The organism is endosymbiont of Galathealinum brachiosum, assembly GCA_003349885.1.
In the GTDB taxonomy this organism is placed as follows: domain Bacteria; phylum Pseudomonadota; class Gammaproteobacteria; order SZUA-229; family SZUA-229; genus SZUA-229.
The window spans coordinates 173,015-230,685 of the sequence record QFXC01000013.1; the positions used below are offsets into that span (position 1 = coordinate 173,015).

The 57,671-nt window shown below is 40.1% G+C and carries 37 protein-coding genes and 1 tRNA gene (2 of these 38 running past the window's edge); 4 read left to right on the forward strand and 34 right to left on the reverse strand.

From position 1 onward, the window contains the following. From flhB to DIZ80_13675, 5 genes are all read right to left on the reverse strand, one after another. Positions 1–273, reverse strand: partial view of a flagellar biosynthesis protein FlhB gene (flhB, locus tag DIZ80_13655; GenBank protein RDH81157.1) — the beginning only. The gene continues 891 nt to the left of window position 1, outside the view; only the first 273 of its 1,164 coding nucleotides appear in the window; its start codon is at positions 271–273; its stop codon lies off the left edge, out of view. Further along, positions 273–1,052, reverse strand: coding sequence for a flagellar biosynthetic protein FliR (gene fliR, locus DIZ80_13660; protein RDH81158.1), 780 nt, complete (start codon positions 1,050–1,052; stop codon positions 273–275). The genes flhB and fliR overlap by 1 nt, the downstream gene beginning before the upstream one ends. 3 nt (positions 1,053–1,055) lie before the next feature. Beyond that, a complete protein-coding gene (gene fliQ / locus DIZ80_13665; protein RDH81159.1) occupies positions 1,056–1,325 on the reverse strand; it encodes a flagellar biosynthetic protein FliQ in 270 nt (89 codons plus the stop codon). A gap of 415 nt (positions 1,326–1,740) precedes the next feature. After that, the gene (locus DIZ80_13670; GenBank protein RDH81160.1) at positions 1,741–2,607 is read right to left on the reverse strand and encodes a hypothetical protein; all 867 of its coding nucleotides are present in this window, start codon (positions 2,605–2,607) and stop codon (positions 1,741–1,743) included. Positions 2,608–2,660: 53 nt separating this feature from the next. Beyond that, positions 2,661–2,903 carry a hypothetical protein gene (locus DIZ80_13675; GenBank protein RDH81161.1) on the reverse strand — a complete coding sequence of 81 codons (243 nt, stop codon included), beginning with the start codon at positions 2,901–2,903 and terminating at the stop codon, positions 2,661–2,663. 210 nt (positions 2,904–3,113) lie between these two features. Between DIZ80_13675 and DIZ80_13680 the strand changes: the two genes are divergently transcribed. From DIZ80_13680 to DIZ80_13690, 3 genes are all read left to right on the forward strand, one after another. Next, positions 3,114–3,902, forward strand: a complete 789-nt coding sequence (locus DIZ80_13680; protein ID RDH81162.1) for a tRNA cyclic N6-threonylcarbamoyladenosine(37) synthase TcdA — start codon at positions 3,114–3,116, stop codon at positions 3,900–3,902. Between the two features lie 252 nt (positions 3,903–4,154). Further along, a complete protein-coding gene (locus tag DIZ80_13685; GenBank protein ID RDH81163.1) occupies positions 4,155–4,847 on the forward strand; it encodes a hypothetical protein in 693 nt (230 codons plus the stop codon). A 119-nt stretch (positions 4,848–4,966) separates the two neighbouring features. Beyond that, positions 4,967–5,161, forward strand: coding sequence for a hypothetical protein (locus DIZ80_13690; GenBank protein RDH81164.1), 195 nt, complete (start codon positions 4,967–4,969; stop codon positions 5,159–5,161). A gap of 85 nt (positions 5,162–5,246) precedes the next feature. Here DIZ80_13690 and DIZ80_13695 read toward each other — a convergent pair whose 3' ends face one another. The 20 genes from DIZ80_13695 to DIZ80_13790 all read right to left on the reverse strand — a co-directional run bounded on the left by DIZ80_13695 (position 5,247) and on the right by DIZ80_13790 (position 46,223). Then, complete coding sequence (locus DIZ80_13695; protein RDH81165.1) at positions 5,247–5,801, reverse strand: hypothetical protein; 555 nt, start codon at positions 5,799–5,801, stop codon at positions 5,247–5,249. 170 nt (positions 5,802–5,971) lie between these two features. After that, positions 5,972–11,113, reverse strand: a complete 5,142-nt coding sequence (locus DIZ80_13700; protein ID RDH81166.1) for a flagellar motor protein MotB — start codon at positions 11,111–11,113, stop codon at positions 5,972–5,974. After that, the gene (locus tag DIZ80_13705) at positions 11,106–26,174 is read right to left on the reverse strand and encodes a hypothetical protein (protein ID RDH81167.1); all 15,069 of its coding nucleotides are present in this window, start codon (positions 26,172–26,174) and stop codon (positions 11,106–11,108) included. The genes DIZ80_13700 and DIZ80_13705 overlap by 8 nt, the downstream gene beginning before the upstream one ends. A gap of 597 nt (positions 26,175–26,771) precedes the next feature. Beyond that, a complete protein-coding gene (locus DIZ80_13710; protein ID RDH81168.1) occupies positions 26,772–28,133 on the reverse strand; it encodes an energy transducer TonB in 1,362 nt (453 codons plus the stop codon). 12 nt (positions 28,134–28,145) lie between these two features. Beyond that, on the reverse strand, positions 28,146–28,640 hold the full coding sequence (locus DIZ80_13715; protein ID RDH81684.1) for a biopolymer transporter ExbD: 495 nt from the start codon (positions 28,638–28,640) through the stop codon (positions 28,146–28,148). A 17-nt stretch (positions 28,641–28,657) separates the two neighbouring features. Beyond that, entirely contained in the window at positions 28,658–29,149 is a 492-nt protein-coding gene (locus tag DIZ80_13720; GenBank protein RDH81169.1) for a biopolymer transporter ExbD, read from the reverse strand. Next, positions 29,149–29,799: a flagellar motor protein MotA gene (locus DIZ80_13725; protein RDH81685.1), complete on the reverse strand. Its 651-nt coding sequence runs from the start codon at positions 29,797–29,799 to the stop codon at positions 29,149–29,151. The genes DIZ80_13720 and DIZ80_13725 overlap by 1 nt, the downstream gene beginning before the upstream one ends. Before the next feature lie 124 nt (positions 29,800–29,923). Further along, a complete protein-coding gene (locus DIZ80_13730; protein ID RDH81686.1) occupies positions 29,924–30,244 on the reverse strand; it encodes a hypothetical protein in 321 nt (106 codons plus the stop codon). A 6-nt stretch (positions 30,245–30,250) separates the two neighbouring features. Then, a complete protein-coding gene (locus tag DIZ80_13735; protein RDH81170.1) occupies positions 30,251–30,838 on the reverse strand; it encodes a hypothetical protein in 588 nt (195 codons plus the stop codon). After that, positions 30,839–34,111 carry a hypothetical protein gene (locus tag DIZ80_13740; GenBank protein RDH81171.1) on the reverse strand — a complete coding sequence of 1,091 codons (3,273 nt, stop codon included), beginning with the start codon at positions 34,109–34,111 and terminating at the stop codon, positions 30,839–30,841. Continuing rightward, on the reverse strand, positions 34,111–36,129 hold the full coding sequence (locus tag DIZ80_13745; GenBank protein RDH81172.1) for a hypothetical protein: 2,019 nt from the start codon (positions 36,127–36,129) through the stop codon (positions 34,111–34,113). The genes DIZ80_13740 and DIZ80_13745 overlap by 1 nt, the downstream gene beginning before the upstream one ends. Before the next feature lie 17 nt (positions 36,130–36,146). Next, positions 36,147–36,671 carry a hypothetical protein gene (locus tag DIZ80_13750; GenBank protein ID RDH81173.1) on the reverse strand — a complete coding sequence of 175 codons (525 nt, stop codon included), beginning with the start codon at positions 36,669–36,671 and terminating at the stop codon, positions 36,147–36,149. Between the two features lie 480 nt (positions 36,672–37,151). Then, positions 37,152–39,239, reverse strand: a complete 2,088-nt coding sequence (gene pnp / locus DIZ80_13755; GenBank protein RDH81174.1) for a polyribonucleotide nucleotidyltransferase — start codon at positions 39,237–39,239, stop codon at positions 37,152–37,154. Positions 39,240–39,294: 55 nt separating this feature from the next. Beyond that, positions 39,295–39,564 carry a 30S ribosomal protein S15 gene (locus DIZ80_13760; protein RDH81175.1) on the reverse strand — a complete coding sequence of 90 codons (270 nt, stop codon included), beginning with the start codon at positions 39,562–39,564 and terminating at the stop codon, positions 39,295–39,297. Positions 39,565–39,923: 359 nt separating this feature from the next. Continuing rightward, positions 39,924–40,829, reverse strand: a complete 906-nt coding sequence (locus tag DIZ80_13765; GenBank protein RDH81176.1) for a tRNA pseudouridine(55) synthase TruB — start codon at positions 40,827–40,829, stop codon at positions 39,924–39,926. 121 nt (positions 40,830–40,950) lie between these two features. Beyond that, entirely contained in the window at positions 40,951–41,322 is a 372-nt protein-coding gene (locus DIZ80_13770) for a 30S ribosome-binding factor RbfA (GenBank protein ID RDH81177.1), read from the reverse strand. A gap of 108 nt (positions 41,323–41,430) precedes the next feature. Continuing rightward, complete coding sequence (locus DIZ80_13775) at positions 41,431–43,965, reverse strand: translation initiation factor IF-2 (GenBank protein ID RDH81178.1); 2,535 nt, start codon at positions 43,963–43,965, stop codon at positions 41,431–41,433. A 20-nt stretch (positions 43,966–43,985) separates the two neighbouring features. Beyond that, positions 43,986–45,491, reverse strand: coding sequence for a transcription termination/antitermination protein NusA (gene nusA, locus DIZ80_13780; GenBank protein RDH81179.1), 1,506 nt, complete (start codon positions 45,489–45,491; stop codon positions 43,986–43,988). Between the two features lie 56 nt (positions 45,492–45,547). Further along, on the reverse strand, positions 45,548–45,952 hold the full coding sequence (locus tag DIZ80_13785; protein ID RDH81687.1) for a ribosome maturation factor RimP: 405 nt from the start codon (positions 45,950–45,952) through the stop codon (positions 45,548–45,550). Between the two features lie 194 nt (positions 45,953–46,146). Next, positions 46,147–46,223: transfer RNA gene (locus tag DIZ80_13790), tRNA-Met, on the reverse strand. A 183-nt stretch (positions 46,224–46,406) separates the two neighbouring features. Between DIZ80_13790 and DIZ80_13795 the strand changes: the two genes are divergently transcribed. Then, a complete protein-coding gene (locus tag DIZ80_13795) occupies positions 46,407–47,111 on the forward strand; it encodes a hypothetical protein (protein RDH81180.1) in 705 nt (234 codons plus the stop codon). Positions 47,112–47,222: 111 nt separating this feature from the next. Here the strand turns inward: DIZ80_13795 and DIZ80_13800 are convergent, their stop codons facing one another. The 9 genes from DIZ80_13800 to DIZ80_13840 form a co-directional block, all read right to left on the reverse strand. Further along, positions 47,223–48,659 (reverse strand): NADH-quinone oxidoreductase subunit NuoN, encoded by a 1,437-nt coding sequence (locus DIZ80_13800; protein RDH81181.1) that lies wholly within the window; start codon positions 48,657–48,659, stop codon positions 47,223–47,225. Between the two features lie 30 nt (positions 48,660–48,689). Next, the gene (locus DIZ80_13805; protein ID RDH81182.1) at positions 48,690–50,216 is read right to left on the reverse strand and encodes an NADH-quinone oxidoreductase subunit M; all 1,527 of its coding nucleotides are present in this window, start codon (positions 50,214–50,216) and stop codon (positions 48,690–48,692) included. Positions 50,217–50,288: 72 nt separating this feature from the next. Further along, positions 50,289–52,247: an NADH-quinone oxidoreductase subunit L gene (locus DIZ80_13810; protein ID RDH81688.1), complete on the reverse strand. Its 1,959-nt coding sequence runs from the start codon at positions 52,245–52,247 to the stop codon at positions 50,289–50,291. Between the two features lie 11 nt (positions 52,248–52,258). Then, entirely contained in the window at positions 52,259–52,564 is a 306-nt protein-coding gene (locus tag DIZ80_13815; GenBank protein ID RDH81183.1) for an NADH-quinone oxidoreductase subunit NuoK, read from the reverse strand. Further along, complete coding sequence (locus tag DIZ80_13820; GenBank protein ID RDH81184.1) at positions 52,561–53,181, reverse strand: NADH-quinone oxidoreductase subunit J; 621 nt, start codon at positions 53,179–53,181, stop codon at positions 52,561–52,563. The genes DIZ80_13815 and DIZ80_13820 overlap by 4 nt, the downstream gene beginning before the upstream one ends. 28 nt (positions 53,182–53,209) lie before the next feature. Continuing rightward, complete coding sequence (locus DIZ80_13825) at positions 53,210–53,698, reverse strand: NADH-quinone oxidoreductase subunit NuoI (protein RDH81689.1); 489 nt, start codon at positions 53,696–53,698, stop codon at positions 53,210–53,212. Between the two features lie 10 nt (positions 53,699–53,708). Then, a complete protein-coding gene (locus DIZ80_13830) occupies positions 53,709–54,773 on the reverse strand; it encodes an NADH-quinone oxidoreductase subunit NuoH (GenBank protein RDH81690.1) in 1,065 nt (354 codons plus the stop codon). Between the two features lie 35 nt (positions 54,774–54,808). Continuing rightward, on the reverse strand, positions 54,809–57,181 hold the full coding sequence (locus DIZ80_13835) for an NADH-quinone oxidoreductase subunit G (GenBank protein ID RDH81185.1): 2,373 nt from the start codon (positions 57,179–57,181) through the stop codon (positions 54,809–54,811). Next, a protein-coding gene (locus DIZ80_13840; protein RDH81186.1) for an NADH-quinone oxidoreductase subunit F crosses the window boundary here: on the reverse strand, positions 57,181–57,671 show its 3' portion. Its footprint extends 799 nt past the window's final position; the window shows 491 of its 1,290 coding nt (coding positions 800–1,290); its start codon lies off the right edge, out of view — the gene reads right to left on this strand; its stop codon occupies positions 57,181–57,183. The genes DIZ80_13835 and DIZ80_13840 overlap by 1 nt, the downstream gene beginning before the upstream one ends.

Sequence of the window (57,671 nt, forward strand, 5' to 3'; positions counted from 1 at the left end):
GACACCATCAAGAATGGCAGCATAAAACCAGCGCACCACACCACGCGGGTCAAAAATATCTTCCCGGGCTGGCTGTAAATTACGGCTCATTATTTCACTCAGATCAGACACCATTACATGCCCTATCATGATTAGAGCTGTTGCTGCCAGAGCAATAATAACCATGGTATTAAAGTCACGGGAACGGGCTATCTGGCCTTTCTTTTTGGCATCTTCTATTTTTTTCTGGGTGGGTTCTTCGGAGCGTTCCTGCCCTGACTCTGACTCAGCCATTAACGCATCTCCATAATTTCAGTAATAGACTCAAAACTATCCATTAACATTTGTGTAAATAGAGAAAAGACACTTGGCAAAGTTGCAGCCAGGAATATAAAGCCCAGTAATATCATTAAAGGAAAACCTACGGCAAAAATATTAAGCTGAGGTGCTGCACGGGTGATAACCCCCATTGAAATATTAACAACCAATAATGCAGTTACCGCAGGCAATGCAACCATCAAACCACCAACAAACATCTGACTGGCCCAGTTTGCTACCGCTTTCATAGCCGGCAATGACAAGCCTGTTTCAGCAATGGGTAATATTTCAAAACTACGCACCATTAGTTGAATAAGTAAAAGATGACCATTTAAAATAACAAAAAGTAAGGTAGCCATAACGACAAAAAACTGGGATATAACAGGAACCTGCACACCATTTGCAGGGTCTACCATTCGTGCAAAACCTAAACCCATTCCATTTGCAATAGCCTCACCCGCTATAACTAACGACTGAAATACCATTTGAATAATAAGGCCGGTGGCGACACCAATTAGAATCTGGTGAAATAAAATACCTGCAGCTGAAAATGAAATCGGGTCTACTGCAGGAACCTGAGGAATTAAAGGAACCGTTAAAAAACTAACAGCCACTGCCATCGTAATACGAATACGCACAGGCATCATACGAGCACCGAACACAGGAGCTGCCATCATCATTGCGCCTATACGCACAAAAGGCCAGAAAAAACTTCCTAGCCAGATTGCAATTTGTTCCGTGGTGAGCACTAACATAAGCTAACCCAGTTTTGAGGGGATTTCACTTATAAGAGTATGGGTAAAATCTACAATGGTACTGAGCATATAAGGGCCAAATATTAGTAAAGCCACAACCAGAATGCCCAGTTTAGGAATAAAACTCAACGTCATTTCATTGATCTGAGTTGCAGCCTGAAACATACCTACAAGCAAACCCACCGTTAATGCTGACAGCAACAAAGGCGCTGCAAGACTTATTGCAACCCATAAAGTCTGACTTGCTAGCTGCATTACCATATCTTGAGTCATATTTACTCCCGACGTTTTTTTGACTAAAACCTACTATTAGGAGATAGGTTGCAGGATAGGTGCCAAGCTTGATGGATGAGTTAGGATCAATGCTAATAAAGCAATTTATAATTACGGCTATTAGCAATAAGTAGATATAAATCGGACTAAATTACTGATGAATGTAAACGCTGCTGTGAAACATTCCCCTCGGGGACAGAGCATCTTTCCAGCTCTGTCCCCTTAAGCCATACCACCAGGAGCTGACAGTATAGAGAGCCAACGCGATAATACTCTTGATGGCATCAGCAAGGGGACGGAGCACAAAAAGCGCGGTCCATCCCCAGTGAATATGAGTATTAACTGAGCAAAAAAACAATCTGTAAATCAAACTGAATGTATGTCTGTTTCAGGGCAATTGCAAGCATTCCATTTATCACACAGACAATATATCAATCATTTTAGATCTATATTTTTTCGCCTCAACAGAATCGCTTCCGAGTGATTTGAGCAACAACACCATGGTTTTGGCAGGAAGATTATCCTGATACGTTGCATCCATTTTTAACATTTCTAATAACTGATCCAGTGCATCTGTCAGATGATTATTTAATGCGTCCATGGCAACTAACTGGTATATCAAATCAAGGTTATTATTATCCGATTTGATATCAGCATTTAACTGATCAATATCTTTAACCTTAGCAGCGGCCACCTGAAGTTTGGAATGCGTTAAAAGGCTAATCATCTCTTCATTATTTTTCACAACCGAGGACTGGGTTTTAATATATTGTTCCATCTCTTCAAAACGCGACTCGCGGTACATTAGTTTAATAATAGAAGTGGCTATTCGTGGATTTTCAGGATCAGATAACTGCAATTTTTTTAACTCTTCAATTGCCTCATCCGGTTTATTGTCATTATACATTCTGACAGATTCAACCAGTAAGGTATCAGATGATCTGGGCAAATGACGGGACAATAAGTTACGGATACTGCGTTCTGATTCAGCACCATGCATTACATCAACTACTTGCTGATTATGAAATATTTGCAATGTGGGCACACTTACAATACCCAGCTCCTGTTGTGCAAATGATTTATATTTATCTGTATTTACATTTACGAGTAAAAAGCGCCCTTCGTACTCTTTAACCAGAAATTCAAGCGTTGGCCAGAGTTTCATACATGGGCCTGCATTTTGACTCCAGTAATTTACCATTACAGGACCTCGAACAGAATTTCCTAACACCAGTTCATTAAAATTTTCAGGAGTTGCATCAAAGATGAAGTTATTTGTCATTAGTCATTAGTCATTAGTCGTTAGTCGTTAGTCGTTAGTCGTTAGTCAAAAGATTATTTTTCTATTATTGCTGCTTGTTGAATTTTATCCAGCCTTATTTTATCTGTTATTTTAGAATCAACAATTAAATATTCCGCTTTATTTATTATCTGTAATTTCTGAGGAATTAAACTCTCAGATTGAATCATCCCCTGCTCTGTCATCCACTTTACCCTCAGCCTTTTATTATGCATTATGGCAATTTCATAAATATCATAATCTGCACATGCTATTGGTATATATGGCTTATCAGGCATTTTCTATCTCAGTTAGAAGCACAATATGAGTTTAACCTAAGAATAACATTAATATTCCACACCAATCACGAGCTCAAGCTAACGTCAATACTGATATTTAAGGTTATTTGATTATAATCAAATAGATAGAGAGCACGACACAATACCTGCAAAAGCCTTATACTTACGACTTACGACTTACGACTTACGACTTACGACTTACGATTAAAAATGAGCGACTACGAAAACCGATTCGGCGGCATATCCCGCCTCTATGGCCAGCAGGCTTTTAATATTCTCCAACATTCACACTTCTGCGTAATCGGAATAGGGGGTGTCGGGTCCTGGGCAGCTGAATCTCTTGCACGTACAGGTATAGGGCAAATCACGTTAATTGACCATGATGATATTGCAGCCAGCAATATTAACCGCCAAATACATTCATTAAGTAATACGATTAATGAGTCAAAAGTTGAAACAATGGCATCAAGAATCAAACAAATCAATCCTGAATGTAAGGTCAATATTATTGATGATTTTATTACAAAGACAAACTGTCAAAAATACCTACAACAAAATTATGATTATGTAATTGACGCTATCGATAGCATTATATTTAAGTGCGCTATTATTTATTATTGTAAACGCAACAAAATCCCCATTATCACAACAGGTGGTGCAGGTGGCTTAACCGACCCCACCATGATCACGATTTCTGATTTATCTAAAACATGGAATGATCCGCTGGCCGCAAAAGTCCGCTCCGAATTACGATATCATTACAATTACACCAGAAACCCAAAACGTCTATTTGGTATCAAATGTGTTTATTCGACTCAACAACAACAATATCCTAAAGATGACGGGGGGGTTGATTACGCAAAACCGGGGGTTAAAGGGGTACATCTGGATTGTGAACTTGGTTTTGGTTCTTCTACACACGTTACAGCAACATTTGGTTTTATTGCTGCCGCAAAAGCTATCGAGGATCACCTAAAAAAGAAAACTGCAAAATCATAAAAATTATGGAATGTATTAAATTTAAGCAAATGACCTTAAAGCACTACCCGTTCGAAGTATTAATTAGCCATATATAATCAAATCACTGTGATTAACTTCACACACTTCAAATATCACAATTATCACAAGAACTATAGTCTATATTACATATCATACAGTTATCTTATCGCTTGTAGTTATGATTTCTCAATCAATAGAGATGCATAAAATTAAGAAAAACCACTAATAAATAATATTTTAAAGGGTATATTTATGTGCAGTAATAATGGTTGCAACAGTCAACGTCGTCATTTTCTAATTAAATCTTTAACTGGAGGGGCTTTAGCAGCAACTTCTACAATGTTGCCACTATCTGCATGGTCATTAAGCAACATACCTAAAGACCTATTACCGGGAAAGTCTGTTTTTGATTTTCGCGGCGATGTCAAAGTAGATGGCCACAAAGTAAACCCGTTTACATTTGTTACCAGCAAATCCACTATTGAAACGGGAAGAAACAGCCATATTATTTTTGCTGTTGGCGAAGATGCATTTGTATTACGAAGTGACAGCAAAATGGAATTAACAGGTGATATTGATTTTTTATCCGGAATTCGCATTATTAGTGGCAAATTGCTTTCCGTATTTGGAAAAAGACCCGAAAAAAAACAACTTACGCTTAATACACAAACAGCAACAATAGGCATTCGGGGTACAGGGGTATACATAGAAGCCGAAGAAGAAAAAACATATGCCTGTTGCTGTTATGGTTCTATTGAAACAAGTGCTACAAGTACAGATGAAACTGAAACCGTAGTATCAACTCATCATGCGCCCAAATATATTTACAAAGAACCTCAGAATGGTAAATGCATCATCGAAACTGGGATGTTAAATCATACCGATGTTGAGCTGGCATTATTAGAGGCTCTGGTAAAACGCAAAGTACCTGAGAGCTTTTTTTAAATTACTACAACTTTCCATTCATCATTTAGTTAAAACACAGTATAAGGAAATACATGAAGTCTATTCTTACAATATTTTTATTTTCCTGCGTTATATTATCATGCTCATCAGGTAAGAACATGACATCAGGGGAAAGAAGTGATTATAATTACAGACAAATTCAATTCCACGAAAGACACTCTAAAGAGTTAGAAGAAATGGGAATGGATACCTCTTCTGAAATTCATTATGAGCGGGCTCAAGCTATAAGAAAAGAAGAAAACAAAAATACTGACTCATTTTTTATTAATCTATTCGAAGCGTTATTTTTCTAACCACGAATAACCTCAAGTAACACCTTCACCCCCATAAAGATAAGCCGAGATTTCCTCTTCGTTTCGGGCACTTAATTAAATCCTGTTAAAACATCAACAAAAGACTTATATAGGTTTCACTTAAATCATCTATTGTGACAATATCTGTAGAACCTGTTATTTCTGTTTCTATACTAGTTGGGCGCAAACGATAACCGGCCTCCAGCATTAAATTATTATTAATAAAAACAATACCACCAAGCTGAACACCATAAACAGCACCAAGCGCACCATCACTTGCACTTGAATCACTAAATGTTTGTAACGCACCACCTAATGCAGCTCCGCCAAAAAAACTTATTTGTGGGCTTACCGGAACGAGATAATCAGCAGAAAAAATCAGCTCTGTTATATCAAATGTATCGTAAGTAACATAACTCAATGTACTATTAAATCGATATTTCTTTTTATAATACTTATCAAGATACAAACCTAAACCACTACCACTGTCTGAGAAAGACCCCGCATTGGTTCCAGTCACTTCGATATCAACATTTTGATTGATAAAAGCGATACCAAAGATAGTATTATCAAAAAAGCCTTCTGCATTGGCTTTTGTAGATAACAACAAGATAAAGAATATGGCACATATATTTTTCATTTTTATTCCAGCTATATTAATTATTATTATTTGCTGTCAACTATACACTTTGTTTTTCAGAGTATAGACCAAGGATTAAATATAATACTTTTCTTAACAGCTTTAATCCTGTTTATATACCACAAAAAGACTAAGTCTCTTTTATCAGAATATTAGCATACAAATCTATATTAAATTTTTGCTATCAGGTTGATAAAGAAGCCTTTACTATCATAATCCAGATCCGTTAAGTCATCAGAAAAATCAGTAAAATTATATCCTACGCCAAACTTAATGTTTTTACCAATATGACGATAAACACCAAATAAAGAACCCGATTTTCTATCTTCTGCATCTGGCAAATCCAATAGACGTGCCTCCATCAATACATCCCAACGATGCACAAAATGCCAGTCCGCTCTTACAACATATAAACTGGCTGTACTATCAAAAAATTCCGGATTATCTCGACCCTGAGCAACCTGACCTAAACGATATGCGTATTTACCACCAAGACTCCAGCGGCGATTTAAGTCATATATAGTATCTACAGCAAAAATATTTGTTTTCTGTAAAAAGTCAGTGGCACCAACACCGACCAGTTCCTGACTGGAAGACGGTACATTGAAGAAATAGGTATATTTAAATAATGTATTCCAGCGATCATTACGTATTGGTCTATAACCATAACCGATAATGTATTCTTTAAACTCTCCATCATAAAAATCACCTTCAGAGCTTTCGCTATCAGAATAATTCAGCTTTCCAATAAAGCGCCAGTCCGGATTAATCTGATAACGGAAGGTATTTTTAAACAGCCATGTTTTCTGTTCAGTTTCGGTTAAATCTGCATTTTCTAACGCATCATCACGATACTCAACTGCACCTGTGTACTTTATTGCATTATGCTCATAACCCAACACAAAACCTAGAGCCAGTCGATCAGTCTCAGCTGCTGTTTGTTGATCTTTTAAGGTACCCGCTTCTGCACTTACACCGTATGTCCATCGGTCATTAGGAGCAATATCGACACCCATCGCATGGGTTAGACCGGTTGGCACATCACCATGAGAGTAACGCTCTTCACCATAAACACTCGTCGTATCACTATATCGACTACGGAAACCTGTTGCCATATTACCCTTACGCGCACGTACACCGGTATCAGATCGTTCATTATCCAGTGCATAACTCATATATACATTTGTTCGATCACTAACAAGGTAATCTGTGCCTACACGTGCACCGGTACCCGTATCACCTGCAGATAATTCACCTTCAACATTAAATCGATCTGTCACTCGTACAGTGGCGCCAGTCCCAACACGGCTATTTTCATCTCGATTACCCGTGGCATTTGCAGTCCCCTGAACGAAACCATAAGCTGTCCAGTTTTCTAATGAGTTATAAGTTGCATCAACCGCAATATCCGTACGATTACCCTGCTTTTGAGTGGCTGCAATATTAGTTGAATTATCTTCACGAGTATCAATGCGAACGCCACTGCTTATTTCCCAGTTTGGATTCAACCTGTAACTAACATTCACATCTGCATTTTCTGTTTTAAGGGATAAATCCTGATCTTTAACATCCGCTTTTACATTCAAATTAATACTCTCAGTTAATGGCATATTTAAAGTACCACCAAACTGCTGAATATCGTTGGCCGTTAACTGACCAGGTGCAGAGTACCCAGCTTCTCTTTCCTGCACATAAAAATTAGCATTACCTCGCAAACCTTCAATCGCATCTGTTAAGCGTAAATTAGAGTCAATTCTGTATGCACTAGCTTTACTACCAACGGTTAGGCCTGTATCGAGTTCATTAAAATTAAAACCACCATCACTAGAACCAAGCGACTCACTACCAGCACCTTCTGTTTCAGCTGCTTCGAATTTCAACCAGGTACCCGCATTTTTACGGATGGTAATATCAATTGCATTTAAAGTACTTTCTTCAACCTCTTCTTCCTGTGAGCTAATGGTTGCACCAATTTTAACGCTATCATTAATCCAGTAATGAGCTCGACCACCTATAGCAACATCATCTAGCTCCTGAAATCCGGGAGAATATTCATAACGAACAACCAGAAATACCGGGTTACCACTTAAAGAACCATTATCAACGATAAGACTATCAGTGGCTGTTGATGACAGTGGCTGACTTAATAACACTCGACCCTGAATATAATCAATATCATAATCAAGTGCGGGTATCAGTTGTTTTACACCCAGTACAATTCCGGAGTCTTTATCACGCACTTCAACTCGAATTCGATCAGACCCACCCATGATATCGAGATGACGCAAGAAATATAATGAACCACCGGTTCCCCTGAACTCATCACGCCCACCAATCGTACCGGGCTCTGCTGCAAAACCATCAACAATAAACTTTTTCTCTCCAAATGCCGTTACGTCCTTACTCTCATAATGTCCATTTACACCATATAAACCACGATCAATGTGCGCAAGATCCGTATCAACATACTCGGTCAGGAAGTTACCCCATAAGGCATAATCTGACTGACGTTGTACTTTTACAAAAAACTTACCCGAGGTTGGTGCATTCTCAACAACCGTACTATCATCACCAAAAGTAGGATAAAAATAATCCGGGTCTATTCTGCGGAACAGAGCATCAGGTGTTTTTTCCATAAAGTTACTGAATATTTCATCAATCGGACCTTCACCAGTATCTGCACTCGCAGTTAACTGCCAGCCTTCTCCAAACTTACCATCCACATAAAAAGCCAGATAACCATCCGTATTTAATTCATTCTCATAATGCGTTGTATCTTGTGTAACTATATTTGCTGGCCCGGTTGTATTATCTTTTGCCAGTGTCACATCAGCGATACCAACATAAAACCAGTCACTTTTCTTTAGTTCAAGTTCTCGTAAAAATAATTCACCATTACCTTCTTTATCAAGCACCGCGACTTCGACAGTATGTAAACCAGGACGGAAAATTTCATCATTTACAAAATCGCCATCCTCATTAACAGGTAATTTTCTTCCTGCTAACCAGACCGTGTGATCCTTTGGAATATTATCTCCATTAACCGTAACGGTACCACCCTGCAATGGAATGGTCTGTCTATGCAAATGAGTTTCGCCATAACCAACCAGTAATTCATTATCGACATCTACGGGTTCAGCATTATCTAATGCCTGTAAATTTTCAAGCAACCATAAAGGTAACGCTTTTGTTTCATCGTAATTATTTTTACCGTCATACACGCGTAATAAATATTTTAATTTTTTAGTAGGACCTTCAAATTCATCAAATGTTGCTAGCCATTCTGCATTGCCATGTTCATCAACAGGAATAACAATCAATGCCGCATCTCGTGTAGATTGTTCTTCTTCAAAAATTCTTATTTCAGATTTAACTATATAATCCTGATAGTTACTGTAAGACTTAAAGTAAACTTTATTTTCCTGCTCTTCTGTTTCTTCAATATCTTGATATCGAACACTATTAGGCCAGGCCGTTATATTTAATCTGGGCTGTAATTTTAAATTATCAAATTTAAACTGAATTTCTGCATCTTCTAACGCAACATCAGTACAACGTTGTAAATCAGCAATATTTTTATATGGATCATGAATCGGTTCACCATCAACTGAAATACGCATTAAATTTAATGCATACGGCGTTTGCGCAACGGCTTCCCGATTAATACGCGTTATATCCAGACCTTCATCTTCTTCCAGAATAGCCAGTTCGTCATAAACAATTTGTACTTCAACACGTGAACTATCAAACTGAACAAAACCTGTGCTGACTACATCTTTAGAATGTACAAAACCACGCCCTTCAAACTCAACCTGCTCATCAGATAAATCAAGTTGTGTTTTAATTGTATCCATTACTTTACGAGCACGTGCTGTTGATAAACCGATATCATCACCATACACCATGGCTGTACGTCTAGATAAACGTTGATTATCTGTGTAACCAATAAAACTCAACCTTACATTTGAGCGATCGGTTATCTCCCCCATTAACTGTTTCAGACGATTTGTATACGCTGGTGAAATAATCGGTTCACCCTGTTGCAGACGAATAGACTTAATCGGACCGGTTGGTGGATCATAGTTCAGGGTAATTGTTTCAGATGCGGCTTTTTCAGGACAGGCCTGTGCCTCAGCCGTAAAATTCTGGAACGGATCATCATGCCAGAATTCAACTTCAACTCTACGATTTAAAGAACGACCTTTTTCAGTATCATTAGATGCAACCGGTCGTGTTTCACCTTTTCCATCACTGCCCACTGCTGTATTGGGTAGACCGAGCACATCGGCAATACCCAATGCAACACGTCTTGCACGTGCTTTTGATAAAGCAACATGTTTCCCATAAATACGTAACTGACGATCAGTTAACGGCAGGTTATCTGTATGGCCAACAAAACGAACCAGCACATTCTCTTTATCACGCAGATTTTGTAATACTTCTTTAATCTCACGTATAAAGTCTTCAGGTATTTCAGACTGCCCTTCTCCCAGACGTAAAGGGGAAACCAGATTTCGCAAACGTGCACGTTTTGCGTTACCTTCTTTATAACGCAATTTACATACTGTTTCTTTTCGGCAAACTTTAATACGATTGAGCTTTGGTGCTTCTACCACCACTTCTTTTTCTATCACGTATTCTTTAATTTCGTCATACCAGATCTGTACTTCTACGCGTCTATTTTTTGCTTTTCCCGCTGCCGTGTTATTACTTGCAATAGGCTGTGAAGAACCCACACCATCATATGAAACAGATTCAGGTGGTAAATCTAATACTCTTTGGAAAAATTCAGCAGTTGTTTCAGCACGTGCCCGTGAAAGACCAATATTATCGCCATACTTTGCTTTTGACGTAATACCTAATGCATCATTGTCACTATGACCAACAAAATGTACCCGTACGTTGGCACGGCTTTTCATTGTATCCAGAAGCTGTTTTAATTTATTAACAAACTGATCAGGTATAACTTCCTGACCTGAGCTAAAAGAAATAGGCTCTATCGCATTCTCAAGTTTAAATGTTTTCGCATCTTTCTCTAAAACTTTCTGAATTTCAATTCGATCTTCTTCTTTCGGGCGGAAGAAGGTTTCATCCTGTATCCATAAGTTAAATACAGCTGCAGGCGGCAAATGCTGTTCGGTATTTTCTCCAACATCATGTGACTCCAGTGTTAATGGCTGTTCTTCTACCTGACCTTCCGGACTTTGATTAAATTCCAGCAAATCCTGCCAGCTGGTTTCTGCATTAACTGATGAACACATCATCAACATAACCACAGATAGACCTGTTAGTTTGAGAGACAGATTATTCATCAAATGCCCCCCTGTTTACCGGTCCACCTTTACGCCAGAAAACTTCTGTTTCGATCATTAACTGATAACAGCAATTTAGATCTTCCCAACGTTTTTCAATTTCTTCTTTAACTGCATTTAATCGATCATTTACTTCTGACTCTGTTTCATTTTCAGCTAGATATGACAAGCGTAATAATGATGGATCTTTGGCAAGCTCGGTAATTAATATATCTAACCTTGGCAGCCACTGTGGTCGCATTTCAGTGCTATTTTCTTCAAATACAGCGTCTGCCATATCAAGACGAACAACGCGATGTATTGCCGCACCAAAATTGATTTTCACCATCTTACCGCGAGTAGCGCGAACCACACGTGGGTTTTCAGTCGTTAACCTGTAGCCGCTTGGTAAGCTACGCTCATCAAGTTTCATTATAAAATTAGAACCACGATCAGGGTTTGGTATAACCGCACAGGTTAAATGGAAGCGACCATGCGCATCCGCTGTAATCTCCAGACCTTTCGCGGTAACAACACGCGCACCCGGAACACCTTCCTCACCTTCATCCTGATAAGCATTCAGGTTCTTATCATCAAACACTTTACCAATGACATCCGAGCAGTCAAATGTCGGATCTGGAACTACTCGAACCGTTGCCGACGCAACACCAGAGGCAGCACCTGTGGTTTGAGTATTGGTTACTACCGCACGATTAACATACTCACCTTCACCGACACCTGAGCCGACTACCAGTAACAACTTAACGCTAATGCTTGAGTTTGCATCAATCGTTCCAATATCATTCCAGGTTAACAGTCGTGCTATATCATTAAATTCAGCCTGATTATCTACACCTGTAATTTCATTTAAATCTATATCATTCTGTAATGTCGTTGCAGGTAATCCTGTTACACCCTGACTATATATTGGCTCTGATTTAATCCATGCACCATTACCCTGTTGAATACGTCCTGAACCGGCAATATATTTAAATCCGGGCGGGAACAGATCAACAACATTTAAATCATAAATCGGCGCAGGTAATGTATTACTCAATGTAATGGTATAAGGCACTAACTGACTGCGCGTTACATTAACCATTGATGACACTTTAGAAATTGAAACTGCATCAACCAGTATCGGATCAACTGCTATATGATTATTAAATATCTGATCATCACCAACACCATTATTAAATGTGAATTTCTGATAATAATTTGTTTCTGTCGCACGTGGTGCAATTGAAACAGGTGGAGCAAACTCAGATTGTTGCACTTCACACTCAAGTGTTGGTAGCGGATCATTCGGGCAACTAACCGCATCAAATGCAGGATCAGTTAACGCAAATAACGGCGGTATAATTGCTGAAACATTTGGCGTATTCGGATCGTTATCGTCATCAAAATAACCCGCAGGTGCAAATACATTAACTGTGTAATCAGCACCAATCGGACACTCTGGCTGGCTGAAATTTAATTCAAACTTATAATAACCATTAAGAACTGTTCGTTGATTCTGTTGGGCTGGATCATCAAAGCAGCTAACTGGAAGTTCAACACCACTATCATCCACCATCTGTATAACTGCAGCTGGTACAGGTGACCTTAATACCGCATCATAAATCACACCATTTGGCTGGATTGGTAAATTAATACCTGGTATATGCGAACTTTGTGATACTTCAAATGCACTTAAGGTCTGCAAACCATTACCGGTAAAGAATGGAGAAAGTACCGTGCCTAAAGATGCAGTATCCGTAGAGGCTCCGGGCGGACGAAAACGTAAAGCATAATTCAGCACGTCACCATCATTTGGTACCAGACCAAGAATACTGTAATTACCATTTACATCTGTAAATACAGAATCCAGATAATCACCTGGATTAATCGTACCGGCACCAAAATAAATTTCTACTTCCCAGCCATCAAGCGCACGTTCAACTGTATCCCGACTTTCATCTAAATTTGCATCGTGCCATAAACTACCAGATAAGGTTGCAACACCCGGTGCGCCACCCACTGCCAAACCAACTGAGGCACAGGCATCTACATTCTGTGTGAAATCAGAACAGCTAATTAATGTACTGTTATCTACAGGTAACAGGCTAGGCGCGCCCCAGTCAACCGCAACCGTATTAATAATATTGGTTCCCTGTTGAGCCGCTGTATTTATTTGCGCAAGATACCTGACGGTAAACTGATCTCCCGGTTCAAACATATACGTTGTACTGGTTGCACGTTTACTATCATCATAATTAACCACCAGACGTGGTGAGCTGAATACAAGATTCGGATCAACTACACCGTTTAATCTTGCAGAGCCAGGCACATACGTTAAATCTGCCTGATCAATATTATCAAATAGTTTTAATACCTGAGGACTGCCGCTAGATAAATCTATCGAACTGTTACCAATATTTTCAACCCGTACGAAGTATTCAAGCATGGCGCCCGGTTGAGCTGTACCACCACCCACAACAAAAACATCTTTACTAATACTTAATAACTGTGAATTACCAACAATGGTTTCTGTTGGTTGGTCACCATTTAAGTCATTACCATCTGCATCAGTAAACTCATCCGGGAACTCGGCACTAACAACCTGCAACTGATTTATAATCACATCGCCAGAAACGGATGCTGCATCAACAATTACATCATAAATTAATATCGCTGACTGACCTGCTGACAGTATGCCATCGGCATTAACATCACCCTGCACCGGTGGAGTCTGGTCTGCAGAACTTATATCTATACCGGTGTTAAATATAAGTGGCGAGTTTCCACTTATATCAGCCAATAAAACTCCGTTCAGGAATGTACTATCCTGCACATAATCCGTATCAACTGGAACACCATTAACTAATAAAGGAACTGAACTGGATACAGTATCAAATAACTGAACGCTGGTTGCTGGTATGGTACCCGAGTTACTAATAGTGACGGTGTAACGTAATGTATCACCCGGATCAACCTGCTCAATAACAGTACCATCTACAATTAATTCGACAGTTGCCTGTGCATCAATAATGGCTACATTACCCACAACATCACGCGTAGGATCACCAAATATTTCTGTATCCGGGTCATCAGAATGCTGTTCCGAGAATGGGCCACTACCAAAACCATCACCACCGACAAATGCCTGATTCGATACAACCGTACCGTTCACTACATTTACATCAACTAGTACATCAAATGTAATGGTTGCAATATTTGTAGTAGCAAGACCATCCGCACGCATATTACCCGGCGTTAAATCTTCTAATGCATTAATTAAAATTCCGTCCTGTAATGGCGTAACACCTGCAACGATATCTACAACCGGCGAACCATTTAACGTAGTCGTGTTTGCAACATAAGCTGTATTAGCTGGTATCTGATCACGCAATAATGTATTGATCGAATTTTCAGCACCAATATTTTGCGCCGTTATGGTGTAACGTAAAATATCTCCCGCATCCAGGACATTCGCATCACCGGTAATATCCTGTGATGTTTTTAACAGACGGAACGTCGGTGTAGAACCAATAATTGTTCGAGTTGGATTATCCACACCTGTAATATCCGGATCATCCGACAGCAAAGTATTAAAACCAACCAGTTCCACTTCTGCCTGATTTTCAACAATCAAACCACCATCAATGACAGCCTGTAATGTCATTTCAAAATCAATAACTAAACTATCATTACCACCGGCAAGTTCTGATAAATTAAGATTACGAACATCCAGAATACCCGCGGCGTTATTACCCGCATTAATATCTGTATTACTTATATCTGCTGTTGGTTGTGAAACATTAATCTGTGCCATCGTTCCGGGAACAAAGAAACCCAGACCATTAAGGCGATCAGCCTCATCGGTTAATGAGAAGTTAGCCGCTGCAATCGGCCCCACATTACTAATGGTAATTTCATAACGAATATCATCGCCGGGTTCTGCAGTAAAAGCCTGAGCATTCGTTACTGTATCAAACACTCTTTTCTCAATAACCAGTTCAGGTGCCTGAACAAGAATTTGCGCCACATCTTCAAAATCAACTACATTAATTGTGCCCGGTGAAACAGTACTACTAACACGGTCATAACTTCTGATTTCACCTGTTACGACACCCGTTGGTGTATCCGCACTAAACCACTGAGAAGCAGCAGCAACATTATTGAGTAATGATCCATTTAAATTACCCACATCAAGATGCATTTCATAATTTATGATTAAACGATTTAACGGTAACAGCTCTGCATCCGCAGATGTCATGCTAATTACAAACGTACAAACGGGTGCCGGATTATAAACCGTTACAAAATCAGTGCCTTCAAGTAATAAATTACTCACAGGCGTTATCCCGTCAGCCGCAAAGACCTGAGCATTTAAAACAACCGGTGACGTGTCACACATACCTCCACCGGTAGCTGGTTTGGATAATAAATCAGTAACCGTTATATCATACGCAGGACCCGCTCCAATATTCTGCACATCAAGAACAAAAGGTTCCGGCACGCCAAACTGCATAATTACCGGATTACCAACCGCACCTGTTCCACCTAAACCTGTTTTTTGTAACGTCAACTCTGTTGGTTCAACAACTGTCATGGCTACATCAGAATCCGATCCGCCATCTGCTTGCGAACCAACATTGTTATCACCTGAGTTAAAGGTATAACTCGCAACGTTACTAAAGGTATCACCGTTCTGGTTGTTAGTATGATTTCGTAATACAACAGTTAACTCAATGACTGCCTGCTCATTGGCGGAAATATCAATACCATTGGTTATATCTTCAATTACGATATTTGTTGGTGTACCTGTATTAACCGGCACCCAGGTTCCCGCTGGAGAAACTTTCTGTACATCAACAAATATTAATTCCACATTAGGAGATAATGGTTGCAGATCGTCCAGTATTCTCACATCAAACAGGGCACTACCAACGGGTGTGCCTGGTACTGTGATGGTGTAACTAAATGGCACACCAATGGATGCAGTTAATACTGTATTGGCTTTTTCCAGTGCAGTTGGCGCAGGAGTTATTAAAGTAGTTAGCGACAATGCGGTATCACTTGGACCATACACTTCACGTACACCGGTAACTACGCCATTGACAGGTGTTGAGTTATTATCAAATGAGTAATAACGTGTTGCCGTTGCGTTATTAACAATACTCGTTAAACCTGCACCTATGTCATCATCAGCAGCAACCTGGAATACCAGACGTAACGTTTCGCCAACTGGAATAGAATAAGGCCCACCATTATCAAAGTTCCATTTCACCAGACCGGTTGCCGGGCCAGTAGTTGGATCGATAAGCGGATCATAAACAGGATTTAAATCAGGTACATCCGTACCAATTGGAACTTGCGTATCAAGAACAGTAATAACACCTTTGCGTAAACCGACAGGCAAGGTGTCTTCAAGAAGTACGTCATATGCGGGTGATTGACCATTATTGGTAATATCAACGGTATACGTTATCAGTTCCTGCGCGACAATATTAACATCACCAAATTCCTGAGTAGAGTCTTTAACAACACTCAGATTAGGTTGTTGCAGTGTAATGGTTTCACTATCATTCTGCGATTGAGTAACACCACCATTAATACCGTAATCAAAAACAATTGCGTTTAGTAATGGAATATTACTTAGCGGATTAGAAATCGGCTGTAGCGTTGGATGATCAAGCACACGTGTACGATAGACAATAACAAAATCATTATTGCCGTCATCTGGTGCTGCTGCAAAACCGGTATTAGTTAAATCACCTAATGTCCAGGTTACAACACTGGAACCAGTATTTGGATCACCACTTACACTGGCTGTAGCCTGAGTGTAAACCGGGTGTATAAAATTAAATGCAGGATTCGGATCGAAATCATTATCACCACTATCATCTAAACCATTGATAGTAACAATACCTTCAAACTGTAAACCCTGTGGCAGAGTGTCTCTTAACTCAACCGCAGCACTTGTGCCTTCCTGTAAATTAAGTGTGATCTGATAATCAACCACATCACCAATTCGCACATCACTCGGTATATTTAAAACATTTAATTGCGGTGAGGTATCACTCAGATAAGCCTTATTAAATACATTGGTATCGGTTGTTATAACTGAAGTAACAAGGGTTGGACTAAAGTAATCGTTTAATCCACCGTTACCGTTACGTTCACCACCTTCATCTGTAATATCATCATCAAGACTGGTCCAGCGAATAACTGTACTGTTAGTTAAAGTCTGGTTCGCTAATGCACTGTCACTTACTTGTAGCTGGTAAACGATGGTCGCTGTAACACCTTCTGGAACATCAATATCAGTTCCATTCGCAACATTCCAGGTCAGAACATTTCCCGTTCTATTCGGTGCCGAAATTGTGCCATGACTTGTACTTACATTATTTAAGAATTCTAACCCCGAACCCACATCACTCGTGAAACTTACATCATATGCATCCGAGAACAGATCATTCGCTGCACCACCCAGGAATGTGTAAGTAACTGTGTATTCTAAAATGTCACCCGCATCTGGTGGATCAGTTGCAGAAGGTTTAGTTAAATTATTTACTTCAATTCTTGGTCCATTGTTAGGAGGCGAAGGAAGCGTGATATCCATTTGCGGTTCAACAATAGAAACATCATTAATAACACTGGTTAAACCACTTCCACCCAGTATCTTTGTACCGCCATCACTATTAGCAAATTCAAACCGCGCACCATTACCAAAAGCGGGTGTTGCCTGATTGGCATTAACATTATTATCCACTCTGGCTACAACATTAATTGTCGCTCTTTCCAAACCGATCAATGGGCCATCTAACTGTATACGAACCTGATTAGTGCCCCTGCCTGTAAAAGAAATCGTTTCTGTTAATGGCAAATCAAAACCATAATCAGTAGTCACTGCACTCACCAGCGTTACACTTTCCAAAGAAAGACTGGGATCCATATCATCAATAACTTCTACATTATGCATGGTGCCATTCATGCCTGTATCTGGAACAATAATTTGATACGTAATCAGCTCACCCACTGCTGCAAATGTTGGGTCCCGTGCAGTTATCGGTGCAGGGTTAACATCTGGTCGATTGATATCAGTAAAGGTTTTAGATAAGTCTTCAATTGGATTAATGTTATGTTGATTAAATAAAACCGGGCCAATATCATCAGTATAGATTTCACGTTGTGCAACAATATCTACATTGACATCCGATGCATTAATTGAGGCATAACTATCTACAAGGAAACTATTATCCCAGGAGTTACCACCAGCCAGTCCAGCATCCACATCCACACTGTAATCTATTTCGATACAGCTATTACCCGGTGGTAACTCGATACCATTAAAAGTAAAGGTCATTACACTACCGGCTAAAACATAAGTGTAATCAGCTAATGCACCTTCAGTAGCCAGCACATTATTTACACGAACAACAGGAACCGAAACACTGCCTAAATCAAATTCATTTGACGCTGGAAGAGGTGGAATCACAACCCCGGGCACTGGATCAAGATCATCTACAATCACTACATCATAAGCAGGTGCATCACCTGAGTTACATGCCTGTAAACGATAATAAATCGTAGAGCCTGAAGCGGCAGGTGAACCGCTCGGAATTAATGTGCCCGTAAATGCAGCAGTTAAATAACGTTCTTTAGTAATATCGGTAAGCAATATCTGTGGTTGTCTTGCAGTTATACTTTCAATGCTATTAGATTGTGGTGTTACGGCCTGAGCACCATTAACATCATCATGATTCAGATTTATTGAATTAGCCAGAGCAACCGTTGTAGGAGACTGAGCTAAAATCCCCTGCACAACCTGCGCAGTATAAATAACGACAAACTCATTATTGGTTAATACATTATCCGAGTCAGCGATAACATTACCAATAGTAAAGGTCGCGACATTTCCAACAACTGAAACATCAACCGCTTCATCAATATCACCACCAACATATGTAAATGGCACGGCTGCATCACTAAATGTCCTATTAGGTGCTACACCGGTTCCCGTATCACCATTCACAGAAACCAGACTGAAATAAATCATGCCCGCTGGCAAGGTATCTTCCAGCACAACATTTGCTGTTGTACCTTCATTTAAATTAAACGTTAAGGTGTATTCAACCGTATCACCTATTCTCAAAACACCATCATTTGCCGTTGAATAATTAACATCATCAAAGGTATCGTTATCAGCTGTTTTAGTAATAATGGCCGGGTTCGGTACAAGAAGCGGCGCATCATCCGATACACAATAGTCATTCTGATCCACAATAGTACAGGCAGCTCCACCCGGGCCAGTTCTTTCCAGTGGACTTGCATCCTGTAGTGATGTCCAGTCAACAACTACCGTGCCATTTAAATCCTGATTCGGCTGAACAATAGCATCTACTGTTACGCTATATGTTAATACAAGCACTTCACCGGTATCGTTTACCTGATCAAAAACAAGATCCAGTGTTTCATCACCGCCCGGCGTTATACTGGTATTAGTACGTCCCCAGGCAAGTGTATTTACACCAGCCAGCGGTGTTACATCACCCACCGGATTTCCATCTATTGTAATAACAGGTACGCCGGTTAAGCTCACACCGATAGGAAGATTTTCCTGAATATTTAAATCAAAGGCGGTTGATTGCAGCGCAACTGCAACAGCCGGATCATGACGAATTTCAATTGTGTACTCTAAAACATCACCCGCATCAGGTGGATTTACAGGCACCAAAGGCACAGGTTTAGTTGTATTAACAACTGTTCTTGTGACTATTAATTGCGGCTCAACAACTGTTTGAAGATTCGTTGTTTGAGTAAAGCCACCCGCAGGATCTACATTGTTATATGTCAGGTTGGCCGAATTTTGTAATGTGCTGCCCGCATTGGTATTTACATCATTATCTACACGAGCAAAATAGTTGATTGTTATGCTGGGGTTATTTGCATTTGTAAGCTGGTCATCTTCCGCTTCAGTATCAACACTACCTATATTCCACGTTGCGGTACCCAGACCTGAAACATCTCCATCATCCGGAAACGCAGTAAATAGCGCTTCAACATCTGCCGCTGCCATTGCGGTAATGTCTGTCGAATTAATACTAAAAATATCAGTGAAGTCATAAGTGATTTCAAAACCCGGTTCGTTTTCAATAACATAATTTAAACCGGTTACATTAAGGTCATCCACTACAGTCAGCGCATTAGTGATGCCCTCAGGAAAACCAATAACTAATTCAAACTGTTTATGTTCACCAATGGTCACTGTATCCGGTTGCGGTGGCACAGCCGGGTTTAGATCTGTTTTGGAGAAAACCAACGAAGGCACTTCAACAGAAGATGTATTGTTATTATTATAATTATTTGGTGGATCAGTTGATACCGGAGCAACACCCGTAAGCTGACCATTACGCATACCTAAAGGCTCACCATCGGCAGCTATTGCTCCGGATACATTTAAGGCTGTATTTAAATCAGGTAAAGATGTCCAGCGAACTTCAAGGTTATTTAAAATAACATCGTGAGGCTCAACCTCATGTGGATCCGTGGTTAACTGCGGCCCTTGCGCAACTCGATCAACTTCCACTTCAAAAACAAAACTAACCGATTCACCCGGGTCAAGTTGGTAACCTGCGCTCGCCGGATTATCCCAGTTAAATACTGGCTGATCATTACTTAATGCAAGATCAACAAAGTCAGGAACCGATGCATCAGGTAACCCCGATGTCGCTTCTGAATTTAAAACATAATTAAATTTAACTAAACTTAAATCATCTAAAATCTGCACATTGTAAGCAGGTGCGGTTCCGTTATTTACCACACTTACATTTACCGTTAACACATCTTGTGCATCCGCATTAACCACCGGTAAAAATTCTTTTGTAATAACAACTTGTGGTTCACGTAAAACCAGTCGTTGTGCTGCATAATTAATCGTTTCTGTATTCGATGAGCCAGTAGAGAAGGTTTCTGTATACGTCAGTCTAGCCAGAGTCGGATCTGAAGAACAGGCTGTCGGTGCAGTAACCGCCCCACTTCCTAAACTACCACCATTTAACAATGCGCACTCATTGACAAAAGTCGCGTCATCAACTGTTGCGTCAGGATCAACGGTTACCGTTGTATTTTCTACACGGGCAACAAAATCAACCCTGAAATCAAAACCACCTACTGGACCACTTCGCACTTCCTGATTACCAAAGTTCCAGACAATAACATCCCGTTGAGCTGTACCAGGGGTACCACGGGTACACACCGGTGTAATTGGACCACCCGGAGAAAAACTAGCACCCGTATAGGCCGGATCTGTTGTCAGGTTTATAGCTGGATAATTCGTTGCAACACAACGCATACCATGAGGTAACTCATCCGTAATAACAAAATCATCTAAATCAGTAACAGGAATAATCGCCTGTAACTCATAACGAACTTCTTCACCAACTACCACACTTTGATTTTGTGGAGATGGGTCAGCAGTTAATGGCGTATTGGATGTTGCAGTTATTATTTTAGGCTGTGATTGCAACGGTAACATACGCACAATTGCATTATTATCAATTGCCGTATAAATACGAGCACGACCAGTTTCATTCGGTGATGTGTTTTCAGTATTTAATAATTGCGGTGTATTCTGATTACCAGAGTCACCAACTAAACTATCATAAGATGTTGATACAACATTCGTAAGTGGCTGTAAGGGTGCAATTGCATCACTTGGGTTTACTCTGTAATAAAGCAAAACTTCCTGACCCGCATCAATTTGCAATAAAGATCTATTTGCCGCCGCTGTCACTGTATTGACATCATTAAAATCAAATTCAATTTGAGCCGGATTTCCATTATCCAGAATATTATCTGTCAGTATGGTTCCTTCATCTGCTTCATCAATGTCACCATCACCATCGTTATCAAGATTATCAGTTAAGAAATCTTCAATTAACATTAAGTCACTGGCATCTAACACATCAGTCACAACCACATCATAAGCAGGTGACCTTCCAGGTGTAGTTGGCGATTCATTTATAAGACTGATTCGATACACATATGAGTCATTTGTATCACCATTATTTAATGTTTGCTGATAAGTGCTACATGAAGTTCCAAGATTATGATTTTCCTGAGACAGGGTAACAGTTTCATTACACACTGTTTTTGTAACCAGTAAATTAGGTTCAACATCAGTTAAATCAATCTGACGCACGGCCTGCACGGGATAACCAGGAAAGGGGGTTGTTTCATCAACTAAAAGATCAATATTTATTGCACTGGTATCATCTTCAAAAATTGCATGGAAAGAGGTAGTTACAATATTTGAACTTATTCTGCCATGTAGGTTTTGATTAAATCCACCCGGCACTGGATACGCCAGGTCAACATCATCATTAAGTAATCGGGTTTTATAATTAACGCGGAAAAACTTATCTTTTTCTGTAATATCCTGACCCGCATTATTATTATGCTGCCAGACAATGGGTGATTGATCTAATGATGTTGTAGAGGCGCCACCATTCACACCGTTTAAAATAACATCAGGTGTTGGGTTAGCTACCGTATCCTGATCCGTATCATGAAAATCATAAACAGTAGCACCTGCAAACGGAATAAGACCTAAACCCTGTCCGCCATTCACTGCAGGCACACCTTCCATACCTGCGGTAACTTCAATATCTCTTATTGCAATTAAATCAAAACCGGGTGTTAGGAAACCAAACCAGCCACCGGACTCAATAAAACTATGACAGTCTTCACCAATTTGTGTATCTAACTCTACGGGTAAAGGATAAGCAAGAAAGTCATCAAACTGTGTTGGTGTAAAGGGTTCTGCTGTTCCACTTTCTGTGCAATACCAGACTGTGTGAGTTAAGTTAAAACCCAGTACGCGAGAGCGAATAGAATCCAGAGTATAATTATTTGCTAATTGCTGATTAGGCGTTGTAATGGCTAGTGATGCTGGTGCAGGTAAAGTCAATGCAGCGCCATCACTTAATGTCACTTCACCGACCACATCTGCACGGAATGTTAAGTCATCCAGAGGTGAACCAACCGTATTTTTTATAACATCAAAACTGAAGGTTTCTGTTACACCGGGTGCAAGCACACCTCGGTCACATGCATATACACTTGCTGAAGCTGGTATAAACGCCGGTGTATTTAATAACGGGTGTGGTGGCGGGTTCGCAACAGGTGCTACACCACAACCTGGTGCAATCGTTTGCACCGTCATAGCCTGACCAAATGTCACATAAGTCACATGATTATCTGCATCATGCCCACCATTATTAGTCAGTAAAACATTTAGCGTAAGCGGTGTATTAACATCATTTGTTAAAATAAATAACGCATCTGAAATATCCACATCCAGATCTTCAACATCAACAGGGAAACTCTGAGTATCTATTGCCTGAGGTGAATTAACTGGAGAACAGATATTACTGTAATCAACCGTTACCGTATTAGAAATACTAAAATCACTATCCGGATCTGTATTATCAGCCTGCACTTCCGGTGCGACATTAATGTCCGCAGCAAGGTCATATCGTGATGCTTCTATTAATACAATTCTAAATTGTAAAGTTAATACATCACCCTCTCTTAACAGATTTCGATCATCACCTGCAACAGTTGAAACAGCTCGCTGAGTACTACTTGTTAATGTAAAAGTAGGCTCAATATTATTTAACAGATTTGCCGGAGTTGTATCGATATCCGACGTAATGGTGTCAATCATGCCATCGTATGCACCAAAGGCAGGTGTAACAACTGCGGTCGGTGTGAAGGTTGAATCAACCACATATTGACCAACCGGTAAAATATCCTGAATCACTAAATCACGAATGGTTGATCCGGTTAAATTGGTTATTTGAATTGTAACAAAACCCGTGCTGCCCACCGGCTGCGCAGTATTAACACCGGTAACAGCCTGTTGAATATCAAGGCCTGCGGTATCGACCTGTGCATTAAATATTGCAATACTTTCTATATTAAATGCAGGTGTAACCCCATTATTACTTGCTGGTGTAAATAAACCACCTGAATCGCCATCGCCTTCACAACCCCATTCAATATTTGCTGTGTTTGTCGGATTCAAAGAACAGGCTGACTGTATACGACCAACATAATAAATAAATGCACTGGCTGAATTTGGCGCAACATCAACATACGTTACCGGTTCATCATTGTTTGGATTACCAAAACCAGAAGCAGAAGTGCTGGCCGGACCATCAGTTGTATCATCTATATCTAAATTTGGAACACTACTCGCAAACGGACCAGCAGTAGCGGGTATACAACCTGCGGGTGTTGAACCACTAGAAATAACAGCAGCAGCCGCGGTTGCCGTTGCTTCAGAATTACAGACCCAGTTAATATCAAAATTACCGCCGGTAATAAAATCATCCATCTCCAGATCTTCAAGACCTGCAAGACCCGTATTTTGTGTTTCCACACGCCAGATAATACTGTCTTCAATATGCCCCGCTACCAACGGTGCATAATCACCAACCGCCATACCCGCATCAACATTTCTACCCAGTTTGGTTACCTGTGGATGAGGTTGTCTAATAGGTAGTTCAACCAGAGCCCCCGTTACCGCTTGCGCAACATTATTACAACTCAGGTCATAATCTGCTTCAGGTTGAATATTACGATTTTCAAAAACCAACTGCTCTTCACTAAGACCGGTAATACGTTGCACCTGAAAAACAAACTCAATACTAACTGGTGCTGTTGGTGTTACAGCAAAAGGACTATCAATTAGCGTTAATTCAGGAACCAGAGCTGGCGTCCATCTGAAACGCTGCTGGTTAGCTGCATCAAGCGGGTCAGGCTCAGGGTTAGCCGCTGGGACAAGTGGTCCGCCATCTATAGAAATAAAGACCGTACCAGGAACAAATGTAAGGCCTGAACTTCCCAGATCTTCATATAGAATGACATTGTCTAAAGAAATACCACCAATATTCTCGGCAGTTAGTCTCACTGTACCTAAACCACATAACTCACAGAAACTGTTCACAAGATCGTGGGTAAGCTGCAATGAATCTGTAAGACTAAAATCTACTTCTGCAAAACCACTGCCACTTACACCGGTACGCTCTTCTACCGATGCGTTATTATTCATCACGGGACAGCTTGTGCTTGTGGTAACAACCGATGCTTCAGATGTAATAGTAAGGTTTACCTCCTGCCCGGCGGCCAGGTATTCAAATGTATATTGATTGCCCGTTAGTGAACCGGGCGGTAAACCTGGAGCTGCAACAGGAGCAATAAGAGGAGTGGGTGGAGCAGGTATTAAGTTAGCTCCCAATAAATCGGTAAGCTCTACATCAAACATACCACTGGAAGCCAGATTTCTAATCAATACATTGAAAATGACCGGCTCACCGTTTGCTGCAACCGTGGTAGTTGCAGTTTTAATCACCTGTAACTCAAGCGCGTTGACTGGATTGACCTGAATACTTTCAGAAATAGGCGGGAGTATTACCTGATTATTATTATTTGTTTCATTATAAGTAAAGTTAAACGTGACATCCTGTAATCCGGTGGGTGCAAAGGTAACCTGATCATTAGTCGTTAAACCTAAGTGAAACTCATAAGTACAACCTGCATCAATATCCGTATTATTTGGCACATCAAAGACAATTAACGCACCCGTCCCTCCCGGCTGCCTTGCATTAAAGCTTAAATCAGCACAGGCACCTGCTGTTGCATCAGCCTGAACAACCATAGTGGATGTAGGCAGCCTGAAACCGGCGGGAACATTAACACTAATATCTATATCAAATGCAGTGTTTGCTGCACCAGCACCTGCGGCATTAACGACCGTTAATATAAAATCATCACCGCCATCGGGTTGAGGAAAAAGAGTTGCGGGGCTACCGGTGGGGTCACCGTCTGTAACTTCACGAACCCCGTCCCAGGTTCCCGCTGAATCCATCGACGCATTTCCACGGGCGGGGTCAGCAGATTCAAATGAAGTAGAAAGGTTTAAACTGGCAACTGCATAGACATTTTCTACAGACAATAAAAAAACCGCACCGATAATTACGCTAGTAATCAGTACAGAATCCCTAATCCTTGTCATTGTTTCTAAAAACATCTATTCTTCTTTTATATTTGCCAAATCCAGTTTTCCCTCTTTTATCAATTAGTTACCGCGCCAATGATACATCTTTACACTCCCTGATTCTGTGAAAACATACTCAAAAAAGAATATTAATATTTATTTTAGATAAACCGTATAAGTTATTGTTTTTTAGGAAGTTTAGTATATGTATGCCATGTAAACCAGTTTTATTTAACCACTTTTAGATATTTATTCTACTTACACTAGAAAAAGACAACACTCGTACGCTTTTTGTAAATTCACCGCCAGATAAGCACTCATAGCAAAAACTAAATAAATACTCTGATAATCAGTTTAAATTATGGAACACTTTTTTATCATTAGCTGATCAAATCACGACAACCGACATTCAAAAAACACCTTATTATAATTAATTCACTAACATTGGATATTTAAACAGGAAATCTGGATACTGCAGAGATAGCTCACTACAGAACTGATATATAAGAGCAGGAATCCGAAACACTAGCACTACAAAACCGTATAGAATTATCTGTTACTACGTACATATAAAAATAGATATTTAAAATCACCCCTGCACAGCGCCTAAAAACACTTTCACTAACTTTTCTAAGTTGCAGGCAGGAAGTCAATTGGATATAAAATTGTAATCGCAGGAACACCTTCTTTTGCACCAAAATTGAATTTCTTCACGCGCTCAACAATTTTCTTCTCAAGCGCTGGTGCTTCCATATCACTTGATTCCAGACTACAGGCTGAAACCTTACCATTTGTCTCTATCGTCAACTTAAGCACTAACTTGCCTTGCAGAGTCGGGTTCTTGCGTAATTCACGATTATATATTCGATAAAGCGCGGCTTTATATCGATCGAATACAATTTGAATCTCTTCATCAGTTCTTGATGGGCCAGGCCCATCACTAAGCGGACGCTCTTCACCAAAGAAATCGCTACCAATTGCACTTTCAACTCGAGAAAATCCTACGCCACCGATACTCTTACCACCACTACCGGTATTTCGACTCAATGAAGATGTACTGATGCCACCTGAAGCCCCTTCAGCCTGTGCAGTCACTAACGAACGACTGACTTTACGAGCCTTCTGACCTTTATTGCTTAATCGGGCCTGCGAACCTAATTTCTGATCAACAGAACTATCCATCAATTCAGAGAAGTTGTCCTTAAATGCAAGTAAACCAGCTGTTTCTGCTACTTTACGCGCTTTTTTAGCCTTCTCGGTTTTGGGCTTAGGCACATCTTTTCTTGGTTTCTTGTCTTTCTTATCCAGCTTTTCAAGTTTAGGCTGTACTTTAGGCGGTGGCGGTGGTGGTTGTTTTTTCACCATTAATTTGGCCAGACGCTCAGGCACCTCTGTTAATTCATCACGGGTTTGTAGCGGTAAATCCCATAACGGAATGAGATAACCTAGAACCAGTGTAAACAACAGCGTGATTAGCATTATCTTACGGAAACGTTTTTCATCATCACCCTGTGTCGTCCATGGCATTATCATTGGACGATAAGGATGCACTGTCATTTCACGTTCAATGACAAATTCAGTAAGTCTCTCTTCTGCTCGCTCCTGAACAACAAGAATTTCTTCATGCAGAATATTAATCTGAGCTATAACGCTCTGAATATCTTCTTTAATTAATTCACGGTGCTTCTGTACACCCTTAACTTTTTCATCGTAATTAATAACCAGGTTATCTACACGATGATAATGAGCCATAGACTCTTCTACATCACAACCTTCACCCCAGAAAAGACAGGCTCCTCCCAGTTTATTTAATTTATCAAGTCGATCACTAATTTCGCTGAGTAGAATATATTGCTGTCTATCCTGAAATAAATCTTCGAGCTCAATATCCACCAGGCGCAGTTGGTTCTCCAGCTCTGCAATCCGGTGTTGTGCTTTATCAATCTTCTGATTGATGACAGCTTGTTGCTCGGAGACTTCTTTATCAACCAACTTAATAAAACCTTATGAGTCTGTTTGTGTTTCGGTTTGTGATGCTTTTTGAATAACTGCCAGAGAAATTTTCCCATAACCTGCAGCTGTACAACTGGACATTACTTTTTTCAACAATTTAAACGGTATCGTTTTATCTGCCAGAACGGTTACTTCTTTACTTTCTGAAACTGTTTTCGTACTTACACCAATTACATTTTCACGTTGCAGTACTAGCTCTGCCTGAATCGCAGGTATAACTGAAGACTTAAGCGCTAACGCTTCTTCCGTCGTTATCACCGGCTCACCCATAATCATTATTGCCTGTGATGTAACCAGGACAACTACGGTTTCACGTGGTTTTTTCTCAACAACAGAATCCGGTAATGTGATTTGTTTGGGCGGCTCCATCACTTCTGTAGACGACGAATTAACCAGTAAAAAGAAAACCAGAATAGTGAAAATATCCATCAGAGACACCAGATTCAAACCTGGTGATTTCTTCTTGGAGCGCCCCATACGCTTCATTCGGCGAGAATTCTGTCTCATGGTGCATCCCCGATTGAAATATCGGGAAACAGTGCTACTTTTTCAAAAATACCACTTTCACTTTGCTCCAACTCCACAAGACGAACAGCATCCATTACATGAACCAGTAATTCATATTGAATATCTGGCTCCATCAGAACCGTTGCATCTGTTTTATCAGGGTAATTTTTTTTGATTTCAAGCAAATGCTTAGACAGCTTTGCAAAATCATACTTATCTTCAACTTTTGGAAAACGAGCAACAACACGCCTTCCATTGCCAATTTCAAGACCTTTCTCTCGCACTATTACTTCTATATTAAGCTTTATTTTTGACGGCGCATTCGCGCCACTGGATGTTGGTAAATTCAACTCCAGGATAGTTACACGAGAAAATACCGCCGTAATTAACAGAAAAGGAATCAGTACTACCATTAAATTAAGAAAGGTAGTGATATCCATTTCTGGAACTTCTTTATCCGTACGACGGTAGCGTGTTTTTCTAGCCATTATTTTGCAGCCAGAGCAGCTTGACGTTTAGCAAATTCAGAAATTATATTCAATGTTTTAACTGAAACCATTTCCAGGCTATCTACAATTTCACCTGTTCTGGCTGTTAATAATGCATGGGTAATTAACAATGGAATACCCGCCATCAAACCAAATGCTGTGGTATTCATTGCAACCGAAATACTGGCAGAAAGAAGATCTGCTTTTTCAGCTGGATTAGCGTTAGCAACCGCATTAAAAGCCTCAATCAAACCCATAATAGTACCTAAGAGACCTAACAATGTAGAGATATTGGAAAACAGGGCCACATAGGGCGTACGTTTTTCAAGCTGCGGAATTATCTCCATCATGCTCTCTTCCATTGCTATTTCAATATCATCACGTCTACGCACGGACCCCTGTCGTGCAAGCCCCATATTTAATAAACTTGCTATAGTAGATGTATCATCAGCTATTAGCTCACGCGCTTTATCAAAGTCACCCTCTTCAAGCATAGGGTGCACCTCATCCCAAACCTTACGATTTGCTCGAGAAACACTACCCAGTTTGATGAATCGCTCAGTCGCTATTGCCAAACCGATCGCAAATACGATCAAAATTGGATACATGAATGCACCACCGGTTTGAAAAAATCGTACCATGGTTTCAATAACTTCCATTATGTTTTCCTCATTGTGTTTACATGTTTAATGAAAAACATGCAGAAATTTCTAATAAGTTTAGCACTGTATATACAAACTGTCTTTTTTAAGACCAAAAACAGACGCTTAGCAATTATTTTGTATGACTTAATTCATAGAAATCAAGCTCTCGCATAAAGACTTCTTTATCAATCGGGCGCATTGAGTCATCAAGCAAACCAGAAGTTAAACTTGACCTGACACCCACCTCAGAATTCTTCCAGGGCACTATATAAAGTGATTTCGGTGCTTCTTTATTACCTATAATGGAAATACCGGACAATTCCTTTACTCCATTATCTTTCTTTGCACTTTTTTTAGCCACATCAGATTTTGATTTATCCTCTGCGAATACAACTGACACAGACAAACAAAAAAGAAAAGTAAGAGTTATTTTTTTTAATAAATTCATAATCAAGACCTACTTTATCCGTCTACTAAGATCAGCAACCCATATCTTCATAATTTTATTATCTGGTTGTAAATCCAGATAATGCTCATACTGCTTAAGTGCGCAGGGAAAATCACGCATATATAACTCACAGAGAATACCCAGATTTTTCACCACTGGTAAATAATCAGGGTGTTCAGTTAACGCATTGGTATAAGCTTTCCTGGCATCTGCAAAACGACCTTTTTTTCTATACAACAAACCCAGTTGATTATTTGCGACCGGATGTGTCAATTCAATTTTGAGCGCCATTAGCAAAAATTTTTCAGCCTTTTCATCATCACCTTTTTTATCATAAGCCATCCCTAAATTGACATATGGAGCGGGCACCCTGCCTTCTTGCGCTATAACCTTTTTTAGCAACATAATCGCCTGATCGTATTCCTCTGATCTCAGGTGGGAAAGCGCAGAATTAAAATCGTCCTCAATATCTGAATCTATTTCCACCAATTCAGGTTTTATTTTTTTATCTAATGCAGATGGTTTTGTTGATTCCATGACACATGACATCAGACTTACAACAAGAAAACAAATCGATAAAATCTTAAAAAAACTCATTTAAGACACCTTCCTGTTTTCAAACAAAGCATTCAATGTCTGTTTGTTTTCCAGGGATTCTACTTTTATATTACCTTGTTTTTCAACTTCAGATTCTGGCTTAGTTTCAGGAATTCCATCTGGCTTAACAGGTTCAGGCAACTGAACAGGTAAATTTGATTCCTTAAGTACAGGTAAAATTGTTTCCACATATTCTACTGCTTCTTCAGGCTTAGCGTACCTGGCCGGTAACAACACGGCTAATTTTTCGATACTTTCATCTATCCATTTATTGTAAATACCTAAATCAAGTAACTCCATATTCTTTTCATGCACTGTAATTGATTTTTCTTCAAACGGATAAATCTGTTCTTCGAGAACCAGCTCATACTGTTCCAACTGCTCTTCGGTTAAATTTGTAGGTCTCTCAGAATTCATCAAAGCACGACTAAAATGATAATATATTTCAGCAATTTCATAGGTGGCGGCCGCAGTAACAATTCCAACTTCATAATCAACCAGCTTGGTTAAAGTAGCAATTGCCTTTTTCATACGCTTTTTCTTTTTATTAAGGTTTTTCTTAAACGGCTTTTTAAGCTCTACAAGTTTAAACCTTCTTATATCAGGCTGAGCTAAAACAAGCGATGCACTTGCTGCTAGAAAACGCGTTCTATCTGTACGCTCCTTACCTGCTTTTAAATCAATCGCAACGATCCACTGCAATTGTTTAACATAAAGCTTTTTGCTTTTATTTAACTTATAAATATTTGCTATATTATTTCGCATTTCCAGTGCGTTTTCGACAGGTTTAGGAAAATACTTTACATAGCGAACATATACATTAAGCGCTTTATTTCTATCTCCTGCCTTTTCATAAAGCTCAGCCGCCTGCTGTAAAGCCTCACGTCGCAAACCTTTATCTTTGGTCTCTCTTTCAATTCGTTCAAACTCAGCCGCCGCGAGTAATAACTTCCCGTCTTCTTTATATACAATCGCCAGCTTTTTAGTCACATCAGTCTGAAGTTTGTTTTTGGGATATTGTTTTCTAAACCCTTCCAAAACTTCCGCTGCTTTTGACCAGTCTTTCAGACTGATCAAAGCTGCTGCTGCATCATATTCCGCCGTAGGGCGAATTTTTGACGTCGGAGCCGCAGTTGCTATACGGAGAAAATGATTTGCAGCAGCGCGATGATCTTTAAGCTTACGTGCCTGCTCACCCTGTTTATAAATAGACGCTGCGAGATTCTCTATTAACTTCCCTCTCTCTTTATGTTTCTTGCCCGTCATCATTAACACCTGACTATAAGCAGCCTCGGCGTCAGCATATAATGTCAGATCAAATGATGAGTGAGCCACAATTAACCATGAAGAACGAATATATTTAGTTTCAATGTTGGGGTACTTTTCTATAACACGACGGCCAATTTTAATCGCCATTGCAAAATCTCTAATCGCATAAAGATCATCTGTCGCCGCGACCAATACAACTGGCGCCTTTTTATGCTCTGGATATGTTTCACCAAACTTCAATGAACTACGTATTATTTCATGCTTGATAATATTACGCTGGGATTGATCTGCCTTTTTTAAATATTCACGATATGCAAACACTGCAGCATAACCCGCTTCAGATGATTTTTCATGCCTTTCATAATTATATGATGTACGCTCATACTCTAATGCAGCCCCTCTGAAGTTTTTATTTTCAAGCAATAATTCAGCTAACTGAAAATTAATACCGGGAGCCTGTAAATCTTCAGGAAATGAATCAAGAAATTCACGATACCATCGAGTCGCTTCCAGAAAATTTTCTTTTCTAAATTTTCTTAAACGCCTGTTCTGGTACAAAGCATGATAATGATTCGCAAGATCGGTCAGATTCGCTTTTAAAAATACGATAACATCTGGATACACAGTTATATCAAAAAATGTCCAGTAATTTGCCCTTAAACCATAAGTTGTTGCAAAGTTCTTTTTCGAGTCTACAACTAACTTTGGAAAACCACCCTGCAGATAAATTTCAATTACTCTGATATGAAAATGTGGTGAAACTTTATTTAACGGATTTCGTTCCACATAAGAGTTATAAGAGCCAGCGGCATCTGCATATCTTCGTTTGCTCAAATAATATTCACCCAGATGGCTATAAATACTAGCCTCATAAAGTCTTGCTCCATGGGTTTCAAAATATTTAACAACCTCTTCAGGCCCACCAAGATATGAAAAACTTAAACTGATAACTCGATAGGTATCTTCTATACGTTTACGTTCAATTTTGTCATTTATCTGCTCAAAGTCATATCCAATTGATATTTTATAATCCAATAAACCTATAAAATCATGAAGTGCCTCTTCATAAAGGTCCTGCTTAAAGAATGCCCAGCCCTGTTTATATAATGCCAGATCATAAAACGCCGAACTTATACCAAAATCAATAACAGCCTGATAGGCCTCTTCAGAATCAAGATATTTTTTTCGAGTAAAAAAATACTCCGCGCGCCTAAACTGCGCCTCATCTATATGTCTAGAATTAGGATATTCTTTTACTAGACGATTTAAAACTGTCATAGCTTTATCTACTTCACCTATTTCTTCATATGCGCGAGATAACTGATACAAAACCTGATCATTTCGATCATAATGAGGATACTTAACTAACAGACCTTTATATAATTCTATCGCTTCCTGAGCTCCTGCAGATGCCAGATCTTCTGCTACTGCTGCATCTGCAGCTACCACTGCTTTGTCTTTACTTCCTTTTAAATCAATTTTTTCAGTTGTACGCTTTTCAAAATCTTTCTGTGATTCAGCTACACTTGCAATCGATTTTTCTTTACTCTGAAGTTCTTTAACTGTTGCATCTTCAGTTATTACTTCAGTTTCAGCTTTTTCATCCGTATCATCTCCAGCGACAACTGAAGCTGCGATAGCACCTGCTACAACCGGCTCCACTGAACCACCACTACTTGTTACTCCTGTAACTTTACCCGCAATAGCGCCTGTAGAAACAGCAGTATCAACACCTCCACTAAATGAGCTGTATTCTTTCTCAATTTTTAGATCTGCAAGTCGTCGCAATGCCTCTGGTGTCATTGCTGTTTCCGGCGTTTCTTCAAGAAACTTCTGGTAACTTTCCATTGCTTTATCAAGACTACCGGATATTTCAGCCTCTTTTAAATCAAGATCAACTTCTTCAAGACTTGCTAACGTCTGTTTATCAGCACCTGTAACGCAGCTAACTAGTACAGGTAAGAAAGCTATGTATAAAAATATTTTTTTAATATGAATAAACATTACTGAGCAGCCTCATTAATCTTTTCATCGGGCGGCTCTTTAGCAAGTTGCTCTTGCTGATTTTCTTCGGTAGCTACACCATCAGTAGACTGCTTTAATACTTTATTTTTCTCAATATTTTCCAGTAATTTCTCTTCTTCAGCTTTTTGTTGTTTCTTTGTTGCACGGTCATAACTTTCAGCCAAAGCAAATCGTGCTTTTATTTGATACTCTTCCAGCAAGTTTCTTCTACGCTCAAGCTCGTTCACTGCAAGCGCTTCAATCAACCTTCCCTGTCTTGCCATAATTCCGTCGACTTTAACCTGCGTTGCCTGAATTTTAGTCTTTAACTGACGAATTGGAATATCATAACCTTCATAACTCTGTGTTGCCGCTTGACGAGTCCTTACAAATGACTGATAGGCTTTATTTAAATTATTTATATAAACATCTAACGTTTGCATCTGCTTATATGCATTAGTTAGTCTTTCGTGGTATGCCTCATTTATTTGCCAGTGTAAAACACCCTTAAGTCGAGCTATTCGCTGGCGAACGTCATCTGTATAATTTTGTGGATTAGTTGATAAATAAAGTTCAACTTCTGCTAGCCTGTCCTGTATTCCACGCTCTTCAGCTGTGGCCAGGTAATCAGGACGACGTGCTATCACCAGAGACTTTAATCGCTGATCAAGACGGTCACGCTGGGATAGTCTTAATCGAATACGTGCATCCAGTTTCTTGAATTCTTTTTCAACAACCGGTAACAATGGTTCATAATACTTTCGACGAATTTCTATTAATTCGACATAAACATCAAGTGTTGCCAACCAGTATGTCAGGCGCACTCTAAGCTCTGCTAAATCCTGATAATTCTGTAATGATTGTTGAAAATCATTTGATGCCATTAAAGATAGTATGTAACGTGTTTCAGGCGTTTCCTGTCTATCCCTTAAGTTGTGTAACCAGTTTTTGTCCCGTTCACCTTGTTTATCTAATAGTGCATTTAAAAACTTTCCTTCACGCACACTTTTAATTGATGTTTGAAGACGATCTATTTCACTACCAAAATTATCCATGGCCTGACCATATGATAAAGCTGCCTGGCCATAATAATGCAACTGACCATATGCATACGGAACTGCTAACATAGACTCCTGCACCAACTCATTAGTCACTTCACGCTTTTGTAAAATCCCCCAGGGTACCAGTGCTTTTTTATATTTTCCCATTGATGCGTTAACCCAGCCCATACCCAGTAGCGCTTTATCTGCGAACGGACCATTTAAACGCACACGACTAAAATACTGTTTAGCCTGATCTGGTGAACCGTTCTCTAGCATTCGGTTAGCTAAAGTTAAATTTGCTTTATCTTTTAACGCCTGAATTCCACGATCATCACTGCTCATTTTCCCCATTTCGGTCAAAGCAACAATCGCTTTTTTCTCTTCCTGATTCTGTATATAGGCAATACCAAGATTATACAAAATATAACCTTTATACTTATCTTCACCCTCTATCGACTTTAATAAAACGATTGCTTCAGAAAATTTTCCTGTAGAAATATAAACCTGTGCACGTAAATAAATTTCATCAACACGTAAATCTTCAGCCATTTCACCCTGTATTTTTTCTAAAATATCCAGTGCATTACCAGGTTGATTTTTACGGTAATAAATTTGAGCTAACCGATATGCCGCTTCGTTACGAATTTTCTGATTTAAACTTGATTCCATTATTGCTTTAATGGCTCTACCTGCACGCTGATGCATACGGTAAGCAAGCTCAAAACTTCCTGCAGAAAATTCAGCATGATTAATATGCTGATTAAATGGATCTAGCGATGGATTATCAAGTGAATAGAATTGACCCAGTTCAGCATCTAACTTACTGATAGCATCGAAGTGTTTATTCTGGAAGGCATAAAATAATGATTCACCATAGAAGATATCTTTAAGCTCTGGAGCTTTATCAATGGTGTTTTCTGCTGTTACATTGAAAGTAATCAGAGAAATTAAAATAAATTTAGAAAGTCGCAACATTAATTTGAAACTCGGTATTACCAGTCTTTAAACTCTATACCCTGGTCACCCGCATCCGGCCCTCCAATTTTTATTTCAACAAATTTAGGACCCACCTCTTTTTTTAATATATAACTACTACTACGTTTCATCTCACCACCACTCGCTGCTTTTGCCGTATAACTAATAACTATTTTGTGGTCGCCAGTTTTAATATTTCCCGTGTAGATTTTCTGTACACCACCCTTTTGCATTGACTCCAGTTCACGGAATGTATACAGGTGATGTGCCAGTACTTTATTTTCAAGTTTTATCTGTATTGCATCCAGACGTAAATCTTCTGGATCTGCGAGTGATACAAATAATGCAAATTGGCTATTTGATGGAAAAAGTAATTTTTCTTCAAGTTGAAGCAGACTGGCAGTTAAATCTATCACATCCTTTTTAATGTCCTGCACCTGCTCATCAAGACCTTTAATCTGATCTTTTGATACATCGGCGGCGATAGCTGAAATGGAATTCAGTATCAGTATTGTAAAGAAAGCTAATATTATTTTGTGCATAATGCTACCCACTACTTCATCGCTGTGTATTGGACCATATATCCATAACTGTTTCCGCCTACTAACTCACAGTTAAAGCGGTTCTTCTGAGTATACATTATGATTTTATATATTTGAATCAGGTATTTATGATGTTTTGTTGAGAAGTTATCTTATATTTCAGACCTAAATTAGAAATCACTAATAAAGCTATGGATTATTCTTAATGCTAGTTGAACTGTTTAGCCGTGATTTTACTGATATAACTACATGCTGACTTTATACTTTTATAGGAATTTGAATTCTATGGTGTCACCTGCCGATAATTCACTCGCTCGTTTCTTCATAGGAGCATGAATTTTGTATGGTCGCTGCGCTGGCGACACCACAGAATTTTAATCCTCATAAAGCAAGGGACCTGCAAGTCCGCTTACAACACAAAGTAACAAGCAAAAAAAAGGGGCTAAAAGCCCCTTTTTTCAAGTAAAAACAACTAAAAGCTTACGCCTCAGCTGCCTCACTAACAGCCTTCATGCTTAAACGAATTCGACCCTGACGATCAATCTCCAGCACTTTAACCTGAATCTTCTCACCTTCCTTAAGCTTGTCACTCACCTTCTCAACTCGCTCTTCGCAGATTTGAGAAATATGAACCAGACCTTCTTTACCAGGAAGAATTCGAACAAATGCACCGAAGTCCATAATCTTGATAACTTCACCTTCGTAGATCTTACCTACTTCAGCTTCAGCTGTAATCTGCTCGATACGAACTTTAGCAGCTTCAGCATTATCAAAATCACTAGAAGCAATCTTCACATTACCATCATCATCGATATCAATCGTCACACCGGTTTCTTCAGTAATTGATTTAATTACTGCACCACCTTTACCGATTACATCGCGAATCTTTTCAGGGTTAATTTTCATTGTTAAATAACGTGGTGCGTAATGAGACATTTCTGTACTTGCTTCAGAAATTACCTTATTCATTTCACCCAGGATAAACATACGACCCGCTTTCGCTTGTTCTAATGCTTTTTCCATTATTTCTTTTGTGATACCAGTAATCTTAATATCCATTTGCAATGCATTAACACCGTTTACTGTACCAGCTACTTTAAAGTCCATATCACCAAGATGATCTTCATCACCCAGGATATCGCTTAATACTGCGTAACCCTCACCTTCTTTAACTAGGCCCATCGCAATACCTGCGATTGGTGACTTAACAGGAACACCTGCATCCATAAGCGCTAATGAAGTACCACAAACAGAAGCCATTGAGCTTGAACCGTTTGATTCAGTAATTTCAGATACAACACGAATTGAATATGGGAATTCATCAGTTGTAGGCATACACGCTAAAACACCGCGTTTTGCTAAACGACCATGACCAATTTCACGACGGCCTGGTGTGCCAGTACGACCTGCTTCACCCACTGAGAATGGAGGGAAGTTATAGTGCAACATGAAGTTGTCAATGATTTGGCCTTCTAAAGCATCAATTTTTTGAGCATCACGTGATGTGCCAAGCGTTGTAACAACTAATGCCTGAGTTTCACCACGGGTAAATAATGCAGAGCCGTGAGTCCTAGGAAGAACACCCGTACGTACAGAAATCGCACGAACATCATCTACTTTACGACCATCTATACGTGGCTCACCAGCAATGATGCGACCGCGTACGATTGATTTTACAACTTTATCAAATGCGCCTTTCACTTCATCTTTTGTGAAACCATCATCTGATACTAATTTTTCTACTGCTGCATCACGAACCTTATCAACTGCTGCATAACGATCTAGCTTTTCAGAAATCTGATAAGCCGTAGTTAGATCAGCTGTTACTGCATCAGCAACTTGCTTGTTTAAGTCTTCGTTAACAACCGGCGGAGTCCACTCTATTGCAGGAGTACCGACTTCGTCTTTTAATTCTTGAATAGATTTGATAACCACCTGGAATGCATCATGACCAAACATAACTGCATCAAGCATAATATCTTCAGATAACTGATCAGCTTCTGATTCAACCATTAGTACAGCATCGCTTGTACCGGCTACCACTAAATCTAATTGAGATTCAGCAAGTTGGCTGTATGTAGGGTTTAAGATGTATTCGCCATCTTTATAACCCACACGACACGCACCAACTGGGCCATCGAATGGCGCACCAGAAATAGCCAATGCCGCTGATGTACCAATTAAGGCTGCAATATCAGGATCGATTTCAGGGTTAAGTGACATTACTGTACAAATAACCTGAACTTCGTTGGTATAACCTTTAGGGAATAAAGGACGGATAGGTCTATCGATGAGGCGACTAGTCAGAGTTTCTTTTTCTGATGGACGACCTTCACGCTTGAAGAAGCTTCCTGGAATCTTACCAGCAGCATAAGTACGCTCCTGATAGTTAACAGTAAGTGGGAAAAAATCCCGAGGCTCTCCACCTTTAACAGCTACGGCGGTACATTGAACTACTGTACCATCCATATCTACCATAACGGCACCTGAAGCTTGACGAGCAATCTCGCCAGTTTCGATAGTTACGTTATTATCACCAAATTGAAACGATTTTTTAATTGCAGTCACAGGTTATACCCTAATTATCTGAATTTATTGAAGCTGATTATACTGGAAATTACGATTAACGACGTAAGCCAAGATTTGCAATAAGATCTTTATAACGATCTGTATTTTTAGATTTTAAGTAATCCAGTAATTTACGACGCTGGTTTACCATACGTAAAAGCCCACGGCGAGAATGGTGATCCTGCTTGTGTTCTTTAAAGTGTTCTGTAAGTTGTACAATACGTGAAGTTAATAAAGCTACCTGTACTTCTGGTGAGCCTGTATCGCCTTTAGATTGTGCGTATTTTGTTACTACTTCAGCCTTAGCTGCTGCTGTCATTGACATTGTCAAAACTCCTGACTGTGTGTGCCTCAAAAATGAAGCGGGATTTTATCATAATTTAGACCTTCTACAAAAGCCTAAATTGACCTTAACGCTTGATTAATCAAGGTATTCTCACCCTGAATCAATCATTTTTACCGATATCAATCGCATTTATCCAGAGTCAGATCCAGACTTAAAACGATTTGAGTGCGGAGTTTACACTGATCAAGACTATTTATCTCGATTTTCCTGCAACGAAATAAATATTTTTAAGATATTAAAGCTTTTGTGCGCTAAAAAACTATGTATTCTGTAAATTAGTCCATTTTTTACCTCCCCCTTAGAAAAAGAGAGGGCTAAATAGCAATATACTATTCAGACTACAAATTCATCATTCTTTTGGGCGCGACCCGACCATCATCCTGAATCTTACCTATTCCTATAAACTGATCACCATCGTATACCCGCACAAGCCCTTCTGTCGGTGCACGAGCTATTTGAACCGGCTGACCCAACTTCATGTAATAGGCACTATCAGGGTCCAGTTCGACTACTGGCCAATCAGAAATTCCGCTATCCAGATCCAGCAAAAGCCCATCTAACGCATCAAACCCGTCTTCTGCCACATCCATTAACTGATCAAGTGTAAGCATTCCGGTCTGGTATGGCCCGACAGATGTTCGCCTTAACTCGGTAACATACGCTCCACACCCCAGCTTTTCACCCAGGTCTTCTGCCAATGTACGTACATAAGTACCTTTTGAGCAGCGAGTCTCAAGCTCAACTTCACCATTTTCAAATGAAATAACATCTAATGAATAAATAGTTACAGGTCGAGCCTTGCGCTCGACCTCTATCCCCTGTCGAGCCAGATCATATAATCGTTGACCATCTATTTTCAGGGCAGAATACATGGGCGGCACCTGCATAATATCTCCCGTAAGCTCGGGTAAATATTTTTCAATGTCAGCTAACTGTATATGCTCAAAAGGACGCTCACTGATGACGTCACCTTCCGCATCACCTGTGGCCGTTACCTGACCAAGCCTGCATTTAAATCGATATGTTTTGTCCGCATCCAGCAAAAAAGCAGATACTTTAGTCGCTTCACCCAGACATATTGGTAACATCCCCGTTGCCAATGGATCAAGACTACCTGTGTGACCCGCTTTATTTGCATCGAACAAACGTTTTACACGTTGCAAAGCATGATTGGATGATATTTTTAGAGGTTTATCCAGAAGTATAACGCCGTGAATTTTACGACCTTTGTTTTTTCGACCCATGTGTGAAACCTAAAGACTTTTGAAGCAGAGACGCGCAGATACAGGGGCACGCATAATATTTATTTTTCGCGAAGCAAAAACAAAATAAAACGCTGTATCTCTGTGCCTTTTCGCCAAAAAATTAATCTTCCGAAGAGTCTGCATCAGATGAACGTGCTTGCGCTATCAAAGACTCCATTGAAGTCCCACGCTCAATACTCACATCATAAACAAATCGTAAAGATGGCACGATACGCGAGCGAATTCGCTTACCTAATTCTCGACGAATAAAACCTGTCGCTTTATTCAATCCTTCTTCTGCCTGCTCTCGCTCATCTTCATTAAGTACAGTGAAATAAACAACCGCAGAACTTAAATCTCGAGTTACTTTAACCGCAGTAAAAGACACCCAGTTCACACGAGGATCTTTTATTTCATCACGCACTAACTCGGCAAGCTCTCTTCGAACTTGCTCAGCCATACGTTGTGATCGGGAATATTCTTTTGGCATAATTTAATGTCTATTTTGACGCGCAGACACAGAGTTCATTTTATTAGCGCTACGCGCAAACAACAATAAATTTTTCTCTGCGCCTCCGCGTCTCTGCGTCAAAAATAAAACTTACAGAACGCGTTCCATTTCAACACGTTCGAAGACTTCAATCTGGTCACCAATTTTCACGTCATTGTAATTTTTCACACCAATGCCGCACTCAGTGCCACTCTTAACTTCATCGACCATATCTTTAAAACGACGTAGAGATTCAAGCTCACCTTCGTAGATAACAACATCATCGCGTAATACACGAATAGGCTGACTCTTTTTGATCGTACCTTCGGTAACAATAGAACCCGCGATTAAGCCAAATTTAGGTGATCTGAAAATATCTTTAACTTCAGCCAGACCAATAATTTCTTCACGGAATTTCGCAGACAGCATTCCCGTTAGCGCATCTTTAACATCACCTATCAAGTCATAGATAACACTGTAATAACGCATATCAACACCACGTTCAGCTACTGATTTTCTTGCTGCTGCATCTGCACGCACATTAAAACCAAATACAACCGCATTTGATGCTGCTGCAAGACTGATATCAGTATCATTAATACCACCGACACCTGATCCGACTATTGCTACATCTACTTCGTCATTATCTGCAGCCAACTTCATTAACGAATCTTTAATCGCCTCTAAACTACCTTGCACATCTGCTTTAAGTAGAATATTAAGAAACTTAACTTCACCTTTACCTAAATTGGTAAACAATGAATCAAGCTTAGCCTGCTGTTGAGCCGCAAATTTAACATCACGCACTTTATGGTGACGATTCTCTGCCAGCTCACGTGCGGTTTTTTCATCCGTCATCACCTGAACCTGGTCACCCGCTGCAGGTGTACCGGATAAACCTAGTACAACTACCGGAATAGATGGGCCAGCTTCATCAATCTGCTTACCATTTTCATCAAACATGGCACGTACACGACCATATTCCTGACCGGCTAACAGAATATCACCTTTTCTCAGACCACCTTTCTGAACCAGTACCGTTGTTGTTACACCACGACCTTTATCCAGCGTTGCCTCAACCACTATACCCTGAGCAGGGCCTTTAGCAGGCGCTGTATATTCAAGTACTTCAGCAGTTAAGTTAATCGCTTCCAGCAAGTCATCAATACCTTCACCTGTTTTAGCAGAAACATTAACAAATATGTTTTCACCACCCCAGTCTTCAGGAATAACATCATGACTACCCAGTTCTGTTTTCACACGATCTGGATCTGCAGCTTCTAAATCTATTTTATTAACCGCAATGATTAATGGCACGCCAGCTGCTTTAGCATGCTGAACCGCTTCAATCGTTTGTGGCATAACACCATCATCTGCAGCAACAACCAGAATAACAATATCGGTTGCCTGAGCGCCACGAGCACGCATCGAAGTAAATGCAGCATGACCTGGTGTATCAAGAAATGTAATAACACCTTTGTCTGTTTCAACATGATAAGCACCAATATGCTGGGTAATACCACCGGCTTCACCATGTGCAACTTTTGCTTCACGAATATGATCGAGTAGCGATGTTTTACCATGGTCAACGTGACCCATAATCGTCACAACAGGTGGACGAGGCAACTCACCATGTAATTCATCACCTGCAGAAGCCAGTAATGAGTTTTCACGATCGTCAGCAGAGGATGCAATCGCTTTATGTCCCAGCTCTTCAACAATAAGAATTGCTGTATCCTGATCAATAACCTGATTGATAGTGGCCATAACCCCCATCGTCATCATCGTTTTGATCATCTCACCCGCTTTCATTGACATTTTCAGGGCAAGATCTGAAACCTTGATTGTTTCAGGTACATCTACATCATAAACAATTTTTTCTACCGGTTTTTCAAAGGCATGTTTTGCTTCTGCATTTTGTGCCGCGAGTACTTTACGACTTGTCTTTTTACCACGACCTTTTTTGCCCGATGCTACATGCAGTTCTTTTCTGCCGTATCGAGTATCGCCTTTACCCCTGCCTTTAGCTGCAGGTTTCTGTGCATTTTTATTACGATCATCAGAACTAGAACTAGATCCAGTCGTTTTGGAAGCTTCTGCTTTTGCAGCACCACGCGCTTTCGCATTGGCGACTACTTTTGCCTGCTGCTCTGCTTCAATACGCGCTTTAACTTCAGCCTCTTTTTTCGCAATGGCTTCTTCTTCACGCTGCTTGGCCGCTTCTTTAGATTTCTCAATTGCAACCACTTCAGCTTCTGCACGAACAGCTTCACGTGCTTCTTTTTCTGCCATCAATGCCTGAATTTCGGCTTTTTCTTTTTCTTTTGAATCAGTTTCCGGTGCCGAATCGGACACTTTGGAAATACTGCGTTTTTTACGGACTTCAACATTGACCGCTTTGCTACCACTACTTTTTAGTGATGCCGTTGATCTACGTTTAAGTGTAATTTTACCCTTGCCTGCCGTAGCTGCAGATGTTTTACCATGACTGTTACGCAAGTGATCGAGTAATTTAAATTTCTGCTCATCGGTAATTTCAGAATCCGCACCTGCGACCTCAATTCCCGCATCTTTTAATTGTTCTAATAATCGCTCAACCGTTGCGCCTACGACCTCGGAGAGTTGCTTAACTGTAACTTGTGCCATTTTTTACGTCCTCCCCAGGGTTACTGGTTTGCCTCTTCTTCTGTTTCAAACCAGGGTGCGCGCGCGGTCATTATTAATGCACTTGCACTCTCTTCAGACATTTCCTGTATATCCTGCAATTCATCAATTGCCAGCTCAGCTAGATCTTCCATGGCACAAACCCCTTTCGAGGCCAGTACATTAGCAAGCTCATTATTCATACCATCCATTTCCAGCAGATCCTGCTGCGGTTCATCAACTGATTCTTCCTGAGAAATTGCTTTCATTAAAAGAGCATCTCTGGCACGGCCACGTAGCTCTTCGACAATATCTTCATCAAATTCTTCGATGCTTAAGAACTCACTTTCCGGAACATAGGCAACTTCCTCAATACTAGAGAAACCCTCTGCTGCCAGAATAGTTGCTACATCTTCATCTACATCCAGCTGTTCCATAAACAGCTCAACCAGAACTTTACCTTCTGTTTCCGATTTTTCGTCCATGTCTTCTGTCGACATAATATTCAAATTCCAGCCTGTTAACTGGCTAGCCATACGAATATTCTGACCACCTTTACCAATTGCCTGAGATAACTTCTCATCTTCAACAGCTACATCCATTGAGTGAGCATCTTCATCAACAACAATAGATACAACCTCTGCCGGTGACATCGCGTTGATTACAAATTGAGCCGGGTTATCATCCCATAAGATAATATCAACACGTTCACCCGCTAATTCATTCGTTACAGACTGCACACGTGAACCACGCATACCAACACAGGCACCAACAGGGTCCATGCGAGGGTCATTTGATTTAACAGCAATCTTTGCACGAGAACCGGGATCACGCGCACCGGAAATAATTTCAATCAGATCCTGACCCACTTCTGGAACTTCAAGCTTAAACAACTCAACCAGAAATTCAGGTGCAGTACGACTAATAAAAAGTTGTGGCCCACGTGTTTCAGAGCGAACTTCTTTCAGAAAACCACGTAATCGATCACCCGATCGAACGGCTTCACGGGGAATCACATCTTCACGTGGAATAAAACCTTCAACATTATCACCCAGATCAAGGTAGATATTTCCACGCTCAACACGTTTTACCGTTCCCATAATCAGTTCGCCTACACGATCCTGAAATGCTTCAACCACGCGAGCACGTTCTGCTTCACGTACTTTTTGAACAATAACCTGCTTTGCTGTCTGGGCTGCAATACGTCCAAACTCTACTGAATCAATCTCTTCTTCGACATAACCACCAAGCTCAATATCCGGCTCATCAATCTGAGCGGCCTCAAGAGTAATCTGCTTTAACGGAAACTCCAGACCACCCTCTTCCTGTTCCTCAGCCACTTCCCATCTACGGAAAGTATCATAAGCACCGGTTTCTCGATCTATCGCTACGCGAACCTCGATATCTTTACCCTGTTTTTTACGACTGGCCGTAGCTAATGCGGCTTCAATTGCCTCAAAAATAATTTCCTTTTCAACTGCTTTCTCATTTGAGACGGCATCTACTACATAAAGAATTTCTTTATTCATGTCTGGCTCCAAAAACCATATTTCCGGTAAACACTAAAAAATATTCAGGAAAATTCCTAGAATTGCGGAACGATCCGCGCCTTATCGATTGTATCCAGGGCCAGGTAATGAGTTTCGCCATCCATTACAAGGATAACTTCATCATTATCTATACCTTTTAACTTGCCGGTAAAATTTCGTTGCCCTTCAAGCGTAGGCACAGATAACTTAATTTTTACCGTTGAACCCGCAAAGCGCTCAAAATCAGCTACTTTACGTAATGGACGATCCATGCCCGGTGATGAGATTTCCAGATTAAACTGCCCCGGGATAGGGTCTTCAACATCTAGCACACTACTAATTTGATGACTGACTGCTGTACAGTCATCTAGCACTATGCCTTCAGGGCCATCTATATATATACGCAATAAACCATCTGTAGGGTGTGGACGATAATCTATGTCCACTACCTCATATCCCATGCCTTCTACTACAGGCTCTATTAATGACCAGATGTCGCTCACGCTTGATAAATACCCTTAACAGTTAGAGTGGTAGAAAACACAGGAATTTTACTCCCATTTCAAACCACAAAAAAGGCCCCGATGTACGGGGCCTTCTTAAAAATCCAAGTTTATTCATATGCTCTACGGCTGAATTAACTTAAATCAAAATTTGGTAGCGGGGGCAGGATTTGAACCTACGACCTTCGGGTTATGAGCCCGACGAGCTGCCAGACTGCTCCACCCCGCATCAACTTGGAGCGAATAGTACAGATATCAAAGACTTATTGCAAGACTTAAAACCATAGAATATAACTCGATTATAAAAATCAGCGAACATTAAACGTAAACGCCGTTTACCATCTATCAAAAATTATAAACTTTGAGATTAATTACAACTTTTTATGCCTGAAAAAGCACTAGACTCCAGTATATGAAAACTATTTTTATCTTATTATTACTCCCCATTTTAGCTCAGGCTGAGAGTTACACCTTTTCAGGTGGAGCAAATAATCTTGCCCACAAAATAGCATCTGAGATACTAACAAAGGCATATAATCGAAGTGGCATCACGATAAAACCGCTTTTTTTGACACTTTCAGATTCATTACAACAATCAAATGCGGGAATAACAGATGGAGAAATTGCACGAATAGCATCAATTACTCGTTTCGCTCCTAATTTGCGACAGGTGCCTGTTTCTATCATTCAGGTTCAGGCAATCGCATACAGTAAAAATAAAACACTCATCATCAATAACTGGGAAGATTTACGCGGACATAAACTCGTTATTGTAAAAGGTGCAAAATTCATTGAAGTGGGTACAGCAAATCTTGAGCGCGCACTTGTTTCTACTTTTGATGCTGCTCTGGATTTATTACAACAGGATAAAACAGAGATTATTGTCATTCCAAAACTTGCTGGAATCAACCTTATATATAAGAAAAAATATCACGACATAAAAGCTATAAGTAATTCACTACAAACACTCAAGCTCTATCATTTTGTTCATAAGAAAAACAGCCACCTTATTCCAGTAATTTTACCTGCACTAAAAAAAATGGAGAAAAGCGGTGAAATCGCCTTCATGCGTAAAGCGCATTTAATAAAAGCAGCTAATAGTTTACAAAATAGATAATTTTTTTAGTGAGCACTAAATCTAAGATGACTTCTAACCGTCCTTAAATTTAGATATTTAGATAGTTCTAAAACTTGCCGCTTTACACAGATAAGCAAAGCACATTATTACTTATGAAAACGCCGCAATACAGAGAGACATTAACGCAGCAGGGTATAAACCCAGCATCAAAACAGATAAACCATTAGCACTTAACGCAATCTGCATGTCTCTATTACAATCAATTTCACTTTTATCTTCTGCCTGATCAAAATACATTATTTTAATAATTCGCAAATAATAGAAGATACCAATAATAGAGAAGAAAACAGCAACCAGAGCAAGCCATAACATATCGACATTCACAACCGCTTTAAGCACAGCAAGTTTAGCCCAGAAACCAACAGTTGGTGGTACCCCAGCCATTGAGAAAATAATAATTAACATGATAAATGCAAACCAGGGGCTTCGCTGATTCAAACCTTTCAAATCATCTATATTATCTGCCTCAAACCCCTTACGTGTTAATAATATAATTACACCAAAACCACCTAAAGACATTAGTGCATACGTTAAGGTATAGAACATGGCAGCCGAGTAACCTTCCTGATTACCAGACAGTAATCCCAGCATAATAAAACCGACATGTGAAATAGTTGAATAAGCTAACAATCGCTTTAAATTAGTTTGCGCAATAGCGATAACATTACCTACTATCATTGATAGCACTGACAATATTATCAACATACCCTGCCAGTCAGCCTGTAAACTACCCATACTTTCCGCAAGCAAACGAATAACCATTGCAAAACCGGCTACTTTAGGTGCAGTGGCAATGTAACTTGTAACGGTCGTTGGCGATCCATGATAAACATCCGGTATCCACATATGAAATGGTACCGCGCCCAATTTAAATGAGATACCTATAACCATAAATACCAGACCAAATATCAGCACAAGGTTATCGCCTTTCATTTCATCAATGGCAACTGCAACTTCTACAATATTTAATGACCCGGTCATGCCGTAAACCATCGACATGCCGTACAGCAACATACCTGATGCAATTGCACCCAGTACAAAATACTTCATTGCTGCTTCTGCAGCGTTGGGGTTTTCGCGATTAAAAGCAACCATGGCATAAAGTGATAATGAAAGTAGCTCAAGCCCCAGATACATAGACAAGTAGTGATTAGCCGAAATCATGACCATCATACCCAACAGTCCAAACAGGCCGAGTACGTAAAACTCACCCTTAAAAATATTACGCTCCTGCAAGTAACGACGGGAATAAACAAACACGACAGCTACCAGTAATACAACTGTATATTTGAGAACGGTTGCTAGCAAATCATTTACAAACAAACCATTAAAAGCCAGTTCTCTTGATTGAGGGCTTTGCTGTGATATTAGAACCAGAGTGACAATAAGACCTAACTGTGACAGAACATAGGTTATATTACGTTGATCATCTTTCAAATAAACATCAACTACCAGCACAGTACATGCTAGCGCGAGTAAAAACATCTCCGGCATAGCAATTGAAAGATTAAGCATTTCTAGTGTCATCATTAATTCTCTATTTATTAATCATCTGCGTTAAGGCAGTTTTGACTGAGCTATGTGGTGCAATAAATTATCGACAGATGCATGCATCACATCTACTAACGGTGCAGGGTATAAACCTAAAGCCAATACGGCAACTGCGAGTATTGACATAATTAACAATTCACGTTGATTTAAATCTTCTAGCACTTTTACATTATCGTTTTTAATTTCGCCATAAAATACACGCTTAACCATCCACAATGTATACGCTGCACCCAGTATTAATGTTGTCGCACCAAGGAATGCAATCCAGAAATTAGCTTTGAATGCAGCCAGTATTACCATGAACTCACCAACAAAACCGGAAGTACCAGGTAAACCTGCATTAGACATTGCAAAGAACACTGCAAAGGCAGCAAACACAGGCATCGTATTAACTACCCCGCCATAATCTGAAATTTCACGACTGTGCATACGGTCATACAACACACCAATCATCAGGAACATGGCACCGGAAATAAATCCATGTGAAATCATCTGAACCATAGCGCCTTCTATTGCTAACGCAGCACCTGTGATATCACCATTAGCCGGGTTAGCCCAGATTTTAAAAATAATAAACATGCCCAGAGTAACAAAACCCATGTGTGCAATTGATGAATAAGCCACCAGTTTTTTCATATCACTTTGTACAAGCGCAACAAAACCAATATAAACAATAGCGATAAGTGATAAACCAATAATCAACCAGTCTAACGACGCACTGGCATCAGGTGTAATGGGCAATGTAAAACGAATGAAACCATAACCACCAATTTTCAGCATAACCGCTGCCAGTATCACAGAACCACCAGTGGGAGCTTCAACGTGCGCATCAGGTAACCAGGTATGTACTGGCCACATAGGCACTTTAACTGCGAATGCTGCAAGAAAAGCAAAGAAAATCAATGTCTGTTCTGTCATACCCAGTTTCAGAGTATGCATATCTAAAATAGCAAAACTACCTGACTGGTAATACATATAAATCATCGCCACCAGCATAAACACTGAACCGAAGAATGTATAAATAAAGAATTTAATAGTTGCGTAAACCCGGTTAGGCCCACCCCAGACACCAATGATAATAAACATGGGTATTAACATGGCTTCCCAGAACACATAGAAAAGCATGGAATCAAGCGCAGAAAACACACCCACCATCAGCCCTTCCATTATCAGGAAAGCAGCCATGTATTGTGATGCTTTCTTCTGAATAACTTCCCAGCCAGCCAGCACAACAATAATAGTAGTAAACGTTGTAAGTATAATTAGCGGCATAGATAAACCATCTACACCCAGATGATAGAAGATACTAAAATCACCTATCCACTCAAAACGCTCCTGAAATTGCATGGCAGGAGTTGAGCTATCAAAATTGGTATATAAAGCCAGACTCAATACAAATGTTGCAACTGAAATAATAAGTGCCAGACGACGAGAGCCTTCTGAACCACCTTTATCGCCAGATAACAGCACAGCTGCACCACCAATAATTGGCAGCCAGATGACCAGACTAAGGAGGGGCCAATCTGCAAACATTATGATTTAATCCTGATGTTATTTTTCATTGTAAATTTCTTTTAAATTTAATTCGTTTTCTATATGTGCTGCTTATGCACCTGGAGTAGCAAACCAGTACAACAAACCCACCAGACCAATAATCATGGCAAATGCATAATGATAAAGCATGCCTGTTTGCACATGGCGAACAACACCTGCAAACCAGCCAACCAGCTTAGCAGAACCATTAATAATGAAACCATCGATAATGGTTACATCTCCACCTTTCCAGAAACCTTTACCCAGCGCGCGACTACCATCACTAAATACTTTTACATAAAGCTCATCCATCCAGTATTTTTTATCCAGCATTTTATAAATAAAGGAGAATTTCTGACTGGCAGTTTCAGCAATTTGTGGTTTTTTCATATAGATATACCAGGCCGCACCAACACCTGCCATGGCAAGTGCAAATGGCCATGAAGCAACACCATGCTGAATCATTGCCCACTGCCCGTGATAATGCTCACCTACACTTGAAAGCACATCATGTGATTCTTTTACAAAAATTACATCTTTGAAATATTCACCAAACAACATAGGCTCAATTGTCATCCAGCCAATAACCACCGAGAAAAAGGCCAGAACAACTAATGGCACAGTAACTACCCAGGGCGTTTCATGTAAATGCTCTTTGGTGTGCTGATCCATTCTTTCTTCACCGTGGAACACCAGGAAGTACATTCTGAATGAGTAAAAAGCAGTAACAAATACACCCGCTAAAACCATTAGATAAACAATATCTGAACCAGGTAAACTGGACTCACCAACCGCAAGAATAATTGAGTCTTTAGAGAAGAAGCCTGAAAAACCGGGGAAGCCAATTAATGCTAATGAGCCGATCAAAGACGTTATCCAGGTAATCGGCATATACTTTCTTAAACCACCCATCTTGCGCATATCCTGCTCATGATGCATGGCGATAATAACCGAACCCGCAGCTAAAAATAACAGAGCCTTAAAGAAGGCATGGGTCATTAGATGGAAAACGCCCGCTGAATATGCAGATACACCAAGTGCAACGGTCATATAACCAAGCTGAGAAAGCGTAGAATAAGCCACTACCCGTTTTATATCATTCTGAACGATACCAATCAGCCCCATAAAGAGCGCAGTAATTGCACCTGCAGCCATAACAAATGTTAATGCTGTTTCAGAAAGCTCAAATAAAGGTGACATACGCGCCACCATAAAGATGCCCGCTGTTACCATTGTTGCAGCGTGAATTAATGCAGATATAGGTGTTGGGCCTTCCATTGAGTCAGGCAGCCAGACATGTAATGGAAATTGTGCCGACTTACCCATTGCACCAATAAATAATAAAATACAGATTACAGTCATCACCGACCATTGCGCATCACCAACCAGATTAATTGTCTGGTTCGCAATTTGTGGTGCAGCTTCAAAAACATCTTTGTAATCAAGACTACCCGCATACATAACGACTGCAGCAATACCAAGGATAAAACCAAAGTCACCGACACGGTTAACTAGAAATGCTTTCAGATTGGCATATATAGCCGTCTCTCTTTTGTACCAGAAACCAATTAACAGATACGAAACTAAACCTACCGCTTCCCAACCAAAAAATAACTGCAGGAAGTTATTTGACATTACCAGCATTAACATGGAAAAAGTAAACAGAGAAATATAACTAAAGAATCGCTGATAACCCGGGTCATCACGCATGTATCCAATGGTATACAAATGCACCATTAATGAAACACCCGTAACAACACACATCATCATAACTGTAAGCTGGTCGACTAAAAATCCAATTTCAAATCGCAGCCCATCACTCACCATCCAGGTATATACCGTCTGGTTATAAACTTCACCTGCTTCAAGAACAATGTAGTTATAAGCCATTAATGACAGAATAAATGATGTCGCCACACCCGCAATGGTTACTGTATGCGCACCAGAACGACCGATAACTTTACCAAAGAAACCTGCCATAATCGCACCAAATAATGATGCTAGAGGTATCGCTAAATAAATAAATTCCATATCCATTCGTTCTAACCCTTCATCGTATTCAGTTCAGACACATTAATTGTCTGTCGGTTACGGAACACGACCACGAGAATCGCAAGCCCGATTGCAGCTTCTGCAGCTGCAACAGTAAGAATAAAGAAAACAAATACCTGACCCGCCGTATCACCCAGAAAATGCGAGAAAGCAATAAAATTAATATTGACTGCCAGTAGCATTAATTCGATACACATCAAAAGCACAATGACATTTTTACGATTAATAAAAATCCCTGCGATACTAATTGAAAAGAGTATCGCACCAAGAATTAGATAGCTGGATAATGGGATCATTGCCTTTCCTCCGAGTCAATGGCTTCCGATTTCATTTTTACTATACGTAAACGATCTTCTTTCATGACTTTCATCTGCTCACCCGGCACTTGATGACGGGTATTAGGACGACGACGCATTGTTAAAGTAATTGCAGCAACAATAGCGACTAGTAAAATTACAGATGCCAGCTCAAATGCGTAAACATATTCTGTATAAAGCACACGACCCAGCTCTTTAGTATTACTGTAATCTGCTGCATGTTTTTCCGGTGCAGCAAATGCCTGTAAACCAAACTGTTCAGGACCCACAACCATAATCATTTGCACAATCAGTAATATTGCAATCGCGATACCAAAGGGCGCATAACGCATTAAACCTTCACGCATACGCGTAATATTGATATCCAGCATCATCACTACAAAGAGGAAAAGAACCATTACAGCACCGACATAAACCAGCACGAGTGTAATCGCCAGAAACTCGGCTTCCAGTAATAACCAGATAGCGGAACTTGCAAAAAATGTAAGCACTAAAAAGAGTACTGAATGCACTGGATTTCGTGCACCAACCACGCCCAATGCAGACACTACCATCAAGGCAGAAAAAGCATAAAAGACGATTTCAAAAAATGTCATGTGTTCATTCCGGTTACGTTATTTCAATTTATCGGTAAGGTGCATCAGCTGCACGATTTGCTGCTATCGATTCTTCGTATTTATCACCAACAGCCAGCAACTTATCTTTAGTCATAATGTTTTCACCACGATTTTCAAAATGGTATTCAAAAACATCCGTTTCCACAATTGCATCTACAGGACAGGCTTCTTCACAAAATCCACAGTAAATACATTTAAATAAATCTATATCGTATTTTGAAGTACGACGAGTACCATCATCTCGCTCTTCAACATCAATGGTAATCGCTAATGCTGGGCAAACTGCTTCACACAATTTACAGGCTATACAACGTTCTTCCCCATTTGCATAACGACGTTGCGCATGCAGCCCTCTAAAGCGAGGTGAAATAGGTGTTTTCTGTTCGGGATACTGCAGAGTAATTTTTCTTTTAAAAAGATATTTACCCGTAACCATCAAGCCCTGAATTAACTCAAGAAACAGAAAACTTTTTATATAATGTTTTATCGTTCTTATTTTCATATTTCTATGCTCCACCTACAGCTGCCGTAGCATTAACAGCCCATGGCCCTACCTGCATAACAACCATTACAGCCTCAACAAATATCCAGACAATCGTTACCGGAATAAATACCTTCCAGCCTAGACGCATAATCTGGTCATAACGATATCGTGGGAAGGTTGCACGGAACCAGAGGAACATATAAATAAAGAACATGGTTTTTAAAATAAACCAGTGAGTTCCATCACCTAACAAAGCATGATCTGACATCGAACCAAAAGGAGACATCCAGCCGCCGAAAAACATCAATGATGTGAGCGCAGCAATAAGAATAATATTTGCATACTCTGCAAGGAAGAAAACAGCAAAAGCCATACCTGAATAATCAACATGGAAACCAGCAACGATCTCTGATTCACCTTCGGCGACATCAAATGGTGCACGGTTAGTTTCCGCAACTCCAGATATAAAATAAACAGCTAACAGTGGAAATAATGGCAACCAGAACCACTCAGTCCAACCACCCGCTTGTTTAGCAATGATATCCCCTAAATTCAAACTGCCAGCCGCCATCAATACACCGACTAATGCGAAGCCCATAGCAATTTCATATGCAACTACCTGTGCGGCAGATCTAAGAGCACCTAAAATTGCATATTTAGAATTAGATGCCCAACCCGCAATAATGACACCATAAACACCCATAGATGTAAGTGCCAGAATATATAACAGACCTGCATTTAAATTAGATAACTGCACTCCATCAAAAAACGGTATAACTGCCCAGGCTGCTAATGCAGGCCCTAATGTTAAAATAGGTGCAAACAGAAACAGAAATTTATTCGAGTTAGTTGGAATAATAACTTCTTTAAACATCAGCTTTACAGCATCAGCAATTGGCTGCAACCAACCTTTTGGCCCCACTCTATTGGGCCCTAAACGTACCTGCATATATCCAATGATTTTTCTTTCTGCATAGGTCACATACGCAACACATAACATCAGAGGAACCATAATAATTACGATGTATAACAGGTTTTCAGCTAGAACCTGTATCCACGAAGGCAACCAGTTCCAGAAATCAACCATAAAATCCGGGGCTAATGAGAATAACCATTCCATAATCAGGCCTTCTCCAACTCAATTGGTGAATAGGTTGTACCCATATGAATACTTAGCTCCTCTGCAGCAGGTAGCCATACACAATCATCGGCTATTGCATCATCAATTCTAATATCCGTCAGCTCTGTATGACCTGACTGTGTAATTGAAACTCTGTCGCCATCTTCAATTTTTAACCTGGCAGCTAATGCACTATTAATTGCTGCATTATTCTGATCTGCATCTTTAGTAAGTTGCAATGGCGTTGAACGACGTACCAGTGAATCGACTGAATACAGTGGAACATCACCGACACGCTGCAAGCCACTTGTTTGCGACACACCTGTAGCAGGAGCATCAACTGATAATGTATTATCCAACTGTATATCTCTACACTGCTCTTTCACTTCATTTCGAACATCTTCAGAAGACATATAATCAAAACCGTCGACATTCATCAGGTTCGCCAGTACACGTAAAACTTTCCAGCCTGGACGTGACTCACCTAAAGGAGAAGTTGCACCTTTAAAGCTTTGCCAGAACCCTTCTGCATTTACATAAGTACCAGAGGTTTCTGAGAAAGCCGATAGAGGCAAAATCACATCTGCATATTCTTTCATCGCGTCAGTTGCATAATTATTAATAACAACCTTAAAGTCTGCAGCATCAACTGCATCCATTGCTTTTACAGGATTTGCTACATCAAATTCAGGTTCTATATTAAATGCAATTAAAGCTTTCTTTGGTGAATCTAACATTTCAGCAATATTAGCACCCTTTGCATTCGCTTCTGAGCCACCTGCAAAACGGTGAGGAACACTTCCCGCTAACCAGGCACCTGCTGTATTTGCCGCTTCCGGTAAATACGCCAAAGTTGCACCTGTCTGTTTCGCAATCGCACAACTTAAAGCACGCAAAGCTGAATACTGCGGATGTTGTACCGCAATATTACCTATAAAGATCGTTGCTGCTTCACCAGCCGTTTTTAATTCTTCTGCAATAGCTTTATGACCATCATCAACTGTCGCACTGCTGATTAGTGTTGACAGATTTGCCTGATCAACACCAGCTGCTTTTGCAATACCCGCAAGATTTGTAACCATTCCTTCTGCTGAAGAAATCAGTTCATTACTGGTTTTAAAACGCCATTTAAATTTACGTGGATTTACCGCAGAGATTTTCACCTGATGGTGACGGAATGCTTTTCTAAATCGATGAGCAATAAGTGGCTGCTCTTTACGAACATGTGAACCCACTAATAAAATGGCTTCTAATCGCTCAATTGACTCAATATCTTTAGCAATCCAGGGCATGACGGGTGCAAAGTCCTGATCGGTAAAATCTGTTTGTCTCAAACGGTGATCAATATTATTACTACCTAAACCACGCACTAACTTCTGAGATAAATAATGTTCTTCCAGAGTTGCATTTGGAGATATCCAGCAAGCAATCTCATCCGCAGAATTTTCTTTAATAACTAACTGCAAACCATCAACCGCATACTGCAGCGCAGTATTCCAGTCTGTCTCTACCCACTCGCCATTTAACTTCATCATGGGTTTAGTTGCACGATCATCAGAATATAAACCCTGATAACTAAAACGATCACGATCTGAAATCCAGACTTCATTTATGGATTCGTTTGCACGGGGCACAACACGGTTCACTTTTCCATCCAGTGTATGAATGTATAAATTTGAACCAACTGAATCATGAGGCGACACGCTAACATGCTGTTGCATTTCCCATGCTCGTCCCGTAAAGCGAGAAGGTTTTGCGGTTAACGCGCCCACCGGGCAAATATCAATCACGTTACCTGACATTTCTGAATCAACGCTCTTAGCGATGAATGTACCAATAACTGCACGGTCACCACGATCCGTCATACCCAGTTCACGCATGCCGGCAATTTCTTCACCAAAACGCACACAACGGGTACATTGAATACAACGCGTTAATTCTGTTTGAATTAAGGGTCCAATATCTTTATCAAAAACCACTCGCTTAATATCGGTGTACTGAGATTTATCACCACCGTAAGCAACTGATAAATCCTGTAATTCGCATTCACCACCCTGATCACAAATCGGACAATCTAAAGGGTGATTAATCAGTAAAAATTCCATTACTGATTTTTGTGCTTCAACTGCTTTCGCTGACTGAGTATGAACAACCATGCCTTCCATAATGGGCGTTGCACAGGCAGGCATAGGCTTAGGCGCTTTTTCAACATCAACTAAACACATACGACAGTTTGCCGCGACAGATAACTTATCGTGATAACAGAAACGCGGAATATGAATACCCGCTTTATCTGTTGCCTGAATTAACATTGAGCCTTTTGGTGCAGATAACTCTACATCATCAACGGTAAATGTAACTTGATCATCTGACATTATTTGCCCGCCCCACTGTCAATCATGGAACATTTATGTTCGATGTAATATTCAAATTCTTCACGGTAATGTTTAATAAAACTTCTTACCGGCATTGCAGCTGCATCACCTAATGCACAAATAGTACGGCCTTCAATTTTTGCAGCAACATCATCTAATCGATCCAGATCTTCTGGCTCGCCTTTACCTTCAACGATTCGGGTAAGCATACGATACAACCAACCGGTACCTTCACGGCAAGGTGTGCACTGACCACACGACTCTGAGAAATAGAAACGCGACAAACGTTGCAAGACTTTTACCATATCAGTGCTGTCATCCATTACGATAAGCGCACCTGAACCTAACATTGAACCAGCTTTAGTAATGCCATCATAATCCATAGTAGACTCAAGCATAATTTCAGCTGGCACAACCGGGACAGATGAACCGCCTGGTATAACCGCTTTTAATTTACGACCTTCGGTAACACCGCCAGCAATTTCTAATA

Coding starts and splice junctions, on each gene's coding strand:
- DIZ80_13760 (RDH81175.1), bottom strand. CDS start 39,564: ATGTCAATGACAGCAGCAGCTAAGGCTGAAGTAGTAACAAAATACGCA.
- DIZ80_13680 (RDH81162.1), top strand. CDS start 3,114: ATGAGCGACTACGAAAACCGATTCGGCGGCATATCCCGCCTCTATGGC.
- DIZ80_13765 (RDH81176.1), bottom strand. CDS start 40,829: ATGGGTCGAAAAAACAAAGGTCGTAAAATTCACGGCGTTATACTTCTG.
- DIZ80_13695 (RDH81165.1), bottom strand. CDS start 5,801: ATGAAAAATATATGTGCCATATTCTTTATCTTGTTGTTATCTACAAAA.
- DIZ80_13675 (RDH81161.1), bottom strand. CDS start 2,903: ATGCCTGATAAGCCATATATACCAATAGCATGTGCAGATTATGATATT.
- DIZ80_13735 (RDH81170.1), bottom strand. CDS start 30,838: ATGAGTTTTTTTAAGATTTTATCGATTTGTTTTCTTGTTGTAAGTCTG.
- DIZ80_13810 (RDH81688.1), bottom strand. CDS start 52,247: ATGGAATTTATTTATTTAGCGATACCTCTAGCATCATTATTTGGTGCG.
- DIZ80_13800 (RDH81181.1), bottom strand. CDS start 48,659: ATGACACTAGAAATGCTTAATCTTTCAATTGCTATGCCGGAGATGTTT.
- fliR (RDH81158.1), bottom strand. CDS start 1,052: ATGTTAGTGCTCACCACGGAACAAATTGCAATCTGGCTAGGAAGTTTT.
- DIZ80_13835 (RDH81185.1), bottom strand. CDS start 57,181: ATGTCAGATGATCAAGTTACATTTACCGTTGATGATGTAGAGTTATCT.
- DIZ80_13785 (RDH81687.1), bottom strand. CDS start 45,952: ATGGGATATGAGGTAGTGGACATAGATTATCGTCCACACCCTACAGAT.
- nusA (RDH81179.1), bottom strand. CDS start 45,491: ATGAATAAAGAAATTCTTTATGTAGTAGATGCCGTCTCAAATGAGAAA.
- DIZ80_13775 (RDH81178.1), bottom strand. CDS start 43,965: ATGGCACAAGTTACAGTTAAGCAACTCTCCGAGGTCGTAGGCGCAACG.
- DIZ80_13715 (RDH81684.1), bottom strand. CDS start 28,640: ATGAAGCGTATGGGGCGCTCCAAGAAGAAATCACCAGGTTTGAATCTG.
- DIZ80_13690 (RDH81164.1), top strand. CDS start 4,967: ATGACATCAGGGGAAAGAAGTGATTATAATTACAGACAAATTCAATTC.
- DIZ80_13805 (RDH81182.1), bottom strand. CDS start 50,216: ATGTTTGCAGATTGGCCCCTCCTTAGTCTGGTCATCTGGCTGCCAATT.
- DIZ80_13830 (RDH81690.1), bottom strand. CDS start 54,773: ATGGTTGATTTCTGGAACTGGTTGCCTTCGTGGATACAGGTTCTAGCT.
- DIZ80_13745 (RDH81172.1), bottom strand. CDS start 36,129: ATGTTGCGACTTTCTAAATTTATTTTAATTTCTCTGATTACTTTCAAT.
- DIZ80_13685 (RDH81163.1), top strand. CDS start 4,155: ATGTGCAGTAATAATGGTTGCAACAGTCAACGTCGTCATTTTCTAATT.
- DIZ80_13720 (RDH81169.1), bottom strand. CDS start 29,149: ATGGCTAGAAAAACACGCTACCGTCGTACGGATAAAGAAGTTCCAGAA.
- DIZ80_13705 (RDH81167.1), bottom strand. CDS start 26,174: ATGTTTTTAGAAACAATGACAAGGATTAGGGATTCTGTACTGATTACT.
- DIZ80_13750 (RDH81173.1), bottom strand. CDS start 36,671: ATGCACAAAATAATATTAGCTTTCTTTACAATACTGATACTGAATTCC.
- DIZ80_13820 (RDH81184.1), bottom strand. CDS start 53,181: ATGACATTTTTTGAAATCGTCTTTTATGCTTTTTCTGCCTTGATGGTA.
- DIZ80_13795 (RDH81180.1), top strand. CDS start 46,407: ATGAAAACTATTTTTATCTTATTATTACTCCCCATTTTAGCTCAGGCT.
- DIZ80_13700 (RDH81166.1), bottom strand. CDS start 11,113: ATGAATAATCTGTCTCTCAAACTAACAGGTCTATCTGTGGTTATGTTG.
- DIZ80_13815 (RDH81183.1), bottom strand. CDS start 52,564: ATGATCCCATTATCCAGCTATCTAATTCTTGGTGCGATACTCTTTTCA.
- DIZ80_13670 (RDH81160.1), bottom strand. CDS start 2,607: ATGACAAATAACTTCATCTTTGATGCAACTCCTGAAAATTTTAATGAA.
- DIZ80_13740 (RDH81171.1), bottom strand. CDS start 34,111: ATGTTTATTCATATTAAAAAAATATTTTTATACATAGCTTTCTTACCT.
- fliQ (RDH81159.1), bottom strand. CDS start 1,325: ATGACTCAAGATATGGTAATGCAGCTAGCAAGTCAGACTTTATGGGTT.